The sequence below is a fragment of the Paenibacillus flagellatus genome (assembly GCF_003217775.1).
In the GTDB taxonomy this organism is placed as follows: Bacteria; Bacillota; Bacilli; order Paenibacillales; family NBRC-103111; genus Paenibacillus_AB; species Paenibacillus_AB flagellatus.
The window spans coordinates 403,700-446,738 of record NZ_QJVJ01000006.1; the positions used below are offsets into that span (position 1 = coordinate 403,700).

The window sequence follows — 43,039 nt, forward strand, 5'->3', positions numbered from 1 at the left end:
GCAATCGACCGGACGAGCCCGCGACTAAGGCGGGTCTTGTCACAAAAATGACAACATTGCGGCATAAAAGTGTCGGTTTGCTGCATACCGGGTCGCCGCGGTCCGGTGGTAAACTGAAAGGTAACGCACACCCGTGAAGCACGCGCGTAACGTGAAGCGTGCGCCTACCCAACCCTATGACGGAAGGTGACCGATGCCATGACACGCGACAAGCTGACCGTGCTCGTCGTCGACGACGAGCTGCCGCTGCGCCAGGAGCTGCGGCTGTTCCCGTGGGAGTCGCACGGCTTCGAGCTTGCCGGCGAAGCGGAGAACGGCGAGGAGGCGCTCCGGTTCATTCGCGATTTCTCGCCGGATATCGTCGTTACGGATATTACGATGCCGGTGATGGACGGACTCGAGCTGTTCCGCGCGGTCAAGGAAGAGCAGCCGGACATTCCGTTCATCCTGCTCACCTGCCATTCCGAATTCGACTATGCCCGAGAAGCGGTACGGCTCGGCGCCGCCGATTATTTGATCAAGGTCATGATGGAGCCCGCCGATTTGGAGCGGGCGCTGCTCAAGGCGAAGGACGCCATTCTGCGCGGCCGGTCGATCCGCAGCGGCGAGATCGAGGAGCGCCGGTGGGAACGGTCGAGGGCGATGGCGCGGATCGCGTCCGCCCCCGCGGCCGACGGCGCGGACTTGGAGGCGGTTCTCTCCGAATCGTTCGGTCTCTCGCTTCCGGTGACGCTCGCTTCGGTCCACGTGGAAGCGAAGCGCGAAAGCCGGCATCTCGCGAAGCGGGAGGTCGAAGCGATGCTGACGGCGCTGGAGCGGCCGCATTCCCCGTTCTCGTGGCTTCCCGCCGAAGACGGCGTCTATTTGCTCGTGTTCGATCAGGAGGCGAGTCGTCCCGCCTATATTCGGGACGCGTTGGAAACGCTTACGAAAAAAATGGCCGACGAGCTGACCGAGCGGCTTTCGTTTTTGGGCGAGCCGGCCGCGCTGTACGCGATTTTGGGAGAGCCCGTCAAACAGCCGGAGCAATTCCAGGACGTCTATCGCTCGGTCGTCCGCGCCTATCCGCTCCGGTTCTACGATCCCGCCGGCCTCGTCTTCCTCTCGAAATCGTCCCCGTTCCCGGAGAAGCCGGACGAGGCGGCCGTCGCCGACATGGCGGGCAAGCTGCGCCGCGTCAAGGGCAACCGTCCCAAGCTGGCCGAGCTGCTGCGCGTCGAGCTGCCCCGTTGGGCCGTCAAGTACGGCGTCTCCCCCGACGCGCTCAAAGGCCTCGTTACCGAGTGGCGGCACGAGTGGCTCGAGCATGCCGACGATTCGGTCCGGCTGTCCGCCGGCGTGAAGGAAATCGCCGACGCCGGATCCGTCGAGGAGCTCGTCGCCGTCCTCGTGCGCGAGCTCGAGTCGGAATCCGGCCAGCGGCGCAAGACGCGCAAAGAAATCGCCGACGCCAAACGGTATATCGACGAGCATCTGAACCAGCCGCTGACGCTGGCGCGCGTCGCCGAGCACGTGAGCCTCAGCCCCGCTTATTTGAGCCGACTGTTCCGCGACGAGACGGGCGTCTCGTTCCACGACCATATCACGCGAAGCCGGATGGAGCGGGCCGTCCGGCTGCTGCAGACGACCTCGCTGCGGGTGTACGAGGTGGGCATTGCGGTCGGCATTCCGAGCTACCGCTACTTCGCCTCGACGTTCCGCGAATATACCGGGGTCCCTCCGACCGAATACCGAAAAGGATGAAGCCGATGCTGCGATGGTTCCGAAGCTGGAGCATGGCCACGAAGCAGTTTTTGCTTCTGTTCCTCGTGACGTTCGTCTTGTTCGCCGTTCTGGCCGCAAGCAATTACAATCGCGCGGTCGAGCTGTTCCGCAGCCGCATCGTCGACGATGCGGCCACGCTCATGAACCGGACGAACCAATTTCTCGACTCGTATCTCGACAACGGGCAAAACATCCTGATGCTTCTCTCCACCCGAACCGACATGCTCGCCTCGTCGGAGGAGAAGGACATCACCGACTTTTTGCGGACGACCGCGGAGACGAACCTGAACCTCGTCAAGACGCTGTACATCGTGCGCACCGACGGCAAAGTGTTCAGCAGCTCCCAGGTGTTCTACGAAGTGCTCGGCAACCCGGCTCTGCCCAAGCTGGTCGAGCAGGCCCTGCCGAACTACTCCGCGATGGTGAGCCAGCCCTACGTCTCGCCGCAGTCGGGCCGAACCGTCGCCATCGCCCGCCCGATGCTGGACAAGCGCAACGAGCGGGTCGGCGTCGCCGTCGTCGAGCTCGATCTGGACCGGCTGTACCGGAAGCTGGTCGAGTTCTCTCCGCCGGACCAAACGTTCGTCCTGCTGTCCGACAAAGGCCGGCTCGTCCTGCACGACGGCGCATCCGGCCTGCTGCCCGGCCGGGAAAGCGGCTACCGCACCGAGCTGTCCGACGAGCTCGTCGCCTCGTTCAACGACCTGTCCATCGGCACGGACCGGTACGAAGGTCCGGCCGGGCCTCTCGTGACGCTGCGGTCGGGACAAAACCGGCTCGGCTGGTCGCTCATCCTGTTCATGAAGGAGAGCTACTTTTACCAAGGACTCTCCGATTTGAACGACAACTACAAGACGGCGGGAGCGGCCATGTTCGTGGCGCTGCTGCTTGCGGCGTTCGTCATGTCCCGCTTCGCGACGCGGCCGATCCGGATGCTCGCGCTGCGGATGGACCGGGTGAACGACATGGTCGTCGTCCCGTCGATCACCGTTCGGCGCGAAGACGAGATCGGACGGCTCGCGCGAAGCTTTAATGCGATGATGGAGCGCATCCGCGGCCTGCTCGACGAGACGAAGCGGATGGAGACGCGCAAGAAGGAGCTCGAGCTGAAGGTGCTGCAAAGCCAAATCTCGCCGCATTTTCTGTACAATACGCTCGCCTGCATCGGAAGCTTGGCGCGGCAGCAGCGCACCGACGAGGTCGGCGCCACGATCCGCGCGCTCGTCGGCGTGCTCAAGCTCACGTTCGACCGGACGTCGGAATTCGTCCGCGTCGAGGAGGAGCTGGAGGCGCTGCGCCAATACGTGCTGATCCAGAAGACGCGATACGGCGATAAGTTCCGGTTCGAGTGCGACGTCGAGGGGGGAGCGCTCGGCCTCAAGGTGTTGAAGCTGACGCTGCAGCCGATCGTGGAGAACGCGATTTTCCACGGCATCCTCCCCGCCTCCGGCCAAGGCGACATTCGCGTCCGCGGCACCGTCCGCGGCGGCGTGCTCCGGTTCGTCGTCCGCGACAACGGGGTCGGCATGAAGCCGGGTCTCGCCGGACCTCCCGCGCACGCCGCGAAGGAACGGTTCACCGGCATCGGCATGACGAACGTGCACGAGCGGATCCGGCTCCGCTACGGCGAGCCGTACGGCCTCCGCTTCCGGAGCGTGCGGCATGCGGGGACCGTCGTCGTCCTGACGCTGCCGGCCGTGAGTGCGGCGGAGTAGTTTGCTCTATCCCAAATATGGCAGCGGAGATGTGCGGACAGCAAAGCGGCTGACTTGAGAGCAATGCGTTAGCATTGCTTGCTTCGGAAGCATTCGCTTTAAAATCGAGTTCTAACCGCTACTATTAAAAGAAGAACTCGATTAAAAGAAGAACTCGATTTTAACGGAAGGGGAGCGCATTCCGCTGCTCCATGCCTTCCTTCACTTCGTCTCCTCATCGACTTTCCTGACAGCCTCAGCGTGCCCTCCCGGCACGCTTTTTTTGTCGGAATACGGCCTAATTTCGCAAGATCGCTGCATAGTGCGCCCGCTTCCCCGGTTGCTATAATACGAATTGTCAAATTGAAAGCGCAACCAAAGAACGGAAGGCCGTGCAAGGCCGCCCGAAGGAAGGAAGAGGTAAGCCGAATGGAGCAACCGTTTGCCGTCGACGGGCCGCGCCGCCCGATCGACGAGAGATCCGACACGCCCCGAGATAAGGCGCTCCGGCTGCTGAAGCGGCTGTGGCAATGGAAAGCGATGTACCTGATGCTGCTGCCCGGCGTGGCGTATTATATCGTCTTCAAATACGTCCCGATGTACGGGGTCGTCATCGCGTTCAAAAATTTCAGCATCATGGACGGCATATTGCGCAGCGACTGGGCCGATCCGTGGAACAAGCATTTCCTGACGTTTTTCAATTCACCGTACTTTTCCCAACTGCTGACCAACACGATCGTCATCAGCCTGTACAAGCTCGCCTTCGGCATCGCGCCGCCGATTCTCATGGCGCTGCTGCTGAACGAATGCCGCATCCGCTGGTTCAAATCGCTCGTCCAAACGTTGACGTACATGCCGCACTTCCTGTCGTGGGTCATCATCTACGGCATCCTGATCGCCCTCCTCTCGCAGTCGTCGGGGCTGATCAACCATTGGATCAAGGAGGCGGGCGGCGAATCGATCGCGTTTCTGACGTCGACGACCTATTTCCGCTCGATTCTCGTCGGCTCCGAAATATGGCAAAATCTCGGCTGGGGCGCCATCATCTATTTGGCCGCCATGGCCGGCATCGATCCGACGCTGTACGAGGCGGCCCGCGTGGACGGAGCCAGCCGGCTCCGCATGATTTGGCACATTACGCTTCCCGGCATCCGCAGCGTCATCGTCATGCTGCTCATCCTGAACCTGGGCCATATCATGGACGCCGGCTTCGGCCAAATTTACGTGCTGTATAACATCCAGGTATATCCGGTCGCCGATATTATCGATACGTGGGTGTTCCGCACGGGACTGACCCAGCTCAACTTCAGCCTGGCGGCGGCGGTCGGCCTGTTCAAGTCGGCGATCGGCTTCGTGCTCGTGCTCGCCTCGAATCAAATTGCCAAACGATGGGGGGACGGGATATGGTAAGAGGAGCGGAAGATCGCATCATCAACGCCATCGTCGTCATCATCTTGTCCATCTGCGCCATCGCGGCCATATTCCCGCTGCTGTACGTCGTGTCGGTGTCGCTGACGCCGATGGGCGAGGTGCTCCGCAGCGGCGGCTTCCCGATCATTCCGCGGGAAGTGACGTTCGACGCTTACGCCACCCTTTTGTCGGAGTCCGGCATGCTGCGGGCGCTCGGGGTGACCGTCTTCGTCACCGTCGTCGGCACCGCCCTGAACTTGACCGTCACCGTGCTGATGGCGTATCCGCTCAGCCGGAAGGCGCTGCCGGGACGGAGCGCGTTCCTGCTCATGATTTTGTTCACGATGCTGTTCTCCGGCGGACTCGTCCCGACGTATCTCATCGTCAAGTCGGTCGGGCTGCTCAATTCGGTATGGGCGCTCATTCTGCCCACGCTCGTCGGCAGCTTCAACGTGCTGATCGTGAAAAGCTTCCTGGAGCAGCTGCCCGAGGAACTGTTCGAGTCGGCCCGGATCGACGGCGCCAAAGAGCTGCTCGTCATGTCGCGCATCGCGCTTCCGCTGTCGCTGCCGGTCATGGCGACGGTCGGCCTGTTCTATGCGGTCGGCCACTGGAACGACTTTTTCTCGGCGATTATGTACGTCACCGACCGCAGCTTGTTCCCGCTTCAGGTCATCGTACGCGAAATTTTGATGCAAGCGCAGCAGCCGATGGAGAACGTCGAGAACATCACGCCGACCCAGACGCTGCAGATGGCCGCGGTCGTGCTGGCCAGCCTGCCGATCATCGTCGTTTATCCGTTCCTGCAAAAGTATTTTACGAAGGGTATGCTGCTCGGCTCCATCAAAGGTTGAAACCGGCCGTAAGCCGGACGTCGACCTGCAGGGGCGCCCGGCTGATGCCGCTTCAATATAGCTTGACCATTCCGATGCAGAAAGAAGGGGATCCAGCTTGAAAACCGAAAAACGTCTCACCCTCGCCGTCTCGTCCGTCGCCATCGCCGCCGCCGTATTGGCGGGCTGCGGTTCGGATTCGGGCAAAGGGCAAGCCGCCGATCCGGGCGGTGCCAATCCGGCGCCGGGCGCCTCGGAGCCCGCGAAGCCGGTCCGGCTCGAAGTGATGCAAAGCGCGAGCGGCCTGCCGTCGCCGGACAAAGATTTCGTCAAGCAGGCGATCGACAAGGCGCTGAACATCGATCTCGCGATGACCGCGTACGGCAGCGCCGACGACTACCAGAGCCAGTTGAACGTCCGGCTGTCGTCCGGCAATTTGCCCGACTTGTTCGGGGTGAACAAAGTACAGATGCAGCAATACCAGAAGCAGAACCTGCTGCTCGATTTGACGCCGTACATGGATAAAGAGCTGAAGGCGGTCAAAGACTTCATCGGCGCGGATACGGTGAAAAAGGGAACGGTCGACGGCAAAGTGTACGCCATCCCGAAGGCGCCCGGCATTCCGTACAGCACGTATTGGATCCGCAAGGACTGGCTCGAGGCGCTCAAGTTGAAAGCGCCGACAACGCTGGAGGAGCTGATGACCGTCGCCAAGGCGTTTACCGAAAACGACCCGGACGGCAACGGCAAGAAGGATACGATCGGCATTACCGGCGGCAGCCTGAGCACGTTCGCTCCGCTGTACGGGGCGTTCGGAACGGCCAACCCGGGCGAATTTTTCGTGAAGGACGGCAAGGTGATCAACTCGCTGTACGACCCGGCCATGAAGGACGCCCTCGCCTACATCAAGGGACTGATCTCGGCCGGCGTCGTCGACCCGGAAATTATGGCCAACACAGGCTTGCAGCATCAAGAGAAAGCGATCAAGGGGCAGGCCGGCATTATTTTCATCGATTGGGCCAACATTGCGAAGGACCAGTTCGTCGAGCAGATCAAGAAGGTGAATCCGAAGGCGGAATGGGTGCAGTTCTCCTCCCCGAAAGGACCGGGCGGCCAGTACGACAATTCGTACGACATCGGCAACGCCGGCGCCATGTTCGCGATTCCGAAGTCGCTCGAGAAAGATAAGGCGAAGCTGCAAAAAATATTCGACCTCCTCAACTACGTCTCGACGAAGGAAGGCTCCCGCCTCGTTCAATTCGGTCTGGAGGGCAAGCATTACAACGTGCAGGGCGACAAGCTCGTCGCCACCGAGCTGATGGGCAAGGAAGCGGGCTACACGTGGCTGTACCAGTTTACGGGCCGCCCCGAGAAGGAATATTTGAAGGTGAAGTTCGCGGGTCAGGCCGACGTCATCGAATTCGCCAGCAGCCGTCCGCGCCTGCAGGTGCTGAACGGGTTCATCAACTTGCCGGACGGCTACACCCCGACCGACGCGAACCGGTACCTGGAGGAAGAGTTCGTCAAGTTCGTCTACAACAAGCGTCCGTTGACCGAATACGACGCGTTCCTGAAGACGATGGAGACGACGATGAACTACAAGCTGTACGTCGATTCGGCCGTGAAGCAGCTCAATGCGCTCGGCTACGGAAAATAAGGCTTGAAATCTTCGTTTACCCGTGTAAAATAGAAAGTGAAGCGACGATCGATCGGATCGGAGGGACTCGGCTTCCCGGCCCTCCTTTCTTTTCGAACCAAAATCTACACGAGTAAATTTCTAAGGAGGAGCAAACATGAACGACATGAAGCTGGACATTCCGGCACTGACCCGGCAATTCGAGGAAGAAGGATATTTGCTGCTGCGCGGAGCGCTCTCCGATGCGAAGGTGGCCGAGCTGAACGCCGCCATCGACCGCATCATCGCCGAGGAGCCCGAGTCGCTCGCGTATAACGTATACAACAGCGTGGAGCGCGATCCGTCCATTCTGTCGCTGATCGACCATCCGTCGCTGCTGCCGCTGATCGTCAACCTGATGGGCTACAACATCCAGCTGCACATCTCTCACCTCACCGTCCGGAAGCCGAACCCGAACGACGTGAAAACCGCGACGAACAGCTTCATCAACTGGCATCAGGACGGACCTCATCCGCAATTCCCGAAGGTCGGCGGACTGACGGCCCAATATTACGTGAAAATTTGCTACATCCTGAGCGACATGTCCGAGCCGGACCGCGGCAATACGAAAATCATTCCGGGCAGCCACCGGATGCCCGATTTCCATCCGGTCCAGACGGACGTGAACGTGCCGCTCGAAGGCGAAATCCAAGTGTGCGGCAAGCCGGGCGACGTGTTCATCTTCCCGCAAAACCTGTGGCACGCGGGCTCGCACAACCGTTCCGAGTTTACGCGCCGCCAGCTGTTCATCGGCTACAGCCCGATCTGGATCCGGCCGATCGATTACCATCGCGCTTCGCCCGCCCTGCTCGAAGCGGCCGACCCGATCCGGCGCCAGCTGCTCGGCGACATCAGCCCGAACTTCTTCAAATATTACGTACCGGAAGAGTCGATGGTCCCGCTGAAAAAGTTTTGGCTTGGCGGAGCCGCCGCCCAAACCGCATACGCGCACTAAGCTTAGCCGAACGCCGATGAAGAAAGCCGCCTGCCCGCGATGGGCAAGGCGGCTTTCGTAGTAAGCGGTGATCGCCGCCCTAGCGGGAATCCCGCTCAACGAGCCTCCCCTTGCAAGGAATTTCGGGTCAAGGCGACACTTCGTACAGCTCCAGCTCGTTCAAGAGCGGCCATCCTTCGGCGTCGGCAATGTCCACCTTGACGGACAAGGCCGTTACGGGCGCCGGGAAACGAATGAGGTCGACCGCCCCTTCCGGATGGACGGTATCGGTATAGGTCGCCACCGGCGTCCATGTCACGCCGTCCGACGAGACGGACACGACGGCGTCCTCCGCGTAGCCCGGCTTCAAGTTGACGCCGATCGCGGCCAACTGCCGGGTGGCTCCGAACGAAACCGTATAATGGGCGGCGGGCGGCGCGGCCGAGTTGCGCGTGGCGGAATACCAATAGGTCAAATTGCCGTCGATCGCCCCCGTCGCTCCGAGTCCCGGCCGGGACGATGCGGTGTAGGTCATGTCCGTATCGATCGCCAGCTGGTTCGCGTTGTACAGCGAGAGCAGATCGAGCTTGACGCCCGGAGGCGGCAGCGTTCCGTACAAGGCGAGCTCCGTCAAGCCGGCCCATTGGCTCGACGAGGTGATCTCGACCCGAACGTGCTTCGCCGTGATCGGCGCCGCCGGCTCGATCATGTCGAGCTCCCCGCTGTTCTGGACGACGTTCGTGTACGTGCGCAGCGTCGTCCACGACGTGCCGTCATTCGAAACCGACACGGTTCCGCTCATCGTGTAGTCGGGCCTCATGTTGACGCCGATCGCCCGCAGCGTCACCGGATCGTCGAAATTCAGCTGGTAGTGCGCCGCGGGCGGCGCCTTCGAGCCGCGGAACGAGCTGTTCCAATACGAGAAGCTGCCGTCGATCGCGCCCGTAATGCCCGTCTCCGGATGGCTGGACGTCGTCCATGTCAGGTCGGTGTCGATCTGCACGGCTCCGTCCTCGTAAAGGGAGAGCAGGTCGAGCCGATCGTGCGGGTCTTCCTTCGACAGCTCCGCCGCGGTCGCGTAAGTTCCTCCGATGAAGCCGCGGGACGCGTCGTAGTAGACGATGAATATCGTGCCGTCCGCGAGCTCGACCGCGCTCGGGTAGCTCATGTCGCCGACGCCCGAATTTTTGTAAATCGCGACGGTTTGCCAATCCGCCCAGTCGTCGCCGACCGGAATCGCCTTGCCGACGACCGGCCGGCCGCCCGCGAAGGCGAAGCTGCGGTCCCCCCACGTGTGCAGGAGCAGACCGTTGCTCAAAAGCAGCAAATCGGAGCAGTGCGCCTTCATCGACGTGCGGGCCGCTTGCGTCCAAGTGAGGCCGTTGTCGTACGAATGGCTCTCCCAAGCGTAATAGTTGTCGTATTCCCTCAGCGTGCGGTGGAGGCTGTACAGATGGCCGCCGCCCAAATCGACGATCACCGGCTCGACGAAGCCGATGTTTTGCGCCGGAATCGGCTCGGCCAGCGTAACCTCCGTCGAGGCGCCCCAGGTCAACCCGCCGTCCGTGCTGCGAACGGCGGTGGAACGCGGCATTTCCGACGTGCTCGCGACGGAGCCGTAGATCGGCAGCAGCAAATCGCCGTTGCTCAGCTCCACCGCCTTCGACGTGACAGCCGAAGTCGCGGCCAAGCTCGTGCCGACCGTGACCGGAGCGCTCCAAGTCGCGCCGCCGTCCGTGCTCCGCGCCGTCCGGACTTGCCGTTTCGCCGTCGTATTGTTGTAAGTGAACCACGACACGAGCAGCGTGCCGTCGCTCATCTGCATAATCGACGGGTCGCGGTCGTCCTCCGGCGTGTCGATCATCGTGACCGGAGCCGACCACGTTTGTCCGTCGTCGGTGCTCACCGTTTTCATAATTTTGCCGTCGGTACCTTCGTGGGCGCTCGCGCCGTAATAGACGACGAACAGCGTCCCGTCGGACAGACGTTCCATCGAGGGGAAGTACGTGTTGGACGTGCCGGGGGTACCGGAAGCGACGATAACGTCGGGCTCCGTCGTACTCGAGATCGCCGAGGCCGGTCGCGGTCCGGCGACGAGCGCGCCGACGACCGTCGCGAGGCACAACATTCCGGCGGCGAATGAGACAGCTGCTTGCTTGATCATACTACCACACCTCCGTTTTGGGATAAGACGCCTTAATGAAGCGCTTACAAAGATGCCGTTCAAAAATGAACCGTCACCTCCTTCGCGTATCGGGACGTTCGGAGATTGGAGCGATCATGGCCAAGAAGCTATTCGCGACCGTCCGGAGATTATTTTGATACGTCGTATCATAATAAGATACAATATACCGCAATTTGATTATAACCTCCCTCTTATGGCGTGTAAATGCCCTAAACGATAAAAAACGCAAAGCTCCCTCCGACCGGCCGTCTGCCGATCGTACGACCTTCTTTATGGGCGGAAAGGAAATCGGCCGTACAAAAAAAAGGAAACCGTCGCCCGGCTTCCCCTTCGTCGCTATACGATTCGGTCAACCCCTCACCCGCTTCGCGGAAAGGCAAGATTTGCATTTCGCCTTTTTGCCGCCGACCCCTTTTTCTTCGTTGCGGTATTCGCCCAGAGGCTTCAGCTCGCCGCACTGCACGCACACTTTCGCATCGGCCGGCACCCCGTTCACCAATACTTTCTTCAGCCTCGCCTTCGACGGCCTCAGTTGAAGGTTCCCTTCGAGAAACTGCTTGAACGCGTACCGTTTATCCATTCCGGCTCCCCCTTGATGTTGAACGATCGGCCGAACCGACTTGACCGAACGGCATATTCCGTTATTCCGCCAACGTGTCGTTCTATGATATCAATTCATTATTCGACAAAAATCTACATAATCCTCTCCGATCGTCCCATTCCCGGGAAACGCCTTGCAGGATCTCGGCAGCGTCGGGAAGAAGCTGACCGGCCGCTCGCCGGGTCCGGCTCCGCCCCTCGACTCCGGTCTTGGAGCGGCTCCACCCCGGGTACGTTTTGGCGTCGTCCGGTATCGGTTATGCTGAGTGCAACGGCACGAATACGACCGGTAAACCGATAAGAAACGGAGTGGTACCTGTATGATCCGATGGAACGTCTTCCGGGCTCATCTGTTCTCGTTGAGCCTGCTGCTGTCGATCCCGCTTTTGAGCTTGATCTACGTGTATTTGAACCGGCTCGACCGGCCCGCCTACAGCCTCGTCACCGACCTCGATCGGCATACGCCTTTCGTGAAGCTGTTCGTCCTCCCTTACTTGGGATGGTTCGCGTTCATTTTCGCCGCATTCGTCTACTTGGCTTTCAAAAACCGTCCGTTATATATCAAAACGCTCGTTCTGTTCAATATCGGGCTGCTCGTCTGCTACGGCGTGTACGCCGTCTATCAAACGGCCGTCCCCCGCCCGGCGCTGGACGGGAGCGACTGACTGGAGCGGCTCGTCTTGTCGGTGTACGGCTCGGACAATCCGGTGAACTGTTTCCCGAGCACGCACGTGCTGACGTCCTACTTCATCATGAGAGCGTTCAACTCCGATCGCGGCATACGCCGGCCGTTGAAAATCGCCGTCTCGACGATGGCGATCCTCATTATCGCCTCGACCGTTCTGCTCAAGCAGCATGTCATCCTCGACGCCGTCGGCGCGATTCTCGTGGTCGAAGCGCTGCACCGGATCGCGGATCGCGTCACGGCGGCGGTGCGCGGTAAAGCCGGGGTACGGCAATCGCGGCGCCGGCTGCCGGTCGGAAGCGTGCAAGCGTACAAACGCGCGAAGGCACCGATCGCCGAGTAACGGGCGTTCGTACGGGGACGTCCCGCTTTCCCGGACTTCGCGCTCCATTTCGGATTCGGCGCAAACGAAAAAGCGGCCCTTTTCTCCCCGATGAGAAAAGGGCCTTCCGTATGGGAACCGCGTCTCAAGACGTTTTCCATTCCTTATACCAGCTCTGGATCGACGCCGGCACGTCGGTGCCGAATTCCGAGCGCACCATCCGCTCCAGATCGGCGTACTGCTTCTCGACCGCCGCCCAATCCCCTTGCTTCGCGTGAAGCTTCAGCAGGGCGAAATGCACTTCCTCCGAGTAGGGGAACATGCGCAGCGCCCGGAAGTAGAGGGCGAACAGCTCCTTATCCTTGTCGGTCCGATCCAGCCATTCGGCCACCGCCATCGCGTGCCGAAGCCATATCGTCTTCAGCCGCTGCCGCTCTCCCTCCGCCCACAAGTAATCGTAATCCGCCAAGTAGTCGCCGCGGTACATGTCCAGAAGCGCCAAATGGTGCTCCAGATTGTCCGGGCCGATATCGTTCGCCTCCATCACGCTCCGCTCCCATTCCTCGATGTCGAGGCGAACGTCGTTCAGCTCGAGCCGGTACCCCTTCTCGTGGTTGACGATCCGCAAGCCGATGCCGAGCGCGTCGACCGTTTTGCGGATTTGGTAAATGGCGGTGTACAGCTGGGCGTACCCTTTCTTCATGTCGACGTCCGGCCACAGCAGGTCGAGCAGCACGTCCTTGCGCACCGGCTGGTCGCGGTAATGAATGAGAAAGGCGAACAGCTCCTGCGCCTTCGTCGTTCGCCACGGAATCGTCTCCGGCTTGTCGACGTCGACCTCCAGCAGCTGAAAGCAGCGGATCATCGCCGGCCGATGGTGCGGGACGGCAGGCTTATGCTCCCGGCTGCTCCTCAGCCTCGCGATCGTACACGCCAGCCTCTTCTCCTCTACCGGCTTCAAAATATAGTCGACGGCATTCAGCTCGAACGCCTTGATCGCATATTCCTCATAGGCGGTGACGAACACGACGTCCGTCGCGGGCAGTCTCTCGGACAGCCGCTCCGCCGCTTCGATTCCGCTTATGCCGGGCATGTCGATGTCGAAGAATATGACGTCCGGCGGGTCGGTGCAGGCCGCCTCCAGCGCTTCCTCGGCATCGTAATATTTTCCGATTATGTCGACGTCTCCGATATCGCGAAGCAGCTTCTCCAAGTAACGGAGCGCCAAATCCTCATCGTCCGTCAAGATCGCTCTCATCAATCGATGTTCACCTCGTTATTAGCGGCGGCCGGAATTCCGCCGCTGTGCCTTGTTGCCTTGTCCTTGAACGCCCTATCTCTAATATCGTCGCAAACGGGCCGGATTTGAATAGGCAATGGGAATAGTCCTTTCGCCTCAATTTTCGCATACTTCGTCATTTTTTTCAGAATCTGTACAGATTCGGTTCTTATAGTAATTCGGAAAGGAGTTGATTGCATGCAGTATAAGCTGTTGGAAAAATATTTGGCCCATAAAGCGGAAGTGCGCCTCACCTTCCTCGAAATCGAAAACATTCTCGGGTTCAAGCTTCCGGCATCGGCCTATAAGCACCGGTCATGGTGGGGCAACCACGAATCGAGCACCCAGGCGCTAGCCTGGCTGAACGCCGGCTGGGAAGTCGCCAAGGTCGAGCTGGGCAAAAGCGTAACGTTCGTCCGATCGGGGGAGTGACTTGTTCATTTTTTGTATAGATTTCCGTGCTTAAATGTTTGACGTACCGGAGACCTAGTCCACCGGGACGGGTTCCGGCAGCATCTAGGAGGAGGAACCTAATCCGCATGACTAGGAGAAGCATTGCAGCCGCAATGTCGTTCCTGCTGCTGTTCTCGCTCGTGACGAATTTGTTCGCGACGACGGCGGAAGCGGGAACGGAGCACAAGTTTGCCGGGAAGATGTCGGTTTCGGTCGAATCTCCGGGCGAAATCGTCTTGGGTAAGGAGGTGACATTAAACGTCACGGTGAAAAACTGCTCCGTCGATGCTACTTGCGCAAGCGAGAGCAGCGGTGGAAGCAATACGGACAATCCGGCCGTCCATACCGACTGGGCTTACAACGTCGGGCTTCAGCTCGAGCTGCCGGACGGCTTGAAGCTGAGCGACAGCCAGTCCCTTGCGCCGTTCTCGAAGGAAATCACTTCCGAAGGGAAAGAGCTTTTGAAGTGGAGAGATTTGCGAGATCTCGCTCCGTACGAATCGTTTACTTTTCCGGTCCAAGTAAAATCGACGGAAACGTTGGAACGGACGGCAAAAACGGACGTCGCCTTCGGAACCGCTCTGTCTCTCGGTGTCGACGTGTTCGCCAGCTACGACCCTCGCCAATTGTTCGAAGGGCCCGCGCCGAATACGAACGTGAGCGGGAGCTTGGCGCTTACCGTCGTGCCTTTCACGATTACGGTCGAGGATGCGGGCGGACAAGTCAAAGGAGCCGGCGACGACAAATGGGGCGCGTTCAACAACGTCCTTCATATGGACGTCAACACGCGGGACGCCGTCACGTTCACCAGCTTGCAGGCCGTGTTCGACGGAAGCTTGAGGGTGTACGGCAGCGACATCGCCGTTGACGGTACGATCACTGGCCTGGCAGACGCCTCGGTCACCGGCAGCACGGCAGGCTGGAGCGGCAAGACGGTTGCCGCAGGCGCCAAAGGAACGGTAACGATCCCGACCGCATTTTACAATACGGTCAATAACCAAGCCGGCGGCACCATCCTCGTTGACGGTACGACGGTGACCAACCGCGTGGCGTTCAGCGCTACGGCCCGAGGCCAGACTTTTACGGATGGCGGCCACGAGAGGTACCGGTTCACCGCGACGGCGAAAGACATTGTCGTCGACAAGCTCGTTAACGGCAAGGAAGAAGACGAATCGGACGTCGGCGAAACGTTGAACTATACGATTCGTCTGAAGACGAACGCCTACTACAACGTACAGAACGTCGTCGTGGTCGATACCGTCGGCGACGGGCAGCAGGTAACGGCGGCCGACCGCCTCTCTGCCCCGTTCAACCGGGAAAGCGACGGGACGACCAAGCTGACTTGGAGCCTGAACGCGTCCGAGACGGTCGCTCTAAAGACCGTGACCTTGAGCTATACCACGGTTATCGACGCTGACTGGGACAAGCTTTACCCGGGCTTGACCTATTCGGGCGACAGCATCGATAACCGCGTGGACGTCAAAGACGCATTTACGGGCCCTAGCGGCGTCATCATGGAGCTGCATGACAGCACCACCGTCAAAATTACGGCTCCGACGATCATCGAGGAGATCGTGGCGATCAATGACGTTCCCCTGGGTACGCCGAAGAAGAAGGCGAACGTGTCCGTCGGCGACAAAGTCACCATCGAGCTGACTTACAATGCGGAAGGCATAACGGCCAAGCAGCACGGCGTGGAAGTGTACGACTTCCTGCCGCTGGGCACCGAGCTGGTCGACAAAACGGATTTTGCGGGATCCACCGCTCAACCGTACGATTCCGCCAACAAAATGATCGTATGGAGCATGCCGGACTCCATAACCGGGCTGTTGACGGCGCGAGTAAACGTGATCGTAGCCGACGATCCGCTCATCGTGGCCGACAAGTCGTCGGAAAATTTGGTAGTGCTGTCGTATCGCAACTCGCCGGAACGGATCGAGAGCAAGCGCGACAGCGTCGAGTTGACCTACGTGGAGCCTGCTATCACGCTTAACCGCTTCATCGGCAGTACGAACGTCGATTCGACCCATGTGCAGGTCGTCGGAGAGCAGCAGGTCGAGGTGACGCTCCGTCTGACCAACACCGGGAAAGGCGACGCCCACAATGTCGTCTTTACGGAAACGCTGCCGAATGATCTGTACGATATTACACCGGTCTCGGGCAATTATACGACGGACTCGTCGACTCCCGGCATTCTGGTCTTTACGCTAACGAACCCGCTGGCCGGGAGCAATCAGACGATCGAGCTGAAGTATAAGGCCAAAATCAAGGGACCGATCGGGGCGCGCAAAGACATTAAACAGGAGTCCTCCCGGACGTACAAAAGCAGTGCCTCCGGAACCTCGCGCGGCTATACCGGAACCGAAGCGTCGCACGTCACGATGATTGCGGGCAGTCCGACCATCGCGAAAACGTTGTACGATTCGGCGAACGATCCGGGCGCCCTGCGGGTGGGCGATTGGGTCGTGTACGAAGTCAAGGTTGCCGTCAACTCCAACTTGACGACGGAAGACGCGACGATCATCGATACGATTCATAGCAACCAGTCGATCGCGGACGCGGACTTGAAGGTTTTCGCTTCCTTCGACAAAACGACCAATAGTGAAGGAACCCCGGTTCTCTTTACGAAAAACAGCCGAAAAGTCACCATCAACGCAACGGATCTGACCCCGACCGTCGATGGGAGCAATCGGGTGTATACGGTTTATGTCAAAACGAAAATCGAGGCCATCGGCTCGGGCAATTCGGAGAATCAAGGCACCGACGCATTTTTTGAATGGGCCAATCCGAATCCCGATCCGACTCCCGTGCGCTATTCCATTAGCAGCAAACCTGTCGTTACGGTCCAAAAACCGAACCTGACGACCGTTTTATCGCCAAGCACGATCGACATGGAAAAAGAAGTGCCGCGGGAGTTTACGTTTACGATTACCAACAGCGGAAGCAACACGGCTTACTCCTTTACTCCGTTCGTAACGCTTCCGGCAGGCTTCGAGTTTGTCGATCCGCCGGGCACGGTGCAACCGGACCCGGTTAACGGGGATAAAATGACCTTTAACCCAGTGAATCTGGACGCAGGTTCCAGCCTTCCGGCCTATAAGTTCAAGGCGCAGCTCGTGGAAGTAAAGGGCTCGGGCTCGACGTACCAGATCAAAGGCTCCACCGGCAGCTATTACGCGACGCCGGAAGCGTACACCAACGATCCGGACAAAACGAGCGAAGCGCCGACCAACGTGAAGTTCGCCCCATCGACTTCGACGGGCAACATCAACATTCCGGGCGTCTCGCTGACGAACGAAATCGTCGCGACGAGCAACGGAAGCAGCCTGACGGAAATTCGCCCCGGCGATACGGTCGATTACAAGCTGACCGTCAAAGTGCCGCCGGGTACGAAGGCGTACAACGTATCGGTTGAAGATACGTTTGATGCTCTGGCGAAATTCGAAGTGGTCGCGCAGCCGGCAGGCAGCACGATATCCGGAGGGAAGCTTACGATTCCCGTTCCCGGCGAAGGATCCGACAACGTCATCGACGCGACGGGCGGGGAACAGGTTCGGGAATACACGGTCAAGCTTCGCGCCAAAGCGGACGGCGATGCGGTCGGTCAAGGCTCGTTTACGGCTCGTACCGCCAACTTCGGCACATCGGCCATAGCGAAATGGCTCGTAACGGCGGGCGGAGCGTCCAAGGCGACGCCGGCCGAGACGACAACGATCGCGGTCGTTCAACCGGAGCTCGCCATCACGGCTCAATCGGTTGTAAGCGGCCCGGAATTTTCCGACGCCGATCCGAACATTACCGCCACGTACCGCCTGACGAATAACGGACAAGGATCGGCCTATAACACGGTCGTTGAAGTCCCGATTCCGGCCGGACTGACTGTCGTCGGAACTCCAAGCGATAACGGTACGTTCGCCGACGGCAAAGTGACCTGGAACTTGAGCGACGCCATCGCGAAGGGCGGAACGAAAGATTTGTCGTTCGCGTTGAAGACGACCGCCGCCGCAGGCGCGGGGGCAACCGGCTTCGACGTCATAGCGACGCTGAAGGAATACACGTCCACCTCCGATGTAACCCTGGTCGGAACGACAGCCAAGAAATACGCTCCGAACTTGCCGGCCAAACATACGCTGGGGATCGCCGACATGACGGTGACAGCGACGGTGGCGGGCAGCTCGAATAACAACAGCACGAGCACGGTTCGCCCGGGCGACACGATCACGTACAAACTCGATCTGAACGTACCGGCGGAAAGCACGGCGTACGGCGCGGTATTGGCCGCCGATGCGAACCTCTTTACCGAGCAGGAGATCGTCAGTGTGAAGCGAGGGACTACGGAGCTGCCGCGCGTAGGAAACGGTTATCCGCTCGGCGACATTCTAGGGAAACCCGGGCAAACGGTCGACGATACGATTACGGTCGAAACGCGCGTCAAGACGGATGCCGTTCATACGGACAATCCTTACAAGACCGGTTTCGATACGAAAATCAGCTACTACCCGTCCGCCACGCCTTCGGGGACACCATCAACGGCCGTGTCCAGCAAAATCGCTCTGGACGTCGTATGGCCCGATCTGTCCGTTCTCATCAACGCGGACAAATCGCAAGTCACGGCACCGGGTGAACGGATTGCCTTTACCGTTACGGTCGCCAACAACGGAAAAAGCGCCGCTTACAATCCGTACATGGACGTCTCGCTATGGTCCGTTACGAATTCGGTTTACTTGGACCAAGCCGTCTATTGGACGAATGACGGCTCCAGCTCCAACGGCTCCGACTCGGTCATTTACGATGCGGATCGCGAAAAGGTCCAGTGGACGATGATTGAGCCGATCAACCCCGGCGATTCGCGCACCTTGACGCTGTACGCCGTCGCCCGCGACACGACGACGGTAACCGCAAGCGTGTACGCCACGGGCAAATTGACGCAGTACTTCTCTCTGCCTAGCGGCGGACAGCAATACGGGCCGCTGCAAACCGGCCAACCGGGCGTCGTCGTCCGCGGCAGCCATATGCTGGACGGTTCCGGCACGCTGGAAGTGACGGCGGGACAAACGGCCGCGTTCGATCACACGCTCACGAATACCGGCGCGGGGCATGACCGGTTCAAGCTGGAGCTGCAAAGCCCGTTCCCGACCGAGCTGTTCGTGAACGGACAGCGGGTGGCGCTCTGGACCGAAACCGGCAGCGGCTGGCAGTGGACCGAGATCGATCCCGCCTATAACGAGGGCGGTCAGGTCGTCGTTCCGCTGAACGCGGGGGCTTCCTTGCCGCTGCGATTGGTCGCACACGTGCCGGAAGACACGCCGTACGACAATTCGGCTTATCGCCTCCTTACCTTGTCCGCCGTCGCGTCCTTGACCGGCGAACGGCACAGCGCGCAGGACAAGCTCAAGATCGTCGGCCCGATCGGCCTCGACGGCTGGAGCGGCGAGCAAGCGCGCGAAGCGTGGCAGCTGCCCGTATACGGCTATCTCGACTCCTTGATCGCGAATGCGGTCAGCGCGGTCCATATCGCCAAAGTAACGGCGCAGTACACGCACGGAACGACTACCGAGCAATTCGACTTGAAGCTGGCCAACCCGGACACTTACGTTCAGGACGGCCATAAGAAATGGATCGCGGACAGCCGCTTGCCGGATGCGATTCCGACCGGCACGTACAACTTGGCGTTTTACGCTTACGACGCCGGCGGTCACCAAGTCGAAGCCGACGAAGTGACAGGCGTTCCCGGATCGGTCGGCGAGAACAATCCGGTCCGCATTCAAAGCAAGGTGAACGTGCAAGGACACATTACCGATTCCGTCAGCGCTAGCCCGATTCCAGGCGCCACCGTCAAGCTGGTCGACGCGGCGACGGGAGCGGTACGCGAGACTACCGCGGATGCGAACGGCTTCTACTCGTTCGCGGACGTACCGGTGAAACCGTACGAGCTTATCGTGTCCAAGGAAGAATACGCGGAAAGCAAAACCCAGTTCTACGCATTACCGCAGCACCCGTCGACCGATACGGTAACCGTCGACGCGAAGCTGTCCCCGTTCAAGATCGTCTTGTCGGCGAACCCGACGACGATTCTCGGCGACGGCCAATCGGAAACCGAATTGACGGCAACGATTACCGACTCGGACGGCAAACCGGTCCCGGGCGTCACGGTGACGTTCTCGTCCCCGACCGGCAAAGGCTTCTTCCCGAATGGGACGACGGCCACCACGGACGTTAACGGACAAGCGAAAGTACCGTTCCGTTCCGATACGGTTACGGGCACGTCTTCCGTTCGGATTCCGGTGAAGACGGACGTGAACGACCCTTCGCGCGGGCTGTACGCGACGGCGAACATCGTCATTACGTTCGATCCCGGCGCCGTAACCGGCTTCGTCACGGAGATCGACAAGGAAGGCAAACACGTTCCCGTACCGGGCGCTACCGTCGTCGTCAGCAAAGACTTCGGCAACGGCGTCACGTTCTCGGGCACGGCCGTCACGGACTCGAACGGCGCCTATACGATCGCGGTACCTCGCGGCGACACCGTCTATGACGTTCTCGTCACGAAGCCGGTCGTCATCGGCGGGGAAACGAAGCTCATCTCGTTCCCGCAAACGGCCGCCGTCGGCGTCATTACGGACAACGGCTTCCAGAAGTATCCTTCGGTGAAAGCGGCGAGCGGCTTGATGCTGGCGGAAATGCCGGACAAGCGGACCGCGCAGCTGCCGGCGGAGCTGTACGGCAAAATGAAAGGCTACCTGCTCGACGAGCAAGGCAACAAGATCATGCAAGCCGGCATTCCGGTCACCTTCGACATCGACGATACGAACGGCTCGTTCAACATCCAATACTTGAACGCCGGCACGTACCGATTCGCGATCGCGATGGAAGTCGAGCCGGGCCAAGAAATCATCGTCAATCTAAGCCGGAAAGGCACGTATCCGAAGCTGGAAGTGAAAGCGAACGGGGAAATGAACATTGCGGCCGACCTGATCGACCCGTACGGAACCGTCACGGACAGAGACACCGGTCGGGTTATTCCGGACGCTCACGTCGAGCTGCTGTATGCGGATACGGAAAGAAACCGCAACAACCTTAGAACGGCGGGAGCGCTTGTCGGTCTTCCCGAGCTCGTCGGCTTCGCCCCGCGGAACAATCACAATCCGCAGGATACGGATGCGTTCGGTTTCTACGCTTACATGGTTTATCCCTTTGCGGATTATATCGTAAGGGTGAACAAACCCGGCTACTACACGTACAACAGTCCGATCATTTCGGTCGAAGAAGCGATCGTGCGCCACGACCTGCAGCTGACTCCGATTCCGGAGGAAAGCAGCGATCCCGGCCCGATCCAGGGTCCGATCGGCGGCGGTACGCCAACGCCGAACCCGAACCCGGGCACGACGTCCGGCCAAGTCGATTTGGCCGTCAGCCTGTCGAGCGACAAGGCGGCTTACCCGGAAGGCGGCACCATCGTCTTCACGATCGAGTACCTGAATAAGACGAAATCGGAAGCGAAAGACGTCACGATCGAAGCCGTCATCCCTTCCTTCGCGGAAATTATCGATGCCGCGAACGGTACGGTGAAGGGCGACAAGATCGCGTGGAGCTTGGGCAACCTGCTTCCCGACGCTTCGGGCCGCATTACGTTCAAAGCCCGCGTGAAGCCGAACTCGCTTGCGCAAGCGGAGACGGTCGTGCAAGGCGAAGCGCGCATCAAGAGCGCGGGCCAGGTCGTCAACGTGCAGGACGACGAATCGAAGCTCCGGATGCTGCTGTTCTCGGACCGCTTCGGCGAGCAAATGCACAAGCGCTATATCGCCGGCTATCCGGACGGCACGTTCAAGCCCAACCGCTCGATCACCCGCGCGGAAGTGGCGGCGATATTCGCCCGCATCAAAGATTTGAAGCATACGGTTCAAGGCACTTCCTTCTACTCCGACGTAACGGCCGGCTTCTGGGCCGCCGAGTACATCGAAGCGGCGACGAGAGCGGGACTGTTCGGCGGCTATGAGGACGGCACGTTCAAGCCGGACCAGGCGATTACGAGAGCCGAGCTGGCGACGGTCATCTTCCGCTTCCTGGACATGCAGGACCGCGCGCCGATTCGGGTCCAAATGGGAGACGTGGACAGCCACTGGGCGAAAAACCAGATCGAAGAGCTGCTGCGCAACCGGATCGTCGACGGCTACCCGGACGGCACGTTCAAGCCGGACGCCTCGATCATCCGCACCGAAGCGGTGACGATGATCAACCGTCTGCTGAACCGCGGCCCGCTTACCGGCGGGAAAGCGACATGGCCGGACGTGTCCGAATCGCATTGGGCGTTCGGTCAAGTCGAGGAAAGCTCCGTCACGCACGAATACGAGCGTAATCCCGACGGTTCGGAAAAGCTGACGACCGTCATCGACGAGCCGCTCTGGTAACGTTCGAACCAAACCGAAAAAGACGCAGTCCTTCATGGCTGCGTCTTTTTCTAAACATATCCGGAAGAAAGGTTGCGGATTATGCTGCACAAACGTCGGCCGAGATGACCAAGACGAAAATATTGCTGATTACCGCGCTGTTTCTCATGACGTTAAGCGGACTAAGGCTCCTGTGGGTCGCCTCCCATATGCCCCCGGGACATCCGGAAGCCGTGCGCGGCGTATTGGATTTGAGGGGTTGGGATTTCGACAACGGCAAGCCGATACCGCTGGACGGCGAATGGGCGTTTTTCCCCGGACAATGGATGATGTCCGACGTGCGCACCGCCGACCCGGCGGGGTCGAACGGCGGCGTCTACCTTCCGGTCCCGGGCGCTTGGGACCGCTTTGTGTCGGGAGCAGAGGAAACCGCTTACGGGTTCGGAACGTACCGGCTGCAAATCCGGGTCGGCGATCGGGCGGAACGGACGTACGGCATCCAAGTGCGCAGCATACACGGCGCCTCCGACATTTGGGTGAACGGACAGCCGCTCGCCGGCAGCGGACAAATCGCCGCTACGCGAGAGCCGTACAAGCTGCGCAACGTTCCGTACTCCGCCTTTTTCTCGCCGGAAGGCGGCGTTATCGACGTGGCCGTGCGCGTCTCGAATTTCGATTATGCGACGAACGGCGGCATCGTCCGCTCGATTTCGTTCGGCAGCGCCGCCGCCGTGCGTCATGACGGCGTGCTTTCGATGGGCATGAGCTTGACCGTCGGGATCGTGCTCGGCATACACGGGTTGTACGCCGCGATTTTGTACGTGTTCCGCCCGCGGCAAAAAGCGCTGATTTACTTCTCGCTGCTCGTCCTGTCCACGGCGCTTACCGTATTGACCAATTACGACATGCTGCTGTTCAGCTGGCTCCCGCTCGATTTCGAATGGTCGACCAAGCTGAAATTTTGGTCCTACATCGGCACCTCGGCCTTCATGGTTTTGTTCACCAAGCACTTGTTCCCGGAATACGGGAAGTACAAAATTTCGGCTTGGTTTTCCGCGGCGTGCGCCGCGTACGCGCTGTTCGTTCTCTTCGCTCCGGCCTCGTATGCGGGGGCGACGGAGCCGTTATTGTATGCGTTCAACGTCATCCCCTCCATGGTGGCTCCCGTCCTCTGGCTTCGGGCCGCCCTGAGAGGCCGGGAGGACGTCCTCTACATGCTGCTGTCGGCGGCGGGCGTCGCCTCTCACGTCATATGGGGCGTGCTTGCGAACGTCGGCCTGTACGATGCGCCTTACTATCCGCTCGACATCGTCGCTTCGTTTTTCAGCATGGCGGCGTTTTGGTTCAAGCGGTTTTTCCGGGCGACCGAGCAAACCGAGCTGCTTGCCGAGCGGCTCCAAAAAGCGCACCGTCAAAAGGACGAGTTTTTGGCGAACACGTCGCACGAGCTGCGCAACCCGCTCCACGGCATTCTTCATATCGCCGAGTCGATTGCGGCCAACGAGGGCCGGTCGCTCGGGGACAAGGCGCGAAACGATTTGGAGCTGCTCCTTGCCGTCGGTCGCCGCATGTCGTTTTTGCTGAACGATCTGCTCGATGCGACGCGGCTCCAGGAGGAGAACGTGCGGCTGAACTTGTCGGCCGTACGCCTTCAAGCGTCGGCCGCCGGCGTGCTGGACATGCTGCGTTTCATGACGGACGGGAAAAACATCAAGCTCGTGCTGAACGTTCCCGATACGTTTCCTTGCGTGCTCGCCGACGAGAACCGGCTCGTGCAAATATTGTTCAACCTGCTCCATAATGCGGTCAAGTACACGAATGAAGGGCAAATCGCGATCACCGCCGAGGTCAGGGACGGAAAAGCTTGCGTCCTCGTGTCCGATACGGGCGTCGGAATGGACGAGGAGACGCGTCGGCGCGTATTCGAGCCGTACGAGCGGGGCGAGACCGGCATGACGGCAACCGCATCCGGGCTCGGACTCGGGCTGAGCATCAGCGCCCGGCTCGTCGAGCTCCACGGCGGGACGTTGACCGTCGAGTCGGAACCCGGCCGCGGCTCCGTCTTCTCGTTCGCGCTGCCGCTCTCGGAGTGCCCGGAGTCGGAGGAAGTCGAAGCGGCCCGGCTGAACATTCCGGTCGCTTACGAAGAAGCGGCGACTGCCGGCGCGATCGCCGCATCGTCGGCGACGGTCGGCGTTTTCCCTCCTCCCGACTTTATCGGCGATAGGCCGAAGGTGCTCGTCGTCGACGACGACCCGGTCAATTTGAAAATTATGACCGATCTGCTGACCGCCGAGCATTGTGAGGTCGTCGCCGTCATGAGCGGCACGGAGGCGTTGAAGAAGCTGTGCGATACCCCGTGGGATCTCGTCGTCGCCGACGTCATGATGCCGCATATGTCGGGCTACGAGCTGACGTCCGTCATCCGCGAACGGTTCGGCATGTCCGAGCTGCCGATTCTTCTGCTCACGGCGAGAAGCCGCCCGGAGGACGTGTCCGTCGGCTTCAAAGCCGGCGCCAACGACTACGTGACGAAGCCGGTGGACGCGCTGGAGCTGAAAGCCCGCGTCAACGCCCTGATCGGCTTGAGCCGCTCGTCGGCGGAACGGCGGCGGCTGGAGGCGGCCTGGCTGCATGCCCAGATCAAGCCGCATTTTCTGTACAACACGTTGAATTCGATCGCCGCTCTCAGCGAATTCGATACGAAGCGGATGCGAGACATGCTGGACATGTTCGGCCATTACTTGCGCACCAGCTTCGACTTCCGCAATTTGGACCGGCACGTTCCGCTGCGGCACGAGCTCGAGATCGTCCGCTCGTACTTGTTCATCGAGAAGGAGCGGTTCGGCGACCGGCTGCAGGTCGTCTGGGAGACGGAGCAGGCCGACCTCGAGCGGAAGCTGCCGCCCATATCCGTGCAGACGCTCGTCGAGAACGCCGTCCGCCACGGCGTCCTTCGGAGGCCCCGGGGGGGCACGATCCGGATCCGGATAACGGAGCGGGACGACCGGATGCACGTCGAGGTCGAGGATGACGGAGTCGGCATGTCGGACGAGACGATGCGGGAGCTGTTTGCCGCCAACCGGACCGGGGCGGGCAAACGGCGAGGAGTCGGTCTCTACAATTTGGACCGCCGGCTGCGGCAAATGTACGGCAGCGGCTTGCACGTGCACAGCGTGCCGGAGCAAGGCACGATCGTCCGGTTCGACGTTCCGAAGCCGGACGAGGACGACCCTTCTAGCGCAAACGCGGCCGTCGATGCTTAGGCCATCGAGGGCCGCGTTTATTTATGGAAAGGATACCCCCATCCTATTCGAGCTTCGGCCGTTCCTTCAAACGGTCCGTCTGGACCAGCTTCATGAGCTTGCCGCCCGGATCGGGCTTGAAGGAATACCGCGTATAACCGTCCGTCCCGGCTCCCCCGCCGCCATACGTAACAAGGAAGTCGTTCTCCGCCTTCGGCTTCGTCCCCGGCAGCACGTAAAACGTATCGGATACGCTTCCGTCCTCCAGCTCGAACCGGAACGGATACGCCCCCTTGTCGTCCGTCCCGTACAAGTAAAAGGTCAGCCCGTGGCAATCCGCGTAGCGGGGAATGAAATAAAACGCCTCGAACGTATCGAACGACAGCTTCGGAAACGGCAGCGATTCGTTCGACGGGTAGATCAGATCCGGAATCGGCCGGTCCGATAACGCCGCCGGCTGCCCGTCTTTTCCCTTGAAATACGTACGATACGCTCCTGCGAACCGATAATCGATTTCCCTCCCCAAGCAGGAGGGGGCTTCCAGCAGCCCGACCGTCTCCTCTCCGTCCGGCAGCACCAGCAGCTCCCCGGTGCCGGATACGGCTCTGGCCCGCACCGGCTTGCCGTTTATCACGTCCGTCCCGGGCGTCGGATTCGGATCGTCGCCTTCGTTGTCCAGCGAAATGCCCGAGACGCGGCCTTCCTTCATCGCGATACGGACGACCGGCTTGTACAAGCCGTTCCCCGCAGGCTCCGAGCCCCGAATCCAAAACCGGCGCTCCGTTCCGTCGTCCGCCGTGCCGCCGAGCGGCCGGTACAGCTCCAGCAGCCGGTCCAGTCCGTCCCCTGCGGCGATTCCTCCCGCGACACGATCGGTCAGCCTCTGCGACGACCGCGCGCCGATCGAGACCGAGAGGACGCCGCCCGCAGGCTCGATTTCCGCTTTGCGATAAAACGTGACGTCCATGTCCCATTCCGGGTAGCGCCACAACGGGTACGGCGTCCCGGCCGCGATTGTCCTCTCGCCCGGCTCGCCGAGCAGCGCCCTTACCTGCTCTTGCGTATCGCCGATGCGAATGCCGCCGAGCGTCGTATGCGTTCGGGACACCGGCCCTTGGCCGACCTCGCTTCCGTTACGGACGACGTACACGCCGTCGGCGTCCGGCTCCTCCGAAGCCGGCGGCGATTCCGGCTCCGTCGTCGGCGGCCGCACGACGGAAGGGGCGGGAATCGGCTCGGGAACGTCCTTTCCGGTTCCCGGCGGCTGTTTCCAGCCGTTCAGGCCGAACGTGAGAATGGCCATGCCGCATAGGAGGCAGGCGCCGACGACGGCCCCGGCTTTGAAGCCGCCCCGGCGGGAGAGGCGCCTTCCGATCTTCCGCTCCGTTTCGGCCATCAAGCGGTTCGTTACGGTTTTCGCCGCGAACGGCCCTTTCGACAGCCTCCCGTACCAATCCGGATTAGGTTCGTTCATGGTCCGCTCCCTCCTTCAGCATCGTCGACATTTTCTTCCTCGCCCGGTGCAGGCGCGATTTCACCGTTCCGGCCGGCAGCCCGAGCAGCCGCGCGATTCCGCCTTCGTCCATCGCGTACCGGGCATGGAGCACGAGCACCTCCCGGTAGCGGACGGGCAGACGCAGCACCAGCTCCCAAAGGTCGTCCGTGTAGCCCCGGAAATATTCCTCCTCGGCCGACGGATGAACGTTGGCCGGGGCACTTGGCCGAACGGCACCATTCTCCGCAGAAACGCGGAGCTGCGGTACGCGTAAGCCGTATTGCGCGTTATTTTCAGCAGCCACGTCTTCATCGAAGCTTCCCCGCGAAACGATTCCATATGGCGGAACACTTTGAGAAACACCTCTTGAAACACGTCGTCCGCCGCATCGTGCTTTTTGGTGATGAAAAACGCGTAGTTCCAAACGTCCTGCCCGTACTTCTCCATAAGCGGGCGAATGTCGCCGGGAACGTTCGGCAGCGAATATTGGAAATATTCCTCGTCCAAGCGATTACCACCTCTTTCCCTATACAGACCGCCGAGCGACGTCAATAGTTCCCGCGCTTCGCCTTTTTTCAAAAATAAAAAGCCTTTTCGGCCGCGATACCCGAAAAGGCTTTGTTCGTCTGCAAACAACGGCTCGCGGCCGAGTCCGCAAGGGATTGATGGGAATGTCGCTCCAAAAAAGGGAGCCCCCGCAAAGCGGCTTCTGTCGCCGTCTGCGGGAGCCCCTCCCGTAAGTTTTAAATCAGCTCGGACTTGTGCAGCAGCCGCTGCACGATCACCGCCACTTCCGCGCGGGTCATAGGCCCTTGCGGCGCCAGCTCGTCGGCGGACCGGCCGTTGACGAGACCGGCCTGCAGACAGTCCGCCGCCGCGCTCCTCGCCCATTCGGCCACGTTATCCGCATCCGCATACGCCTCCAGCCGCAGGCCGGACGAAGCCGAGGATGATTTCGCGTCGAGGCCGGTGATGCCCATCGCCCGGGCGACGATCGTCATCGCCTGCTCCCGCGTGATCGACTCCTCCGCCCGGAACGTGCCGTCCTCGAAGCCGCCGATCAAGCCGTAAGCGTACGCCGCTTCCACCGCGCCCTCGTACCAGTCCCCCGCCTTCACGTCCGCGAACGAATTCGTTCCGCTTTGCGGCTTCAGACCGAGACCGCGCGCCAAGATCGCGGCGAATTCCGCCCGCGTCACCTCCCGATCCGGCGCGAACGTTCCTTCGCCCGTCCCGTTCGCGATCATCCGCGAGCCTATGTCGTTGACGGCGTCCTTCGCCCAATGGGAAGCGACGTCGGCGAACTCCACCGGATGCCAGACGACCGCGTACGCGCTGTTCGTCAAGCTGTTCACCTTCGCTTGGTACGTGCCGCCCTCCTGCGTCACCCGAGTCGGCACATGGCGAACCGTGCCGTCCGGATCGACCACGACCGCCGTCGTAATCTTGCCCGGATCGGCGTCGTCCGGCAGGGCGATCGTCCGTTCCACGTAGACGTCGAATGCCGATACGTCAATCGTCGAGCCCCCGTGAACGGCCGTAACGGTAAAGCTGACCGGCGGCGCTACGACGGTAAAGTCTCCCGCTTCCGCCGCCCGCTCGGCGAGCTTCGTCAGCCCGGCCGTCGGTGCGGCGATTTCGATCCGCACCTCGATATCCGACAACGTCGCATTCGGCCCGAGCTTAGCGGCGATCGCCCCGATATCGATCCGCTTGGCCGGCAGCGTATACGTCGCGAACGCGGTGCGGACGACAACGGTCGCCTGCTTGTCCTCCATGCCGCGAACCATTTGGCCGTTCAGGCCGATCGACACGACATCCGTCTTGCCGGCGACCGGAATCGTCACGGTCGCGCCCGTACCTTCCGCCGCCAGCTTCTCTTCCAGCTTCCGCCGGTCCACGGCTACGGTCGTGACGGTCCGCCCGTCCACGACGGCGGTTGTCGCCGTCCCGGCGTTTTCCGCCTTGCCGTTGACGAGCACGTCCAGTCCGCCGCCCGCCGGCTGCTGCGAGCCGCCCGAAGGCTGTCCGGGAACGCCCGGTCCATCGCTTGGCGAGGACGGATCCGGATCGGCGGAACCGGGGGAGCCGACACCCACCGTCACCTTGCCGTTCGTCCACGTTTTATTCATTTCGTTCGCGTTGGAATCCGTCATCGTAAAATGATGGACGTCAACCGGATGAACCGTCAGCCATTTGTCGCCGAGCGAAGCGTTCGCCTTGATCGTAAAGTCGACCGTAAACAGCCTTCCTCCCGCGCCGATCCCCGGATCGCCGCCCGCCGCGTCGACCCAGGCCGCCTTCAGCCAGCCCTGCGCATTGTCTTGCACGGAGAAGAAATAGTCTCCCGATTGGCCGGCAATGCCGGCGACCTCCAGCGCGGTCGGGTCAAAATCGATGTGGATGCCGTAGGCGGATACCGCCGAATAGGAAACCGACGTCACCGTCACCGGCACGCTTACCGTTTGACCCGCCTGGCCGGAGACGCTGCCGGCTCCGACCGTCACCCGCGATACCGCCGTTACGCTCACTTTGCCGCCTTTCAACCGCGGCACCGCCCTAGGGGTCGTTTCGTCCGTGTACGTCGCCGATCGAATCGTCACGTTCGTGTCCCCGGACGGCGCATCGTTTTTGACGGTAAACCGGATCGTAAACACCGGCTGGCGTTCCGTAATAAAGCCCAATAGCTGTGCGTCCACCTTGACGAGTCCGCTCGTATCGGTATCGACATCAAAGCCGAGCGTGTCTACACTGCTCTCCACGCCGCCGTTCGACGTCACCTCCAGCACCGCCGGGTCGTACGCCACCTCCATCGAATACGCCCAGATGCCGTCGATGCCTCGCGGATCCATATAAACCGCAACGGAAACCGTTTCTCCCGTTTGGCCGGCGACACTGTCCGCCTCCGCCGTTACGGGCGTCGGCTCGGCAAGCGCGACGGCGGAGCCGAAGGAACAGATCAGGCCGATCGCGACCAGCAGGCCGATCGTTTGTCGCAGGCGGCCGGCCGCCCTTTGTGTCATTCGCTCGATCATCCCGGCTGGCCCCCTCCCAAATACAATTGCAAGATAATGGCTACGTCCCGATTGTCCAGAACCGAATCGTCATTCATGTCCAAAATCCGCTTCTGCTCGTCGGACAATTGAATTTTGCCTTGCCCATATTTCGTGATGTACAGCGCGTCGGCCGGCGTCACGAAGCCGTCGCCGTTTACGTCGCCCTTCATCCAATTCCCGCCGCCGGAAGCGATCGTATAGCTTTCGCTCATGACGTCGCTGACGGCCATGCCCGCTTTAACGGCGATCGCCTTGATCGTCATCGCCTGCGTAACGGCGATCGGCCCGCCGTAAAGGGGGCTGGCCGCCGTCGGCGTCGAACCGTCGGTCGTATAATAGACGGCTGCTCCGACCGTCGTGCCGGAAAGCGTTACGTTCGTGCCCGCCGCCACCTCTCCGCCGGCCGGATTGGCCGTCGGCTTGTCCGCCTTATCCGACACGTTCTTTAACACTTGGATTCGGTGGTTACCATAGTCGGCGACATACACGCTGCCGTTACGATCGACCGCCACTCCTTTGGGGTTTTTGAATTGACCGGGCTCACTTCCGGTTGTCCCCCATTTTGCCTTGAAATTGCCGTTTTGATCGAACTTCTGAACCCGATTGTTATCGGAATCGGCAACATAGACGTCGCCGCCTCCGGTTACGGCAATGCCGTAAGGCGAGCCGAGCTGCCCGTCGCCGGTGCCGGCCGTTCCCCATTTCCTCAAAAATTGTCCGCTTGCGTCGAACACCTGTACCCGGTTGTTCCCTTTGTCCGACACATAAACGTTGCCTTCGCCGTCGAACGCGATTCCGCTCGGAGCGTTGAATTGGCCATCCGCCGTGCCGGCGCTGCCCCATTTGGCGAGAAAACCGCCGGAGGCGTCGAGCTTCTGAATCCGGTTGCTGCCCGTTTCCGCGACATACAAATTGCCGCTGCCGTCGATGGCGATCGCTTCGGGATAAATAAACTGTCCGTCCCCTATTCCCGGAGTTCCAATGACCGCAACGAAGTTCCCGCCGGCATCGAACTTTTGCACGCGATGACTTTGGCTATCCACGACGTAGCTATTGCCGGCTTCGTCAACCGCTATACCGGAAGGCTGACTGAGCTCACCATTGGAGAATCCCCGTCTTCCGAACGCGGAGACGAACGTTCCGTTCGCGTCCAGCTTTTGAATCCGGCCGTTGCCCGAATCAACCGCGTATACGTTGCCGGCTCCGTCCACCGTTACACCGGCCGGATAGTTAAACAATCCGTTGTCGATCCCCTTGCTTTCCATTTTTTTAATGACCGTTCCGCTTGCATCCCACTTCTGCACGCGATTGGACGAGAATTCCGCCACATAGATGTTGCCCGCGCGATCGACGGCCACGCCGGATGGCTGCAGGCTGGCCTGAGCCCATTTGGCGATAAACGTGCCGTTGGTATCAAACTTTTGCACGCGCTTATTGATCTTGTCCGCCACGTACACATTGCCGTCGCTGTCCACCGCTATGCCTTCCGGGTGATCGAATTGCCCGTCCGCGCTGCCTTTGCTCCCCCATTGGGACTGGAAAGCGCCGTTCGTATCGAACTTCTGCACACGGTCGATGCCGTAGTTGTCGGTTCTGGCATCCGTTACGTAAATCATGTCATTGCCGTCGATGGCAATACCGTACGGCGACTGAAATTGCCCGTCTCCCGTACCGCCGGAGCCCCACTTGGCGACGAAATGGCCGCTGCTGTCGAATTTTTGAATTCTTACATTCGAGCTATCCACAACGTAAATGTTCCCCGCGCTGTCAACCGCGACGTCCCGAGGCGTGGAGAACTGCCCGTCCCCGTTTCCGTACGAACCGATCTTCCAAACAAAATTGCCGTTCGCATCGAACTTTTGCAAACGGTTGTTCGGCGCGCCCTCCACGACGTAAACATTGTCGCTGCCGTCGATGGCGATGCCGTTCGTTACTTTCAACTCCCCGTCTCCGATTCCAGGGCTGCCCAATGTGCGAATCAACGTCCCGTTTCCGTCAAATATCTTGATTGTCCCTTCCAAGTCCGTCACATAAAAGTTGCCTTGGCTGTCGACGGCAACGTCCTGCGGATTGGCCAAAAAGGTTTGTTCCGAGGGAACGAACAGCGCAAAGCCCGGGCCCGGGCTCGGGCCCTGTCCCGCCAATGCGACCGGAGCCGCTCCGAGCAGCAGGGAGCCAGCCAGCAGCAGATGAGCCGCGGAGGCCGCCGCAGTCTGAAGAAATCCGGATTTCCTTGCCTTCATCAAATGATTCACCTCTTCATGTCGGGGTAGCGAGTGCAAGCTCAATCCGTCGCGGACTGTGAGCCGCTTACGTAGTTCCATAGTACCATTTCACCGCTGAACGGATTCTGAACACTTTCGACATATTTCACTAAAAAGCCATGCGAAAAGCCGCCGGTTCGAACCGGCGGCTTTCACGTTTCCATATGCTGCGATCTTTACGATACCTCGACGCTTCCGCCGGCGGGCGGCTTTTTCAGCCATTCGCCGACTTCGTCCGTCTTCATCGGTCTGCCGTAATAGTACCCCTGCATCACGGTACAGCCGAGCTGCGTCAAAAACCGGATGTGCTCCTCGTTCTCCACGCCCTCGGCGATCACCTCCAGGTTCAGCGTCTCCGCCATCAGCACGATCGCGTTGATGATCGCCCGCTTGCTCGGCGTCACCAAATCGTTCGTGAACAGCTTGTCCAGCTTCAGCGCGTCGATCGGGATGCGGTCGAGCAAGCCGATGGAGGAGTAGCCGGTGCCGAAGTCGTCCATCGATACGCGGACGCCCATCGCCCGGATGGCTTGCAGCTGCCGGACGATATCGTTAATGTCGTGAAGCACCATCGATTCCGTAATTTCGAGCTCCAGCAAATGCGGATCGAGCCCGGCCTTGTCCAAAGCGCCCTGCACGAGCTCGTGCAGGCTGCCGCTCTGGAACAAGCGGATCGACAAGTTGACCGATACCGGCTGGACGAGTCCCGCCTCCTGCCACGACTTGCACTGCCGGCACGCCTCGGCCAGCGTCCACCTCGTCATCGGAACGATGAAGCCCGTCTCCTCCGCGATCGAAATGAATTCCACCGGGGATACGACGCCCAGCCGGGGGTGGTCCCACCGGATCAGCGCCTCGAACCCGAACAGGCTGTTCGTCTTGACGTTCCATTTCGGCTGGTAGACGACGAAGAACTGGTTGTGCTCCAAAGCCCGGTGCAAATCTTTCTCCAGCTCCATCCTCCGCACCTCGCGGCTGCCCATCGTCTCGTCGTAGACGCAGTACTGGTTTTTCCCCATCCCCTTCGCCTTGTACATGGCGGTATCCGCGGTCTTCAGCAGCGTCGACCGGTCGGAGCCCCGCAGGGAGCCGATGCTGATCCCGATGCTCCCCGTCACGTACAGCTCGTTGCCCTCGATAAAATACGGCTGCTTGATGCGCTGCAAAATCGTCTCGGCCAGCTGCTCCGCTTGCTCCTGCCCGCAGTTTTTCACGACGATCAAAAACTCGTCCCCCCCGATCCGGAACGCCTGCCGATCGTTCCGATTGAACGGGCGAAGACGGTTTCCGACCTCCTGGACGAGCAAATCTCCTATATTATGACCCAACGTGTCGTTGATCGCCTTGAATTGATCGAGGTCGAGGAACAGCACGCCCAGGCTTTCGTCGCCTTCGTGCGTATCGAAAAAACGGTTCATCTCGTTCCGGTTGGGCAGCCCCGTAATCGCGTCCTGGTACGCCATCTTCTCCAGCACGTGCCGGTCGAAGAAGATCGCTCCCCACGAAACCATCAGAATCAAAAAAATCGTGACCGTGACGCCGTACAGCAGGAACAAATCGACGTTCGGCGCGCCGTGGTCCATGCTCATGCCCGAGTGACCCTCGAACACCGCCGCCTTCATCCCCGTATAATGCATGCCGCAAACCGCAAACCCCATAACGACGGCGGACGCCCACTTGAGCCAGCCGGACGACCCGCTGTTGCGGAACCGGAGAAACAGCAGCAGCGCCACATAAGAGACGACGAGGGCGATAACGGCGGACAACGTCCAATACAGCGGATCGTACGTGAGCTTGACGGGCATGACCATCGCTTCCATCCCCGTGTAGTGCATCGCGACGATTCCGCTGCCCATGAAGAAGCCGCCTATGGCGATCTTCACCCAATTGATCCGCTTCGGCATCGTCGCATAAAACGCGATGAAGGAAGCGACGACGCTCGCCGCCATCGAAACCAGCGTAAGCGGAACGTCGTAGCGGACGTCCACGTGCAGATGGAACGCGAGCATGCCGACGAAATGCATCGACCAGACGCCGCTTCCCATGACGAAGGCGCCGGCCCATATCCAAAAAAACTTCGATTTGCCCGCGGCATGCGATATTTTGGACGTGATATGAAGCGCCGAGTAAGATGCCAAAATCGCGATCAAGATGGAAAGGGCAACAATGTAATAATTGTAGTTTCCGTCGATAATCATGCCGTCACTCCCTTTCCGATCTATAGGGATTAAAGAATTTGCGCGATTTGCACGGACCCGTCCTTGCTCAAATCGACGAACCGGTCTTCCGTCCGGACAAGCGGGCGAGTCGGATCGTAGGTATGGATGAGAAGAACGATTCCTTCGCTGCCGTCCGTGAGCCGGACCGGATAGCCGATCAACCCGCTCATCGTCTTCTCGACGAACAACCGCGTCACGACGGGGTCCAGCGTTCCGAAGGCGTCCTTCCCCATCTGGGACAGCACCTCGTAGAACGGCGAAGGATGACGGTACACCCGCTCCGACGCCATCGCATGGAACAGGTCCGCGACCGCCACGATTCGGCTGAACAGATCGATATTCGGCCCCGTTATGCCGAACGGATACCCGCTACCGTCCATCCGCTCGTGATGCTGAAGCGCGACCAGCGCTTGCCGGTGACTCGCGCCGACCGTTTCCTTGATGAGCTCGTAGCCCAATACCGTATGATTCTTCATCAAGGCGTACTCTTCCTCCGTCAGCTTGTCGGGTTTATTCAGAATCGATGGCGGAATCGCCATTTTCCCGACGTCGTGCAGCAGCGCGGCCGTCGTCAGCTGCAGCAGCTCCTGCCGGCCGAGCCCCATCCATTTGCCGATCAGGTTCGAAATCGCCCCGACCGCGACGAGATGGCGGTACGTATAGTCTTCCTTTCCTTGCAGCGAAGCGAATAAGCGGATCGCCTGATTGCCGTCCGCCGCCTCGTGCACGATCGGAATCAATTCCTTGCGCAATTCCGCAAGCGGAATTTTTTTCGTCGCCCGCACCTCTTCGAATAGCCGGCGCGCCCGCGCGACCGCCTCGTCGACGAGCGCGGACAGCGAATCGGTCTCCGCGGCCGTCTCCCGCGGCTTTTCGTTCGAATCGGACAATACCATCGTTCCCGCCCCCTCGGTTCGTGTCGAAACCCGATAATTCTTCTTTCCTATAGAATAACGAAACGAACTATACAATTTCTCGACAATATCCGATGATAGAAGTCGGGAGCCCGCAGCCGAAGTTGGCCGTGCGCCGCGGCCGCAGCCGGTCCATCAGTAAATCGGTCAACGCAGATGAAATTTCGTCAACGCCCCGATCTTACGAAAATACTACGGTTGAGAAAAGGTGAGCCTATTCGCCGATTCGCCGCACCCGTACACTGAATTCGAAGGCCGCCCCTTCCGGGAGCGGTTCCGACGGCGGAAACGCCCGACTTACCGATTCGATCATCCATAAGGGAGGCATCCGATTTGAAACGTACAATGAAGCAAGCATCGGTCGTCCTGCTCGCATCCTCGCTGGCCGTAACGGCTGCCGCATGCAGCGGCGGCCAAGGCGGCGGGACCGCCGCGCCGCAGCCCGGTCAAGAAGCGCAGCCGCCCAAGCTGACGAGCTTGACGTACTGGGTCGCGAACCATAGCGCGGCGGCGGCGCAAATGAAGACGTACGCCGAGATGGAATCGTACAAAGAATTGGAGAACATTACGGGGGTCAAGGTCGAGTTCCAGCACCCGCCGCTGGATGCCCAGCAGCAAAAGGAGCAGTTCAACCTCGTCATGGCGTCGAGCCAGCTGCCGGACGTCATCGAGACGATCTGGACGTCCAATTACCCGGGCGGCCCGGAGAAGGCGATTCAAGACGGCAAAATCATCAAGCTGAACGACTATATCGACAAATACGCGCCGAACTTGAAAAAGCTGCTGGCCGACCATCCGGACTGGAAAAAGCAAATCATGACGGACGAAGGCAGCATTTACGCGTTCCCGTTTTTGCGCGGCGGCGACAAGGTAAGGGTATTTTTCGGCCCGGGGATCCGCCAGGACTGGCTCGACAAGCTCGGCCTGAAAATGCCGACGACGATCGACGAGTGGTACGCCGTTTTGAAAGCGTTTAAAGAGAGAGATCCGAACGGCAACGGCAAAGCCGACGAAATCCCGTTCTATATCGACAAAGCAATGATCGGCGTCGACGCCCCGTTCCTCGGCGCATGGGGGATCAACTACGGCTTCTATCAGGATAAGGGCAAGGTCATGTACGGTCCGATCCAGCCGGAGTACAAAGAGTTTCTCGCCACGATGAACAAATGGTACAAGGAAGGGCTGCTGGACAAAGATTTCGCCGCCCCGAACGACAAGCTGTACGACAACAAAATGACGACGAACCTGCTCGGCGCCTCGGTGTTCTACAACGGCGGAGGCATCGGCAAATACGCCAACCTGATGAAGGACAAGGACCCGAGCTTCAAGCTCGTCGCCGCACCGTACCCGGTTTTGAAGCCGGGCGACAAGCCGATCTGGGGGCAAAAGGATTTCGCCAGCAACGGAGTGGGCGCCGCCGTGTCGACAAGCAACAAAAATCCGATCGAAACGGTGAAATGGCTCGATTACGCCTACGGCGAAAAAGGCGATCTGCTGTTCAACTACGGCAAGGAAGGCGTCAGCTACAAGATGGAGAACGGCCGGGCGGTGTTCCTGCCGGAGGTGCTCAACCCGCCGAGCGGCGTCAGCCTGCAGCAGTCGTTCGCCAAGCATAACCGTTCGACGTGGAGCGGCCCGTACGTGCTAAGCGACAATTTCCAGACGCAATATCTCGCCCTGCCGGCCCAGAAGGACGCGCTCGCGATCTGGTCCGCCCCGACGGCCGAGCGAAAAATGCCGCTCGTGACGCCGACGAAGGACGAGAGCAGCAAGTTCGCCTCGGTCATGACCGACATCGAGACGTACCGCGACGAAATGCTGCTCAAATTCATCATGGGCGCGGAGCCGATCGACAATTTCGACAAATATGTGAAGCGCATTCAAGGGATGGGCATCGAGGACGCCCTCAAAATCCAGCAGGCGGCGCTCGAGCGATACAGCAAGCGGTAATCCGCCTGCAGCCGGACCGGGGGGAGGATACGGTCCTCTCCCCCTCCCGGCTTTCGCCGATCCGGGCATACGAAGGGAGAGACCGCAATGGAGCACCGCCCCGGGAACGCGCTGAAGAGCGCGGCCGCAAGAGAGGCGATAAGCGATCCGACCGTCTGGCAGACGATCCGCGCCGACATTCGCCGCAACTGGGCGATCTACGGCATGGCGCTGCCCGTCATCGCTTATTACGTCATTTTCCATTACGGGCCGATGTACGGCCTGCAAATCGCGTTCAAGGACTTCACCCCCGCGAAGGGGATATGGGGCAGCCCTTGGGCCGGCTTCAAGCATTTCGAAAGCTTTTTTAACGGCATTTACTTTTGGCGGCTGCTCAAAAATACGGTGCTGATCAACGTGTACGAGCTGCTGTTCGGCTTCCCCGCGGCGATTCTGCTCGCGCTCCTGCTGAACGAAATTCGCCAAGCGCTGTTCAAGCGGGTCGTGCAGACGATCTCGTACTTGCCCCACTTCATCTCGATCGTCGTCGTCGCCGGCATGATGGTCGATTTTTTGAGCCGCGACGGCTTGATCAACCAGCTGCTCGGAGCGTTCGGCGTCGAAGCGATCGATTTCTTGAAGGAGCCGGGCTGGTTCCGCTTCCTGTTCGTCTCCTCGGGCATATGGCAGGGCATCGGCTGGGGGTCGATCATTTACTTGGCCGCGATCGCCGCCATCGACCCGACGCTGTACGAAGCGGCGAAGATGGACGGCGCGAGCCGATGGAAGCAGACGATGCACATTACGATACCGGGCATCATGCCGACGATCGTCATCCTGTTCATCCTGAACATGGGCAGCATGCTGACGGTCGGCAGCGAGAAGGTGCTGCTGCTGTACAACCCGCTGACTTACGAGACGGGCGACGTCATCTCGACCTACGTCTACCGCAAAGGGGTGCTCGAGGCGAGCTACAGCTTCACCGCCGCGGTCGGCTTCTTCAATTCCGTCGTCAGCTTCGTGCTCATCGTCGCCGCGAACGGCGTCAGCAGACGGCTCAGCGAAAACAAACTGTGGTAAGGAGGCGCCGCGAATGAAACCTACTGCCGGCGAAAAGGCGTTCGGCGCGTTCAACGCCATGCTGATGATCGGGCTGTGCGCCGTCACGCTGTATCCGTTCCTGTACGTGCTGTTCGCATCGCTCAGCGACGCGGCGTCGTTCCTGCAGCACCGCGGCCTGCTGCTCGGTCCGGTCGGCTTCGATCTCGAGGCGTACAAGGCCGTGTTCGCCAACCCGATGATCGTCAAGGGCTACCAGAACACGCTGCTGTACGTGGCGCTCGGCACGGCGATCAACCTCGTCATGACGGCGGTCGGCGCGTATGTGCTGTCCCGGCCGAAGCTGTATTTCAAAAACATGATCATGTTCTTCATCGTCGTCACGATGGTGTTCCACGGCGGCCTCATCCCGACGTACCTGCTCGTGAACGAGCTCGGCATGATGAACACGATGTGGGCGCTGCTCATCCCGGGGGCGATCAACACGTTCAACATGATCATCATGCGCACCGCGTTCCAGGGCGTGCCGATCAGTCTCGAGGAATCGGCGCGGATGGACGGCGCGAACGATTGGACGGTGCTGTTCCGCATCATCATTCCGCTGTCGATGCCCGTCATCGCCGTCATGATTTTGTGGTATGCGGTCGGCCACTGGAACTCGTACTTCAGCGCGCTCGTCTACTTGCGCAACCGCGAGATGTACCCGCTGCAGCTCGTCCTGCGCGAAATATTGATCGCCAACAGCACCGATTCGATGATGACGGGCGTCGCGAGCGACGACAAGTACGCCATCGGAGAAACGATCAAGTACGCGACCATCATCGTATCGACGCTGCCGATCCTGTGCCTGTACCCGTTTTTGCAAAAATATTTCGTCAAGGGCGTCATGATCGGCTCGCTGAAGGAGTAGTCCTCCCTCCTTGCAATCGGTTACAATGAAGAGAAACCGAAACGAGAACGGACGTGACACCCTATGAAAACGACGCTTCGCCTGCTCCGGATCGGCAACCGAAAAAGTGCGCTCCTGACGATGATCGTCTCCCACCTCGTCATCCTCCTCGTTCCGCTGGCGATGGGCTTGTTCCTGTACGCCAAGGTGGAGCGCAGCCTGGAGCACGGCGCGAACCGGTCGAACACCGCCATGCTGGAGCAGCTGAAGCTGTCGCTCGACAGCAGGCTGACCGAGGTGGACAATTTGATGGTTCAGGTGACCTTGAACCCGAAGCTCGATTATTTGCTGAAAATCGGACCGGACGCGGACGCCGCCGACCGGTATTTGTTCATCGAGTTCATGCGCGACGCCTTGGGGCGCTACCGCAGCTTGACGAGCCATTTCATCGTCGACTATTACGTCTATTTCGCGGCCAGCGACACGATCGTCAAGCCGGACCTGCTGACGGACTCCCGCACGTTTTACGAATCGTTTTACGGCTACGAGGGGATGCCGTACGAGAAATGGCGGGACGAGATGCTGTCGGCCGCCCACGCGGCGACGTTCATGCCGGTCGCCAGCCTGACGCGGGGGACGCCGTCGTCCACCGCTCCGAGCATCGATTCCGCGCCGCTCGACGCCGTCACGTACGTGCAATCGCTGCCGATTCGCACGCAGACCGACATACTCGGCAGCTTCGTCGTCCTGATCGATCAAAGCCAGATCGAGAGCATGTTCGCCCAGCTCGAATCGGCAAGCCACAGCGCCATCCACGTCATCGACGACAAGGGACGGGTCGTCATGGGGACCGCCGACAAGCCGCTCCCTCCCGACCTGCTCGCCCGCATCAACGCGAGCGACGCGCCGTTCGGCTACCGTCTCGGCGGCGTCGACCAGATGGTGTCCGTCGCCTCGTCGCAGAAGCCGGGCTGGAAGTACGTGTCGGTCACTCCCCGCGACGTCTTCATGCAGCAGGTGAACCAGATCCAACGGTGGGCCGTCTGGCTGCTCGCCATCTGCACGATCGCGGGGCTCGTCGCCGTCTATGCGGCCGTCTACCGCAACTACCGCCCGCTCAAAAAAACGATCAACGCCATCGTGCATGGCAAACAATTGAGCGGCCGCCCCGTCTCCAACGAATACGAATTCATCCGGCAGACGATCGAAGGCTCCTTGCACGAGGAGAATAACCTTCGCGGGCTTCTCGCCCAACAGACGCCGGTCATCCGGGCGAATTACTTGTCCCGGCTCGTCCGCGGCTATGCGGAAATCGAAGGCTCGTCCGAGCGCGAGCGGTCGCTCGCCTTCATGGACATCTCGTTCGTCGGCGACCGGTTCGCCGTCATGATCGTCCAGATCGAGGACGTATCCCGGTTTACCGCCGAGGAGTCCGAGCGGCAATGGGCGCTCGTCCGGTTCATCCTGTCGAACGTCGGCGTCGATCTGGCGCGGACGCATCACGAAGGATTCGCCGTCGAGCTCGAGCGGGACCGGCTCGCCTTCCTGATCAACGTGCGCGAAGACCGGACGGACGAAGCGGCGGCGGACGATTTGCGGCATATCGCCGAATCGCTCCACAACGTCATTACGACGCGGTTCAAGATCGGCATGACCGTCGCCACCGGAAGCGTCCGCCGCGGCGAGAAGCAGATCGGCGACAGCTACGCCGAGGCGCTGGCCGCGCTCGATTACCGGATCATCAAGGGCCGGAACGCGGTCATTCCGTTCCAGGACATCGTCGACGTGAAGCGGCATTATTATTACCCGCTCGAGATCGAGGTGCAGCTCGTCAACTTCGTCCGCAGCGGCGATGCGGACAACGCCTTGAAGCTGCTCAATACGATCTATTCGATCAATTTCGATTCCGGCCGCATGACCCCGGAGCTCGGCAAATGCTTGTTCTTCAACATCACGAGCACGTTCCTGAAAATATGGAACGCCTCGAACGCGGTCCAGGACGAATGGCTCGGCCCCGACTTCGATCCGATCAAGACGGTGTTCAGCAGCCCGACGGCGGAAGGGATGCACCGCAAGACGAAGGAGCTGTACGAGGCGCTCGCCCGCTCCTTCAAGGCGGAGAGGACCGACCACGGCAGCCAGCTGCTGCGGGAAATCGTCGCGCTCGTCGACGGCGGGCTGGACGACCCGAATTTGGGGCTCGCGATGATCGCCGACCGGCTGCGGATGACGCCGCAGTACATTTCGACCTTCTTCAAGAAGACGAGCGGCCAAAATCTGCTCGATTACATTACCCGCAAGCGGATCGATCAGGCGAAGCGTCTGATGGAGAACAAGGAGCTGACGAACGCCCAGATCGCCCAAAAGGTCGGCTATACGACCCACGTCGTCTTCATACGCGCCTTCAAGAAGCTGGAGGGCATCCCGCCAGGCAAATACCGGGAGCTTATGTTCGCCGACGCGAACGCGGATGCGGATGCGGGAGCGGCCGGCGCCGAAACTTGAGCTGCGAAGGGGCGGCTGCGGCCCCGCGCCCCGTTCCGTCGGGCCGATCATAGCGGCAGCCTATCGAATCGATACGCAATCCGCAATTGATGGTCCGGAAGCACCGCCTTATAATGCAGGTACGCGAAATGCGGAACCGAAACGAAGGCGGTGAGGAACATGACGAAGGAGCAGCGGCTGCTGGCGCTCGCGGCCGAGCTGACGTCCGTCAAATGGCTGTCCCGGCTGATCGGCCGCTTCACCCGGTCCCGGTGGAGCAGGGCGCTCATTCCGCGGTACGCGCGGGCGTACGCCATCCGGGTCGAGGAAGCGGAGAAGCTACCGGACGCTTATCGCTCCCTGAACGACTTTTTCGTCCGCCGGTTGAAGCCGGGACTGCGGCCGGTCGACCGGGACGCGCGCTCCTTGGTCAGCCCCGTGGACGGAACCGTCACCGGTATCGGCCCAATCGGGGACCGGGCGGATCTGATCGTGAAAGGACAATACTACCGGGCCGACGATTTGCTCGGGGGCTCCCCGCTGGCGGCGAGCTACGCGGGCGGCTTCTTCGTCGTGCTTTACTTGAGCCCGGCCGACTACCATCGGGTGCACTCCCCGGTCGCCGGCACGGTGACGGGGAGCGCTCACTTCCCGGGGCGAACGTATCCCGTCAACGCATTCGGCCTGGAGCGGATGCGCCGCGTACTCAGCCGCAACGAGAGGCTGATTACCTATATCCGGCACGCCTACGGGGTACTGCCGGTGATCAAAGTCGGCGCCATGAACGTCAGCTCCATCCGGTACGCCGAGCCGATGCCCGAGCATCCCGCGAAAGGGGACGAGCTCGCCCGCTTCGAGTTCGGCTCGACCGTCGTCCTGCTCGTCGAGCCCGGATCGTTCGCGTTCCGCCCCGACCTCGCCGTGGGCAGCCGGGTTCGCGTCGGCGAGCCGCTGGGGCGTTGGGGCGAAAGCGAAGCCCCCCTCGGCGATTCGTACGCCCCGCTCCGAAGCCCATAGCTTCTCGTATCCGCCCGCCTTGTCGCCGGGCGGATTTTATTGACGGCTACCAAAATCCGATCCGACTAAAGAGGGACCGTGAACGGCGGTCTGATATGCTCCCCTTAAAGTAGACAGGTGAAATAATAAAACCTGCTGCTGTAAGGGGAGTTTTTTTCATGCGCCAAAAATGGAGTGCACAAGAGAAGCTAGCGGTGCTACAAGAAACCGACGAGATGGGATTGCAGGCAACCTCCCAAAAGTATGA

26 protein-coding genes and 1 pseudogene (1 of these 27 only partly in view) are annotated in these 43,039 nt (G+C 60.4%); 17 read left to right on the top strand and 10 right to left on the bottom strand.

Features of this window, described 5'->3' with window-relative positions; all coding sequences use genetic code 11:
- The 7 genes from DLM86_RS15930 to DLM86_RS15960 form a co-directional block, all read left to right on the top strand.
- Positions 1 to 28: the 3' end of a LacI family DNA-binding transcriptional regulator gene (locus DLM86_RS15930; RefSeq protein ID WP_110841015.1), read on the top strand. 977 nt of this gene lie to the left of the window's left edge; only the last 28 of its 1,005 coding nucleotides appear in the window; the start codon falls outside the window, past its left edge; its stop codon occupies positions 26 to 28.
- A 170-nt stretch (positions 29 to 198) separates the two neighbouring features.
- Positions 199 to 1,743 (top strand): response regulator, encoded by a 1,545-nt coding sequence (locus DLM86_RS15935; RefSeq protein ID WP_110841016.1) that lies wholly within the window; start codon positions 199 to 201, stop codon positions 1,741 to 1,743.
- 5 nt (positions 1,744 to 1,748) lie between these two features.
- Entirely contained in the window at positions 1,749 to 3,479 is a 1,731-nt protein-coding gene (locus DLM86_RS15940; RefSeq protein ID WP_245954618.1) for a cache domain-containing sensor histidine kinase, read from the top strand.
- 408 nt (positions 3,480 to 3,887) lie between these two features.
- Positions 3,888 to 4,868: an ABC transporter permease gene (locus DLM86_RS15945; protein WP_110841018.1), complete on the top strand. Its 981-nt coding sequence runs from the start codon at positions 3,888 to 3,890 to the stop codon at positions 4,866 to 4,868.
- On the top strand, positions 4,862 to 5,722 hold the full coding sequence (locus DLM86_RS15950; RefSeq protein ID WP_110841019.1) for a carbohydrate ABC transporter permease: 861 nt from the start codon (positions 4,862 to 4,864) through the stop codon (positions 5,720 to 5,722). Before DLM86_RS15945 ends, DLM86_RS15950 begins: the two co-directional genes overlap by 7 nt.
- Before the next feature lie 97 nt (positions 5,723 to 5,819).
- Entirely contained in the window at positions 5,820 to 7,358 is a 1,539-nt protein-coding gene (locus tag DLM86_RS15955; RefSeq protein ID WP_110841020.1) for an extracellular solute-binding protein, read from the top strand.
- Between the two features lie 136 nt (positions 7,359 to 7,494).
- Complete coding sequence (locus DLM86_RS15960) at positions 7,495 to 8,331, top strand: phytanoyl-CoA dioxygenase family protein (RefSeq protein ID WP_110841021.1); 837 nt, start codon at positions 7,495 to 7,497, stop codon at positions 8,329 to 8,331.
- Positions 8,332 to 8,458: 127 nt separating this feature from the next.
- On the opposite strand, the gene DLM86_RS15965 is transcribed toward DLM86_RS15960, so the two are convergent.
- On the bottom strand, positions 8,459 to 10,474 hold the full coding sequence (locus DLM86_RS15965) for an exo-alpha-sialidase (protein WP_110841022.1): 2,016 nt from the start codon (positions 10,472 to 10,474) through the stop codon (positions 8,459 to 8,461).
- A gap of 370 nt (positions 10,475 to 10,844) precedes the next feature.
- Complete coding sequence (locus tag DLM86_RS15970) at positions 10,845 to 11,075, bottom strand: hypothetical protein (protein WP_110841023.1); 231 nt, start codon at positions 11,073 to 11,075, stop codon at positions 10,845 to 10,847.
- Positions 11,076 to 11,415: 340 nt separating this feature from the next.
- On the opposite strand from DLM86_RS15970, the gene DLM86_RS15975 reads away from it, so the two are divergent.
- Both DLM86_RS15975 and DLM86_RS15980 read left to right on the top strand, forming a co-directional pair.
- Positions 11,416 to 11,760 (top strand): hypothetical protein, encoded by a 345-nt coding sequence (locus DLM86_RS15975; RefSeq protein ID WP_110841024.1) that lies wholly within the window; start codon positions 11,416 to 11,418, stop codon positions 11,758 to 11,760.
- Between the two features lie 15 nt (positions 11,761 to 11,775).
- A complete protein-coding gene (locus DLM86_RS15980; protein WP_158289494.1) occupies positions 11,776 to 12,123 on the top strand; it encodes a phosphatase PAP2 family protein in 348 nt (115 codons plus the stop codon).
- Positions 12,124 to 12,247: 124 nt separating this feature from the next.
- Here DLM86_RS15980 and DLM86_RS15985 read toward each other — a convergent pair whose 3' ends face one another.
- Positions 12,248 to 13,360, bottom strand: a complete 1,113-nt coding sequence (locus DLM86_RS15985; RefSeq protein ID WP_245954620.1) for a response regulator — start codon at positions 13,358 to 13,360, stop codon at positions 12,248 to 12,250.
- A gap of 219 nt (positions 13,361 to 13,579) precedes the next feature.
- Here DLM86_RS15985 and DLM86_RS15990 point away from each other — a divergent pair, with 219 nt between their 5' ends.
- The 3 genes from DLM86_RS15990 to DLM86_RS16000 all read left to right on the top strand — a co-directional run bounded on the left by DLM86_RS15990 (position 13,580) and on the right by DLM86_RS16000 (position 25,487).
- A complete protein-coding gene (locus DLM86_RS15990) occupies positions 13,580 to 13,813 on the top strand; it encodes a DUF7662 domain-containing protein (protein WP_110841027.1) in 234 nt (77 codons plus the stop codon).
- Between the two features lie 107 nt (positions 13,814 to 13,920).
- Entirely contained in the window at positions 13,921 to 22,242 is an 8,322-nt protein-coding gene (locus tag DLM86_RS15995) for an S-layer homology domain-containing protein (RefSeq protein ID WP_110841028.1), read from the top strand.
- Positions 22,243 to 22,346: 104 nt separating this feature from the next.
- A complete protein-coding gene (locus DLM86_RS16000; RefSeq protein WP_110841029.1) occupies positions 22,347 to 25,487 on the top strand; it encodes a hybrid sensor histidine kinase/response regulator in 3,141 nt (1,046 codons plus the stop codon).
- A gap of 43 nt (positions 25,488 to 25,530) precedes the next feature.
- Here DLM86_RS16000 and DLM86_RS16005 read toward each other — a convergent pair whose 3' ends face one another.
- The 7 genes and pseudogenes from DLM86_RS16005 to DLM86_RS16030 all read right to left on the bottom strand — a co-directional run bounded on the left by DLM86_RS16005 (position 25,531) and on the right by DLM86_RS16030 (position 35,396).
- Positions 25,531 to 26,940 (bottom strand): hypothetical protein, encoded by a 1,410-nt coding sequence (locus DLM86_RS16005; protein ID WP_110841030.1) that lies wholly within the window; start codon positions 26,938 to 26,940, stop codon positions 25,531 to 25,533.
- Positions 26,927 to 27,265 (bottom strand): RNA polymerase sigma factor, encoded by a 339-nt coding sequence (locus DLM86_RS16010; protein ID WP_342773089.1) that lies wholly within the window; start codon positions 27,263 to 27,265, stop codon positions 26,927 to 26,929. Before DLM86_RS16010 ends, DLM86_RS16005 begins: the two co-directional genes overlap by 14 nt.
- Before the next feature lie 17 nt (positions 27,266 to 27,282).
- Positions 27,283 to 27,408 (bottom strand): annotated as a pseudogene (locus DLM86_RS33095) (RNA polymerase sigma factor); the annotation flags it as partial.
- 296 nt (positions 27,409 to 27,704) lie between these two features.
- The gene (locus DLM86_RS16015; protein ID WP_158289495.1) at positions 27,705 to 29,984 is read right to left on the bottom strand and encodes an S-layer homology domain-containing protein; all 2,280 of its coding nucleotides are present in this window, start codon (positions 29,982 to 29,984) and stop codon (positions 27,705 to 27,707) included.
- A gap of 8 nt (positions 29,985 to 29,992) precedes the next feature.
- Positions 29,993 to 32,260, bottom strand: a complete 2,268-nt coding sequence (locus tag DLM86_RS16020; protein WP_158289496.1) for an SBBP repeat-containing protein — start codon at positions 32,258 to 32,260, stop codon at positions 29,993 to 29,995.
- Positions 32,261 to 32,457: 197 nt separating this feature from the next.
- The gene (locus DLM86_RS16025; RefSeq protein WP_245954622.1) at positions 32,458 to 34,479 is read right to left on the bottom strand and encodes a bifunctional diguanylate cyclase/phosphodiesterase; all 2,022 of its coding nucleotides are present in this window, start codon (positions 34,477 to 34,479) and stop codon (positions 32,458 to 32,460) included.
- Between the two features lie 29 nt (positions 34,480 to 34,508).
- Positions 34,509 to 35,396, bottom strand: a complete 888-nt coding sequence (locus DLM86_RS16030; protein ID WP_110841033.1) for an HD-GYP domain-containing protein — start codon at positions 35,394 to 35,396, stop codon at positions 34,509 to 34,511.
- 363 nt (positions 35,397 to 35,759) lie between these two features.
- On the opposite strand from DLM86_RS16030, the gene DLM86_RS16035 reads away from it, so the two are divergent.
- The 5 genes from DLM86_RS16035 (at position 35,760) to asd (ending at position 42,792) form a co-directional block, all read left to right on the top strand.
- Entirely contained in the window at positions 35,760 to 37,364 is a 1,605-nt protein-coding gene (locus DLM86_RS16035) for a type 2 periplasmic-binding domain-containing protein (protein ID WP_110841034.1), read from the top strand.
- An 87-nt stretch (positions 37,365 to 37,451) separates the two neighbouring features.
- On the top strand, positions 37,452 to 38,423 hold the full coding sequence (locus DLM86_RS16040) for an ABC transporter permease (protein ID WP_110841035.1): 972 nt from the start codon (positions 37,452 to 37,454) through the stop codon (positions 38,421 to 38,423).
- A 13-nt stretch (positions 38,424 to 38,436) separates the two neighbouring features.
- On the top strand, positions 38,437 to 39,312 hold the full coding sequence (locus DLM86_RS16045) for a carbohydrate ABC transporter permease (RefSeq protein ID WP_110841036.1): 876 nt from the start codon (positions 38,437 to 38,439) through the stop codon (positions 39,310 to 39,312).
- 63 nt (positions 39,313 to 39,375) lie between these two features.
- Complete coding sequence (locus DLM86_RS16050; RefSeq protein ID WP_110841037.1) at positions 39,376 to 41,796, top strand: helix-turn-helix domain-containing protein; 2,421 nt, start codon at positions 39,376 to 39,378, stop codon at positions 41,794 to 41,796.
- Positions 41,797 to 41,955: 159 nt separating this feature from the next.
- A complete protein-coding gene (asd, locus tag DLM86_RS16055) occupies positions 41,956 to 42,792 on the top strand; it encodes an archaetidylserine decarboxylase (protein ID WP_110841038.1) in 837 nt (278 codons plus the stop codon).
- Positions 42,793 to 43,039 lie beyond the last annotated feature (247 nt).

Coding starts and splice junctions, on each gene's coding strand:
- DLM86_RS15935 (WP_110841016.1), top strand. CDS start 199: ATGACACGCGACAAGCTGACCGTGCTCGTCGTCGACGACGAGCTGCCG.
- DLM86_RS15940 (WP_245954618.1), top strand. CDS start 1,749: ATGCTGCGATGGTTCCGAAGCTGGAGCATGGCCACGAAGCAGTTTTTG.
- DLM86_RS15945 (WP_110841018.1), top strand. CDS start 3,888: ATGGAGCAACCGTTTGCCGTCGACGGGCCGCGCCGCCCGATCGACGAG.
- DLM86_RS15950 (WP_110841019.1), top strand. CDS start 4,862: ATGGTAAGAGGAGCGGAAGATCGCATCATCAACGCCATCGTCGTCATC.
- DLM86_RS15960 (WP_110841021.1), top strand. CDS start 7,495: ATGAACGACATGAAGCTGGACATTCCGGCACTGACCCGGCAATTCGAG.
- DLM86_RS15965 (WP_110841022.1), bottom strand. CDS start 10,474: ATGATCAAGCAAGCAGCTGTCTCATTCGCCGCCGGAATGTTGTGCCTC.
- DLM86_RS15970 (WP_110841023.1), bottom strand. CDS start 11,075: ATGGATAAACGGTACGCGTTCAAGCAGTTTCTCGAAGGGAACCTTCAA.
- DLM86_RS15975 (WP_110841024.1), top strand. CDS start 11,416: ATGATCCGATGGAACGTCTTCCGGGCTCATCTGTTCTCGTTGAGCCTG.
- DLM86_RS15985 (WP_245954620.1), bottom strand. CDS start 13,360: ATGAGAGCGATCTTGACGGACGATGAGGATTTGGCGCTCCGTTACTTG.
- DLM86_RS15990 (WP_110841027.1), top strand. CDS start 13,580: ATGCAGTATAAGCTGTTGGAAAAATATTTGGCCCATAAAGCGGAAGTG.
- DLM86_RS15995 (WP_110841028.1), top strand. CDS start 13,921: ATGACTAGGAGAAGCATTGCAGCCGCAATGTCGTTCCTGCTGCTGTTC.
- DLM86_RS16000 (WP_110841029.1), top strand. CDS start 22,347: ATGACCAAGACGAAAATATTGCTGATTACCGCGCTGTTTCTCATGACG.
- DLM86_RS16005 (WP_110841030.1), bottom strand. CDS start 26,940: ATGAACGAACCTAATCCGGATTGGTACGGGAGGCTGTCGAAAGGGCCG.
- DLM86_RS16015 (WP_158289495.1), bottom strand. CDS start 29,984: ATGACACAAAGGGCGGCCGGCCGCCTGCGACAAACGATCGGCCTGCTG.
- DLM86_RS16020 (WP_158289496.1), bottom strand. CDS start 32,260: ATGAAGGCAAGGAAATCCGGATTTCTTCAGACTGCGGCGGCCTCCGCG.
- DLM86_RS16025 (WP_245954622.1), bottom strand. CDS start 34,479: ATGATTATCGACGGAAACTACAATTATTACATTGTTGCCCTTTCCATC.
- DLM86_RS16030 (WP_110841033.1), bottom strand. CDS start 35,396: ATGGTATTGTCCGATTCGAACGAAAAGCCGCGGGAGACGGCCGCGGAG.
- DLM86_RS16035 (WP_110841034.1), top strand. CDS start 35,760: ATGAAGCAAGCATCGGTCGTCCTGCTCGCATCCTCGCTGGCCGTAACG.
- DLM86_RS16040 (WP_110841035.1), top strand. CDS start 37,452: ATGGAGCACCGCCCCGGGAACGCGCTGAAGAGCGCGGCCGCAAGAGAG.
- DLM86_RS16045 (WP_110841036.1), top strand. CDS start 38,437: ATGAAACCTACTGCCGGCGAAAAGGCGTTCGGCGCGTTCAACGCCATG.
- DLM86_RS16050 (WP_110841037.1), top strand. CDS start 39,376: ATGAAAACGACGCTTCGCCTGCTCCGGATCGGCAACCGAAAAAGTGCG.
- asd (WP_110841038.1), top strand. CDS start 41,956: ATGACGAAGGAGCAGCGGCTGCTGGCGCTCGCGGCCGAGCTGACGTCC.